A 56,154-nucleotide genomic window follows, 5' to 3' on the forward strand; every position below is an offset into this window, starting at 1 on the left:
TCCTTTTTGAGCTTGTCTTTCTTCTTCTTGTCGTCCGTCTGCTGCTCAGGCCTGAGCCACCAGAACTCGTCAGAGAACGGGAAGTTGGCCAGCACCAGCGAAAACTTGCGCAGCTTTCCTGCGCCGTCCCTGAACGCTGGGTCGGTGATGGTGCTGGCGCCTGCGGCGATGGTGGCTTCCAAGCCGTGCAGCACGGAGTTGATCTTGCCGATCGCAGCATTGCCCCAGTTCATTTCCTGGGCGAAGTACTGGGCCAAGGTGGCATGGTGCCCGCGTTCGCGCAGGAAGTCCGCTGAGTGCACCAGCATGCCACCGCTGCCGCCAGTCGGATCATAGATTGTATCGCCGGGGCCGGGCTCGAGGATGCGGACCAAGGTATCCACCACCTCCGGAGGCGTGAAGAATTCGCCCGCTTTTGCGCCCGCGTCGTCGGCGAACTGCTTGATGAGGTATTCGTAGGCGCGCCCCAGAACGTCCGGCGGCACACTCGAATTGGAGAGATCATGCGCATTGAAGTGCTGGATCAGCGCGTGGACGACTTCGTTCGGGATTAGCGGCTTGCCACTGCCATCCGGCGCAGGTTGTGCCCAGTCGACTGTGAACACACCTTTGAGCTCGTCATTGGCATTGGCGACAGCCTTCATCGCGTTGGTGAGAGTCTCGCCCAAATTGGTCGAAGCGGCGAGGACATCCCCCCAGCGGCTGCCGTCCGGGATCGAAAAGCGGTGCTCACCTCTCGCTCGAAAGACGGCCCTCTGCGGAGCACTCAATTGCCGCCCTTGCTGCCGTTCTTGCTCGGCGATGGCCTCGTCCGTTTCGTCTTCCCACTGGTCGCAGAGTCTCTTATAGAACATGAGCGACAGGATGTAGTTCTTATAGTCCTGTCCTGCAGTCTTGCCGCGCAGGATGTTCGCCGCGCCCCACAAGTGGGCCTCGAGTTGTTGTTGGGTTAGTCTCACTAGCTTTCCCCGTCCCCGACGAGCATCGTGTCGCACAAGTGCATCGGCGGTATCTTCTTAACTTTTAAATGGCCTCCAACATCGGAGTCGGAGTTACCAGTTCTAGCATTGTATCTACCATTTCGCCTATGGACCGGCTTTGCCCGCTCAGATGCCCGCCATTAGTTTCGGCGTAGCGGTGGACCTTTGGTCTTATGGCCGGGCGCCACTCTGCTCCAGAGCTGAGTTGTCGAGGTATTCACTCCCGGCATTTACCTAAGATCCCACCGATCCCCTAACGGTCTATCAACGCTTCTTCGCTAAGCTCCGCGCCGAAGTTTTGCGCGCGATTTACCCGTTGGAATGGACATGGATTTGACACCCGAATTGCCCGGCTCTCTTTCGTCCTCCACCACCCCCGCGCCGGCGCCGGCCCTGCCCACCGGCTGCGCCAATTGCCGCGATGCCAAGCCGGCCTTTCCCTTCAGCATGGCGTTCCAGCCGGTGGTCGATGTCGAGCGCCGGGCGATCGATGCCTATGAGGCGCTGGTGCGCGGGCCGAACGGCGAGGGCGCCGGCGCGGTGCTGGCCCAGCTCACGCCGGAGAACCGCTACGCCTTCGACCAGGCCTGCCGGGTGAAGGCGATCGAGCTCGCCACCGCGCTCGGCTTCGGCGGCTTCGGCGAAGCGCGGCTCAACATCAACTTCCTGCCCAACGCGGTCTACGAGCCCGCGGCCTGCATCCGCCTCACCCTCGAGGCGGCGCGCCGCACCGGCTTCCCGCTCGACCGCCTCACCTTCGAGATCGTCGAGCAGGAGGAGCTCTCCAAGGAGCCGCACCTCAAACGCATCATCGAGGAATACAAGCGCCACGGCTTCAAGGTGGCGCTCGACGACTTCGCCACCGGCTATTCCGGCCTGGCGCGCCTTGCCGCCCTCCGCCCCGACATCGTCAAGCTGGACCGCATGATGGTGCAGGACGTCCACCAGGACCGCGTGCGCCTTGCCATCGTCGCCGCGGTGGTGGCGCTCTGCCGCGAGATCGACGTCAAGCTGGTGATCGAGGGCGTCGAGACCGCGGAGGAGGTTGCGGCCTTGCGCGGCGTCGGCGGCCGCTACATGCAGGGCTTCTATTTCGCCAAGCCCGCCTTTGAGGCGCTGCCCGGCCTGCCCGCGCTGCGCTGGCCGGCGCCATCCGACCTCGCTTGCGCCGGGGCCGCCGCTTAAACCCTCCGACGTGTCCGCCGAAGCCTCGGCGAAGGTGGAAGCGCAGCGCGCGAAGGAGGGCTGATCGCTGTTCGCTAGAGCATCTGCTTCGCGTAAGGCCCGATATCCGGGCAGATCTTATCGACCGCCTTCAGCACCTGCGCATTCCTGGCCGGCGCTTCCTTCTTCGAGATCGTGAACCACTTTTTCTGCAGCGCCGGGTCGTTGGGGGCGCGGCGGTCGAGGATGTCGGCGAGCTTGGCGGCGTCCGCCTCCGGGATGTCGGCGACGATCGCCTGGGCCAGGCATTTCGCCGTCCGCTTCTTGTCGAGCTTGGGCACCACGTCGCTCGCCTGCGCCTGCTCGGTCGTCATCAGCACCAGCCGGCCGGCCAGCCGCTCCTTGCCGGTGATCGCCAGCGCCGGCCCGCTCCAGGCGGCGAGCCCAACCCCCAGCAGCAGAGCCCCCGCCGCCAGGACCCGCGCCGCGCCCTTGCTCCGCTTCGATGGCTTCGCCCGATGCAAGATTCCGTCTCCCCAATAGCGCGACAAACCGCCCCGACTAACCGGTGCCGCCGCAGGCCCAGCCACAGCGGGCGCCCGGGGCCGCAGGGTAGGGCGGCGGCGGGCGCTTTCGCAACCGGATCGCGGCCGCCCGCCCGTAACGTCAATTGGCTCAAGCACAGGGGGCGCGATTGCCGCTGGAGAACAAAAGTGGTATATTGCTGCCCGAACCCCGCCGTCCGGAGGCCGCCGCCCGTGCCCAAGCCCCTGCAGCACCCGCTTCTGCCCGACCCCGATCGGACCCCGACCGAATCCGCCAACCCCGACCGGACCCGGACGGAATCGCTTTTCCCGACCCGGCCCGGACGAGCTCCCGCCGCCGGGACCAACGGACCATTGAGAGGGCGAACCTTTACAGGGCCTTTACGCCAGCAGGAATCGGCTTCGGCCCCATGACACCGATTTTTTCCTGCTGCACCAGGGCCTTGGCGCCCTTTCGCAGCCTCGAAATTTGGGCGGGTCGTAAAGGTCCCGATATAGACCGGCGCGCAGGCCGGCGCCGTGTTCTTCTCCCGTTCTTTTTGCTGGACGGAGAACGAAAGGCGTACTAAGGTCGCTTTCAGATTTCCCCCCAAGGTCAGGCTGGCGTGAAGCTGGCAGAACGGGGTTCCCGGCATTAAGAGGAGAGGCGCGATGGCGCAGAACGTGATTCGCATTCCGGAACGGGACAATATGGACAAGAACAAGGCCTTGGATGCCGCCCTGCAGCAGATCGAACGCGCCTTCGGCAAGGGCTCGATCATGCGCCTCGGCGGCAAGGAGCAGCTGGTCGAGACCGAGGTGATCTCGACGGGCTCGCTCGGCCTCGACATCGGGCTTGGCATCGGCGGCCTGCCGCGCGGCCGCATCGTCGAGATCTACGGTCCGGAATCCTCGGGCAAGACCACCCTGGCGCTCCAGGTCATCGCCGAGGCGCAGAAGTCCGGCGGCGTTTGCGCCTTCGTCGATGCCGAGCATGCGCTCGACCCGACCTATGCCCGGAAGCTCGGCGTCCAGGTCGATGACCTGCTGATCTCCCAGCCCGATGCCGGCGAGCAGGCGCTCGAGATCGCCGACACCCTGGTCCGCTCCGGCGCCATCGACGTGCTGGTGGTGGATTCGGTCGCCGCGCTCGTGCCGAAAGCGGAGCTCGAGGGCGAGATGGGCGACACCCATGTCGGCCTGCAGGCGCGCCTCATGTCCCAGGCCTTGCGCAAGCTCACCGGCTCGATCTCGCGCTCGCGCTGCATGGTCATCTTCATCAACCAGATCCGCATGAAGATCGGCGTGATGTTCGGCAACCCGGAGACCACGACCGGCGGCAATGCCTTGAAGTTCTACGCCTCGGTCCGCCTCGACATCCGCCGCATCGGTGCCATCAAGGACAAGGACGTGGTGGTCGGCAACCAGACCCGGGTCAAGGTGGTGAAGAACAAGCTGGCCCCGCCGTTCCGCGTGGTCGAGTTCGACATCATGTATGGCGAGGGCATCTCCAAGAACGGCGAGCTCATCGACCTCGGCATCGCCGCCAACGTGGTCGAGAAGTCCGGCGCCTGGTTCTCCTACGGCGGCCAGCGCATCGGCCAGGGCCGCGAGAACGCCAAGCTGTTCCTGCGCGAGAATCCCGAGATCGCCGCCGAGATCGAAGGCAAGATCCGCGCCAATGCCGGCCTGGTCGCCGGCAACATGATGGACAACGGCGGAAACGAAGACGCCGCCGAGGCGTAATGACTCGTCCCCCGAAGCGCAACGCGCGTAGGGGGATGGACAACGGCGCCGCCGGCGAAGAAGCCGCCGAGGCGTAGCCGCTCCCGCACTCTCTTCCCCTCCCCCCGACTTCGGGGGGAGGCCGGGAGGGGGGTGCCCCAAGCTGGATATCGCCAGTTCTCTCCGCGAAGCCGCCCCGTCTCCCCCTGGCGGGGCGGTATTCGGAGATTCCAAAGAAACAAAGCGTCCGCTCAACCACTTCCTCTTTCAGCAGTTCCTGAGGAGGACTCCATGTCTCGCATCCGCACCACCGCTCTCGCCGCCCTGATTCTTGCACAGGTGATCGCCGCCGCAACCTCGACCGCCGCGCTGGCCGCCGGCCAGATTTCCGAGGACGCGCTCAACGCCGACCGCAAGTCCTGCGGCCAGGCCTGCAGCAACAAGGGCCAGAGCGCCGCCTTCTGCTCGGCCTATTGCGACTGCACCGTGAAGGGGATCGGCGACCAGCTGAGCCTCGACGAATACCGCGGCATCTCCGAGGCCGCCGAGAAGAAGACCCCGGCGCCCCAACCGGCGCTCGACAAGCTGAAGAGCATCACCAACGCCTGCCGCAGCGAGATGGGCAAGGCGCCGGAATAGCGCCTCGATCTTCAGACCGATTGCCCTCAGCCGGTAGTCCGGGGCAAAGTGGCGGCCGGGGACTCGTCTTTTGATCTGAGGTCAGCATGCTTTCATCCACGCGCAACGCCCGCCGCACCGGCCTGGCCGCGGCCACGCTCCTGGCCGGCCTCGTGCTCAGTCTGGCGGCGCGCGCCGAGAACATCCCGGCCGAGGTGCTGGCGGAGGACCAGAAGTCCTGCATCGCCGCCTGCGTCGGCCGCGGCAAGCCGCCGGAGAAATGCAGCGCCGCCTGCGAATGCACCACCAAGGCTTACGGCGAGCAGCTGGCCCTCGAGGAATACCTGGCGCTCACCGAAGCGGTGAAGCAGCAGAAGGAGCCGCCGAAGCTGGTGCTCGACAAGATGGCCGCGATCACCAAGGTCTGCCGCGCCAAGATGGAATAGCCGGCCCCATCCCCTGCATGCGTTACCTTCTCGCAGCCGCCGCCTTGCCGCTTGCGGCGCTCGGCGCGGTGGCGCAGGCCGAGCCGATCCCGCCCGACCTGCTCGCCGGCGACCGCCGCTCCTGCGTCGCCGCCTGCACCAGCCAGGGCGTTGCGGTGGCGCGCTGCAAGCCCTATTGCGACTGCACCTTCAAGCGGGTCGGCGCCGAGTTCACGCTTGAGGAATATCAGGCCGGCCTCGCCGCCCAGCGCCAGGACCAGGCGCCGCCCCAGGCGCTGGTCGAGCGCATGGCCGCGATCTCCAAAGCCTGCGCCGCCCAGGCCCAGTAGCAGTTGCAGTAGCCCGATTGCCCGCCCCGCCGAGTGATGGCAGAATCTCCCGGGGGCTCGGTGGAGGCGAGGATGCGGTCTCGGGTTAAGCTCTGGCAGTTAATCGCCGCGGCCCTGCTCGCCGGCGCCGCCGCGCAGGCCGAGACCATCCCGCCGCAATACCTCGAGATCGAGCGTAAGAGCTGCAGCGACTCCTGCGCCAAGGCCGGCAACCCGGCGCCGTATTGCCAGCGCTATTGCGATTGCGCCATCGGCAAGATGAAGGCGCAGATTCCGTTCGAGACCTACAGCGGCGTCGGCCAGGCCGCGGTGAAGGACGAGCCGCAGCCGCCGGGCGCGGTCGACAAGCTCGCCGACATCTACACCGCCTGCGCCCAGGAGACGCAGTAGCCGCCGTTCACATCTCGAACGGCTTCGGGTCGATGAAGCGCTTGATGACGTTGGCGGTGATCCGGCTCACGTTGTTGTCGTAGCCGTTGTGCGACAGCGCCCCGGCCCAGGAGATCGAGCTGGTCGAGAACACAGCGCCGCCCTTCGGCGTCTCGAAGAACACCATGTCGCAGCGGACCATCGGGCAGGTATCGCCGTCGATCGCCGAATGGGTGTGGTTGAACTCTTCCTTGACCCAGTGATAGGCCGCCGAGAACTCGGTGGCTTCGGCCACGATCAGCGCGTGCCGCGGCGTGCCGAGCGCGGTGTCGGCGCGGTCGATCTCCCAGCCCGCGGCGCCGCCGCCGACGATGCCGAAATCGCCGATCACTTCATCCTTCTTGAGACCCTCGAAGATGAAGGCGGCGCGCGGGTCGAAGCTCTCCGGCCGGCGGAGATAATGGCTGGCGCTGTCGAAGCCCTGGGCGGTGAAGCCGGCCCCGCAGACGATCTGCGGTGCGCGATCCATGCGCCGCCACAGCCCGCCGAGCTCGCCGGTGAAGCTCATGTAATATTCGCCGCCCTCGGAGATCCAGCCGCGCATGCCGTCCTCGGCGCGCCGGTGCTCGATCACCCCGGGCAGCTCCGAGTGATAGGCGATCCGCCAATAGAAGCCGTTGGCGCCGAGATAGACCAGCCGCCCGCCGAGATCGGTGAAGCCCTGCACCGCGTCCAGCATCTTCAGCGTGTAGTATTCCGGATGCGTGCCGGTCACCACGCAGCGGTATTGCTTCAGCAGCTCGAGGCCCTCGCGCTCGAGGTCGTCGTCGGTGATGACGTCGTAGTCGAGCTTCTGCGCTTCCAGCCAGTCGGTGATATGGGTGTCGGCGTTGAACTGCCAGAGATGGCTCTTCGGGCGCATGTTCAAGACCGGCCGCAGCGACGAGGAATAGCAGACCCCGCTGCCGTCGCTGTGCAGGTCATAGGTCGAGAGCCCGAAGCCGAGATGCTCCTCGAGATAGCGGTCGGCCTCGGTCATGGTCTCGAACACGCCCATGCTGGTCTCGTTGAAGGTCCAGGAGGACGGCATCTGGTGGTTGGCATAGGCCCAATAGCTGGCGCTCGGGATCAGCAGCGCCAGCGCCTTGCGCTTCTGCCCCGGCCCCGGCCGCACGCAGATCGGCACGAACTCCTCGTAGACTTCCGTCTTGCCCTTCTGGCTCAGCTGGACGCAATAGACGCCGCTCTTCAGGTCTTTCGGCAGCTCCCAGGTGAAGTCGGTCTCCCAGGCGCAGTCATAGAGGTCGTCGTCGTGGAAGTGGATCGCCGCGTATTGCTCCGCCGCCTTGGTCCAGTTGTATTCGCTGCCGTCCCAGTTCCAGCCCTTCATGCCGCGGGTGGGCAAATTGACGATGCGGCCGTCATGGCCGTTGCCGCTCGCATCCGCGACGGCGATGCCGGAGATGCCCTGGCCGAAATCCCAGGCGGCGAGCACGCCGCTCGCGGCCCGCGCCGCTTTCGCATCGGTGCCCAGCTTCTCGATCGTCGCGGCATCGAGCGCGCGGCCGATCACCGCCGGGCTGTCGATCTTGCCGTTGTAATGAGCCGCGGCCTGCTCGCCGGCGCTCCAGGCGGCGATGCGGAACGGCCCGCCGACGCCGACGCCGGTACGCGCGATCGCCGCCACCGGCGGCTCCAGCCGGCGCGAAGCCTCGCTGACTGCCTCGCCCGGGCCGCGGTGGTTGAGCAGGCGCTGCCGCAGCGTGATGGTGCCTGCGGCCGCGTCGAAGGCGAGGCTCACCAGATACCAATGCCGGTCGAGCATCGGCTTGTCGAGATGCAGCAGGTGAGAGTCGCCGAGCTGGACGCTGAGCCGGCCCGAACCGTCGATCAACAGGCTGCAGCCGCTGCGGTTGGCGGCGTCGAAATTGCCGAGGATCGCCTGCGGCGCGCCCTTCAAGGGCAGGGTCGGCCAGACCATGGCGATGAAGGTGAAAGAGCCGGCGAGCTGCGGTCCGCCCTTCCTGAACTCGACATGCGACCCGGCATGGATCGGCTGCAGCCTGGCCGGATAGGCTTTCGCGATCGGCGAGGCGATGTCCTCGGCCTTGAAGCCCGGCCCTTGCGGACTGTCGTCGCCGCAGATCAGGCGGATCAGTTTCGCGCTGTATTCGCCGGGTTCGGGCGCGCTGACCTTGATCTCGATGCGCTCGCCCGGGGCGGCGCTGATGCGATCGGCATAGGCAAGGAGGCGCTCAGTCATGATCTCTCGACTCTAAGGCGTTCACGAAAAGACTCCCGGCTCATCCCGGTCAAACAGGTTGCGCACGGCAAATGCGGCGATCCACCGCGCGGCGGCAATCAGGGCAAAACCGGCAGCTACACCCATGACCCCGTAGATTAACGTCATCACGATCAACGATGAGGCCCATTCGGCGTAAGCACTCAATGGACCCATCGCCGCCAGGAAAAGCACGCCAGTCAGCACCAAGTAGGCGATCCCGCAAACGACGGACATGGCTCCCCAAAGGCGGACGATGGCGAGGGCGATCTTACCGAACTGCATCGTTCATTTCCCTGGATCGTTTCCGCAAGCTTCAGGGGCTGTCACTCCACGGGACATTCTTGGCCGGTGATCTCCAGCCAGCGGGCGCGGAAGCAGGCCCAGCTCGCCTCCTGCGGCGTCTTGTAGGTCGGGCCGTATTCCGTCATCGGCGTGCCGCGCTTCGGCCCGAACTTGCCGAGGCGGAACTGGCGCTCCGACTTCGAAGCCAGAATGATCGATTTGCCGCGGGCGCTGCCCCAGCGGAGGATCAGCAGGAGCTTCTGCAGCTCGGCGCTGTGCGGGCCGTTGGGCCGCGCCTTGTACTCGCGCGCCAGATCGGCGCGGGCAGGATCGATCCGATACATGATGGGTTCCGGCAGATGGCTTTAGTTGGTCTTCTTCATGCCATCATAGAGCGCCATCAGACCGGCTGTCGATGCGTCCCTTGCCGCGCCTGTTCCCGCCAAAATGTCGTTGGCGAGCTTCTTTCCAAGCTCGACCCCCCATTGGTCGAAGGAATTGATCCCCCAGATCACGCCCTGCACGAAGATCTTGTGCTCATAAAGCGCAATGAGGGCACCCAGGTGCCAGGGGGTGAGCGCCGGGATCAGTATCGTGGTCGAGGGTCGGTTGCCGCTGAATACCCGGAAGGGCAGGACCCGCGCAATGGTCGCGGCATCGGCGCCGGCCTGTTTCATCTCGGCCTCGACCTCGGCGGCGGTGCGACCCAGCATCAGCGCCTGGGTCTGGGCCAGCGCGTTCGCCACCAGCAATTCCTGGTGCCGGTCGGTCGCCTTCGCGCCGAGTTCAGTGTGGCCTTGCGCAACCACGATGAAGTCCGAGGGAATGAGCGGCGTGCCCTGGTGCAGCAGCTGGTGAAAGGCATGCTGCCCATTGGTGCCGGGCTCGCCCCAGACGATCGGCGCGGTCGGCATCTTCACGGGCTGGCCATTGCGCGCGACCGACTTGCCGTTGCTCTCCATGTCGAGCTGCTGGAGATAGGAGGGCAGCAGTTCGAGGTCCTGCGCATAGGGCAACACCGCATGCGACTGCGCGTCCCAGAAGTCGATATACCAGACCCCGAGCAGCGCCAGGATCACCGGCAGGTTCTCCGGAATGGGCGCCGAGCGGAAATGCTGATCCATGTCGGCGGCGCCGTCGAGCAAGGCGCGGAAATTCTCCCAGCCGACCGAGAGCAGGATCGGCAGTCCGATCGATGACCAGAGCGAGTAGCGCCCGCCGACCCAGTCCCAGAACTCGAACATGTTGGCGGTGTCGATGCCGAAGGCGGAGACCGCCTTGGCATTGGTCGAGACCGCGACGAAATGCTTGGCGACGGCGGCGGGGTCGGGAATGCGTTCGGCGAACCAGGCCTTGGCGCACATCGCGTTAGCCATGGTCTCCTGGGTGGTGAAGGTCTTCGAGGCGATGATGAACAGGGTCTCGTCGGCCTCGGCGCCTTTGAGCGCACCGTCGAGGTGTGCCAGATCGACGTTGGAGACGAAATGCATGTCGAGCCGAGGGTGGCGATAGGGTCGGAGCGCCGCCGTCACCATCTTCGGCCCGAGATCGGAGCCACCGATGCCGATATTGATCACCCGGCGGATCGGCTTGCCGGTCGTGCCGCGCCAGGTGCCGTCGCGCACCTGCTCGGCAAAGGCGCGCATGCGCTCCTGCACCGCGCGGATGCCGGCCAGAACATCGACGCCCTGATCCTCGAAGGCGCCGGCCTTGGCCCGCAGCGCCATGTGCAGCACGGCGCGGTCCTCGGTGCTGTTGATATGCTCGCCGGCGAACAGCCGGTCGCGCCACTTCTCGACTTCCGCGACCTTGGCGAGATCGTGCAGCAGCTTCAAGTCCGCGATCTCGATCAAGTTCTTCGAGTAATCGAGCACCAAATCGCCGAGCCCGGCCGAGAAGTTCTGGAACCGCTGCGGGTCTCTGGCGAAGAGGTCGCGCAGATGCAGCTTGCGCCAGGCTTCGCGACGCGCCCTCAGCTTGTCTTGGATTGGCTGGAGCTTGCTCATCGGCCCACCGCCCGCCGGTCGATCACGCCGTCGCGCCAGAGATGGAGGTTGGTCAAGGTTCGCTCCGCATATCGCATCCGCCAGGACAGCATCCGCTGCGCATAGTCAAGAACGACTGAGGCGTGGTTTGGATCCTGCGCCAGGTTGTTCATCTCGGTGGGATCGTTCTCCAGGTCGAACAGCAGCGGCGGCAGGGTCGCGAAATGCACGTATTTCCAGCGCTTGCCCCGGATGATCGCGAGCTGGCAGTCGTCCGGCTTCAGGCCGAGCGCCGTCTCCGCATCGAATCCGCCGAGATTGGGCGAGGTGCGGAAATCGAGCTCCATATGCGCTTCCTCGCGCCAGCCCTGCGGCGTCTGCCCCTCGACGAAGGGCAGCAGCGAGGCGCCGTCGCATTGGGCCGGCGGTTCGGCGCCGAGCCAGGAGAGGATGGTCGGCATGATGTCGATCGATTCCGAGAAGGCATCGACCTGGCGGCCGCGCCCGGCATCGGCTTCCTCGCGCGGGTCGCGGATGATCAGCGGGATATGGAAGCTCGGCTCGAAATAGAGCTCCTTGCCCCAGGTGTAATGGTCGCCGCCCATCTCGCCATGGTCGCAGGTGAAGACGATGAGGGTGTTGTCGTATTCGCCGGTCGCCTTCAAATGTGCGATCAGGCGGCCAACGGCATCGTCCACCTCGCTGATCATGCCGTAGTAGCAGGCGCGCATCTGCCTGAGCTCCAAGTCCGGCATGGTGACCAGGTTGTTGGGGTTGTGCTCGTCATAACCACTCGGCTTGGCGAAGGTCTCGATCCAGTGCTTGAGATGGGGATGCTGCGCGCCTTCCTGCTCCGGCGTCGCGGCGCGGGCCGGGAAGGGCACCTCCGCCGGATCATAGAGCCCATTATAGGGCTCGGGCGTGATCACCGGCGGGTGCGGGCGCAGGAACACGCAGTGCAGGAACCAGTCCTTCTCGCGGTTTGCCTTCAGCCAGTCGATGGCGAGGTCCGCCATGAAATTGGTGTCGCTGTCCTCGGCCTTGAACAGCGTCGGCCGGTAGCGATGGCCGCGGCCCGCCGGCAGGGCGATGTCCCGGGGCTTGTAGACATCCCGCCGGCCGGTGAAGTCGTAGCCCTTGCGATGGAGATCGCTCATCCATTCCGCCTCGAAGTCCTGGAAGATGATGCCGACGCGATACCCGGGCATCGGTCCTTCATAGGTCTTGAGGGCCGGGTCGTTGGGATGGCGGTCCCTGGGATCGGCGCTGGTGTCGGTGTAGCCGTAGAGCGTCGGGTCGTAGCCGGCCTTGCGGGCTTCCTTGGCAATGTTGGTGTGCCGCGAATCGAGCGGCGTGCCGTTCCGCCCGGAGCGGTGGTTCATCAGGTAGAGCCCGGTATGGAGACTGGTGCGCGCCGGCCCGCAGGGCGCGCAGACCGTGCGGTGCTGCTTGAACAGCGTCCCGTCTTTCGCCAGGGCATCGAGATGCGGGGTCTTCACGACCGGATGATTGACGGCGGACAGGCATTCGGCCCGCCACTGGTCGGCGGAGATGAACAGGACTTTGCGGGATTGTGCGGTCACGGATCGTTTCTCGATAAAAGAGGTAACTCGTTCTGAAACCAGCAGAGAACCGGCGATTTGCGCGCCGGGACGGCGAGCTTAGCCGGTTTCGCTGCGCTGCGGCAGAGGCTGCGGGAATCGCCGACCTCAGCCTACGGCAATCTCGTCTTGGCTGTCATGTCTCTGTAATATGGCTGCAACATGCGGCGGGCTAATGTCCCGCGCGCAAAAAAGAGCCGGGTGAACCGGCGCCCCAAAAACGAGAGAGACCAGAGGTGACAAGATGAGAAAGTTCGATTTCGCGGTGGCCCTGCGGCGTGCGCTGCTGACCACCACCGCGATGGGGAGTGCTGCGGCGGTCCTGGTGACCAGCATCGCCACGACGGCCCGGGCCGACGCGATGGAAGACCTGGTTGCCGCCGCCAAGAAGGAAGGCCAGCTGACCACGATCGCCCTGCCGCATGACTGGTGCGGCTATGGCGCACTGATCGACGGCTTCAAGGCGAAGTACGGGCTGACCGTCAACGAGCTCAACCCGGATGCGGGTTCGGGCGACGAGGTCGAGGCGATCAAGGCGAACAAGGGCAATACCGGCCCGCAGGCGCCGGACGTCATCGACGTCGGCCTCTCCTTCGGCCCCTCGGCCAAGAAGGACGGCCTCATTCAGCCGTACAAGGTCGCGACCTGGGATTCGATCCCGGACCAGCACAAGGATGCGGAAGGTTACTGGTACGGCGATTATTACGGCGTGCTCACCTTCGAGGTGAACACCGACATCATCAAGAACGTGCCGAAGGACTGGGCCGATCTTCAGGGGGCCGACTACAAGAACGCCGTGGCGCTGGCCGGCGATCCGCGGGCGTCGAGCCAGGCGATCCAGGCGGTCTATGCCGCGGGTCTTGCCAATGGCGCGACGGGTGGGAAAGCGATCGGTGAAGCGGGATTGAAGTACTTCGCCGAACTCAACAAGAACGGCAACTTCGTGCCGGTGATCGGCAAGCTCGCGCCGCTCACCCAGGGCTCGACTCCGATCATCATCCGCTGGGACTACAACGCGCTCGGCGATCGGGATAACGCGAAGGGCAACCCGCCCATCGAGGTCGTTGTGCCGACCTCCGGCGTTCTTGCCGGCGTCTATATCCAGGCGATCAGTGCCTACGCACCGCACCCGAACGCCGCCAAACTCTGGATGGAGTATCTCTACTCCGACGAAGGGCAATTGGGCTGGCTGAAGGGCTACTGCCATCCAATTCGCATGGATGATCTGGTGGCGAAGGGCAAGGTTCCGCAGGAGATGCTGGACAAGCTGCCGCCGGTGGATGCCTACAAGAAGGCGGTCTTCCCATCGATCGAAGACCAAGCGGCGGCCAAGGAAGCGATCACCAAGCAATGGGACTCGGTGGTCGGCGCCAACGTCCAGTAAACTGGCCGTAACCGGGGCATGGGGTCATCCGGCGATCCGCCGGATGACCCTTGCTCTTTTCAGATGACCAAAAGCGACAGCGACCGTCACGCATGACCGCCACCTTCGACAGGACACCACCGCTGCCCGCTGAACCCGGCCCCGTGCCGGACCGAAACGCCGCGCCGAAGAACCTGGCGGTCGGGCAACAGGTCTGGGCCTGGCTCGGCGTCGGGCCGTTCTTCATCTTCGCCCTGATGTTCCTGCTGCTACCGACCGTCTATCTGCTGGTCGGCGCCTTCCAGGATCCGGACGGGCATTTCACGCTGCAGAACCTCGCGGACCTGTTCACCCCGTCGATCCTCAGCGCCTATTGGATCAGCATCAAGGTGAGCCTCGCCTCCGCGCTGGTCGGCGCGCTGATCGGCTTCTTCCTGGCCTATGCCGTGGTGCTCGGCGGGTTGCCGGCCTGGCTGCGGCCGACCTTGATGACCTTCTCCGGCGTCGCCTCGCAATTCGCCGGGTTGCCGCTGGCCTTTGCCTTTCTCGCCACGCTGGGGCGGACCGGGCTGGTCACCGTGCTGGCGCGCGATTTCCTCGGCTTCAACCTCTACGGCACCGGGTTCAACCTGCTGAGCTTCTGGGGCCTGACGCTGACCTATCTCTATTTCCAGATCCCGCTGATGGTGCTGATCCTCACCCCGGCGCTCGACGGGCTGAAGAAGGAATGGGGCGAGGCGGCGCAGGTCCTGGGTGCCAGCCAGCGGCAATACTGGACCATGGTCGCGCTGCCGATCCTGTTCCCCAGCATTCTCGGCGCCACCCTGCTGCTGTTCGCCAATTCCTTCGGCGCGATCGCCACGGCTTATGCGCTGACCGGCAGCTCGCTCAACATCGTCACCATCCTGCTCTATGCGCAGATTCGCGGCGACGTGCTGCACAACCAGAATCTCGGCTACGCGCTGGCACTCGGCATGATCCTGATCACCGGCCTCTCCAACGGCGCCTATATCTGGCTGCGCGCCCGCGCCGAGCGGTGGATGCGATGAAGCAGTCGAAGATCGGCTCCTGGATCGCGGTCATCGTCGGCACGCTCTATTTCATCGTGCCGCTGATCTGCACCTTCGAGTTCTCGCTCCGGATGCGGCGCGGCGAGTACAGCTTCGATGCCTACCGGGTGGTGTTCAGCGATCCCAGCTTCCAGGCCACCTTCCTCTATTCCACCTTGATGGGCCTGATCACCATCGTGATCGGCATCGTGCTGGTGGTCCCGACGGCCTATTTCATCCAGCTCCGCCTGCCGAAGCTCCGGCCGGTCGTCGAGTTCATCACCCTGCTGCCGCTGGTCATGCCGGCGATCGTCATCGTTTTCGGTTATCTGCGGCTCTACAACAGCTCGTCCTGGATCCCGATGACGGCGAATGCCCGCACCACCGACCTGCTGCTGGCCTTCAGCTATGTGACCTTGGCGCTGCCCTACATGTATCGCGCGGTCGAAACGGGCATGCGGGCGATCGATGTCCGGACGCTCACCGAAGCGGCGGAGATCCTGGGGGCCAAGCTGCCGACCATCCTGTTCAAGGTGATCTTCCCTAATGTCCGGGTCGCGATCCTCAGCGGCGCCTTCCTGACCTTCGCCATCGTGATCGGCGAGTTCACCATGGCGAGCCTTTTGAATCGGCCGGCCTTCGGTCCTTATCTGCAGCTGATCGGCGCCAACCGGGCCTATGAGCCTTCGGCATTGGCGATCCTCGCCTTCCTGATCACCTGGGCCTGCATGGGCCTGATCAACGTGTTCGGGCGGGCGCGACAATTGAAGCGCGCGACCTGAGCGCGGACGAGGAGTGAGCATGGCGTTTCTGGAGATCAACGACGTCCGCAAGCAGTTCGGCGTCAACGTCGTCGTCAAGGGCTTCACGCTCGGCATCGAGGGCGGCGAGTTCCTGTCGCTGCTCGGGCCGTCCGGCTGCGGCAAGACCACGGTGCTGCGCATGGTCGCGGGGTTCGAGAGCCCGACCTCCGGCGTGATCCGGATCGACGGCAAGGACGTGACGAATCTGCGGCCCAACCAGCGCAATGTCGGCATGGTGTTCCAGGCCTATGCGCTGTTTCCCAACATGACGGTCGCAGAGAATGTCGCCTTCGGCCTCAAGGTTGCGAAGCGCCCGGCCGCGGAGATCAAATCGCGCGTCGATGAGATGCTGAACATGATCAAGCTGCCGCATCTCGCCGACCGTTATCCCTATCAATGCTCCGGCGGCCAGCAGCAGCGCGTGGCGCTGGCCCGCGCCCTGGCGCAGAAGCCGAAGGTGCTGCTGCTCGACGAGCCGCTGTCGGCGCTCGACGCCAAGATCCGTGTTTCCTTGCGCGAGGAGATCCGCGCGCTGCAGCGGGCGCTCGGCATCACCACCATCTTCGTCACCCACGACCAGGAGGAAGCGCTCTCGATGTCCGACCGCGTGGTCGTGATGAACGAGGGCCGCGCAGAGCAGGTGGGCACGCCCTTCGAGGTCTACAACAACCCGGCGACGCCCTTCGTCGCAAACTTCGTCGGCACGCTCAGTGTCTTGAAGGGCAAGGTGCTGGACGCGGCCTCGGGCCGTATCCAGATCGGCAAGAGCGAGATCGTCGCCTCGCGGAAATTGTTCCAGGCCAGCCCCGGTGATGCCTGCTCGGTGGCGTTGCGTCCCGAGGCGGCAGTGCTGGAGAACGGTCACGGCGGCGCGGCGAACGGCGCCGCGCGCAACCGCCTCGAAGGCACGATCGACGACGTGAGCTTCTTGGGCTCGGTGGTGCGGGTACGGGTGAAGATCGAGGATAACGCGATCTCCCTCGACACCTTCAACAACCCAAATGCAGCGCCGCCACAGCCCGGCGCGCCGGTGGTGGTGAGCTTCACCCCGAACGACGTGCTGGTCCTCGACAACGCGCGGTAGTCGCTACTGCGCGGCGACGATGCCCGGGCATTTCGCGTCGCCGCCGGCATCGTCCAGGCGGATGCCGGTGATCGAGACGGTGAAGGCGCCGTGATTCTCCAGCAGGAAGGGCGTCGAGACGCTGCCGAGATCGGCGCCCGCCGCCTCGAAACAGGCCAGCGGCACCGTGAGGCTGGTCCAGGCGCCGACCGGGCTCTTGGCGAAGAGCTCGGTGATGTCCACCGGCGCGCCCTTGCCGCCCATCATCACGCTGACGCGTTCCTTCGGCGCTGAATCCACGCGATAGTCGATGCGCAGGCTCTTGCCAGCCTCGGCGCGGAGATCGACGGCGGGGCCGATGATCCGCACCGTGCCGTGGCCGGTGAAGATGAAGCGCAGGGCGCCCTCCTGGCGGTCGGCGCTGTCGACCGCCTGGCTCGCGACGTCGCCCAGGCTCTTGAAGGTCCAGGGATCGACCAGCTTGCCCGGCGTGTAATAGGTCGCGATGTTCATCGCCGCCGCCGCGCTCGGCGTCTCGTCGAGCTGCGGCACGGTCACGCGGTCGCCGTACTTCAAGCCGTAGTCATAGGCGAAGAGCGGGTCATAGTTCGGCTGGCCGACATTGAGCACGGCCTGGTCGGGGCGCTTCGGCCAGCTGAAGCTCAGCTTGCCGTGGAAGTCCTTGTTCGGTGTACCGTCGGCTTTCGCAACCAGCACGTCGGCCACACCTTCGCCCTCGGTGCCCGGCAGGAAGCCGGCGACGAAGGCATCCGACTGGTTGATCTCCGGGTTCACCCAGAGTGGCCGGCCGGAAAGGAAGACACCTACGGTCGGGATGCCCTGCGCCTTCAGGGCTTTCAGCGCTTCCAGCCCGCTGCCATCGGCGAAGGAGAAGTCGATGCGGCCGATATCGCCGACATGCTCGGCATAGGGCTGCTCGCCGAAGATGACGATGGCGAGGTCGGGCTTCGCGCCGATGAAAGTGCCGTCGGCGCTCAAGCTGGCGCTGCCGCCGGCCGCCTCGATCGCCGATTTCAATCCGGCCCAGAGGCTGACGCCTTGCTTGAAGTCTTCGTTATGGCCGCCGCGGCCCTGCCAGGAGATGGTCCAGCCGCCGGATTGCAGGCCGATGTCGTCGGCATGGCTGCCGGCGACCAGCACGCGGCTCCTCGGGCGAACGGGGAGCAGGTTGCCGTTGTTCTTCAGCAGCACGATCGATTCCTGGACCGCGCGCCGCGCCACGGCGCGGTGCTCCGGCGTCGCCAGCTTCCTGGCGTCGGTGCCGGGCCGGGCCGGATCGAACAGGCCGAGCTTCACCTTGACACGCAGGATGCGGCGGACCGCATCGTCGATGCGTGCGAGAGGAATGGTGCCGTCCTCCGCTTCCTTCACCGTGTTGTCGAACAGCTCCTTCCAGCGGTGCGGCGCCATCGCCATGTCGAGCCCGGCGTTGAAGACCACCGGGCAGTCGCCGCCGTTGCAGCCCGGCACCTGGCTATGCGCGTTCCAGTCGCCGATGATGAAGCCGTCGAAGCCGAGCCGGCCTTTCAGGATGTCGGTCAGCAGGCTCTTGTTGCCGTGCATCTTGGCGCCGTTCCAGGAGGAGAAGCTCGCCATCACCGTCATGGCGCCGGCATTGACCGCCGCGACATAGCCCGGTGCATGCAGCGCGATCATCTCCTGTTCGGTGATCGGCGCATCGCCCTGGTCGACACCGTCCCGCGTGCCGCCGTCGGCGAGGTAATGCTTGGCCGAGGCCGCCACCTTGCCGTCCTGGATCCGCGTGGTGCCGGGTGCGCCTTGCAGCCCCTTCACATAGGCGGCGGCGTATTCGGCGACGATCTCCGGGCGCTCGGAATAGCCCTCGAAAGTGCGGCCCCAGCGGTCGTCCTGCGGCACCGAGACCGCCGGGCCGAAGGCCCAGTCGAAACCGGAGGCTGCGGTCTCGGTCGCGGTCACGGCGGCGATCTCGGCGATGAGCTCGGGATCGCGCGCGGCGCCGAGGCCGATATTGTGCGGGAAGACCGTGGCGCCGGTGAAGTTCGAGGCGCCGTGCACGGAATCGACGCCCATGATCAGCGGAATCGGCACATGGCCCGGCCGCGCCTCGAGCGCAACGGCATGATAGGCCTGGGTGGTGCGGATCCAGACATCGATCGCGACGTTGTCGTCCTTGTAGTTGGGCGGCGCGGTATTGCCGCCGGCCAGCACCGAGCCCAGCGGATATTGACGCAGGTCTTCCGGGACCGCGGCCTCCATGTCGCCCTGGATCATCTGCCCGACCTTCTCGCGGAGCGACATCTTCGCCATCAGGTCGGTGATGAAGGCCTCGGTCTTGGGATCGACCAGGCCGGCGCTGCGCGCCTCCGGCCAGAGTTCGGGATGGGCGACGGCGGCTGATGCTGGCATTTCCTGCGACTCCGCTGTGGCGGATGAGAGGGAGGCGAATGCGACGAGGCCTGAGAGACAGGCACAGGAGAAACGTCGGGGAAGCGCCGGGGTTTCACCCGGCAATCTGCACCTCGACATCGGCGGCTTCCAGGCGCTTCGCCAGCTCGGCCGGCGGCGGCGCGTCGGTGATCAGCAGGTCGATGTCGACGAACTTGCAGGCGACCACCAGACCTTGCGCCGAAAACTTGGTCTGGTCGGCGGCGAGGATCACGCGATGGGCATGGCGGACCAAAGCCTGGCAGACCTCAGCCTCGCAGAGATGGTTGTCCATGACCCCGGTCTCGGCGTTGATCGCCGCCGCCGAGATGATCGCGGTATCGACCTGGAACTGCTCGAGGAAGGCGAGGGTGGAAGGGCCGAAGGCGGCGCTGTCGTCGGCCCGCACCTCGCCGCCGGCCAGCAGCACCTTGCTGCCCTGGCCTTGGCTCAGCCGTTGCGCAATCGGCGCCGAGTTGGTGACAGCGGTGAGACCCCGATGCCCCTGCAACGCTTCCGCGACATAGATGTTGGTGCTGGCGGTGTCGATGAGGAGAGATTCCCCGTCGGCGATCTCCTTTGCCACAGCTGACGCGATCGCCTGCTTGGCCGGCATGTTGACCAGCAGGCGGCGCTCCAGCGGCCGGTCCTCGCGGCGGTCGGGCCAGGCGACGCTGCCGTGGCTTTTCGCCACCAGACCCTTGGCGGCCAGCCAGCGCACGTCGCGCCGCACCGTCTCGGTCGAGACGTCGAGCTCCTTGGCGAGCGCGGCGATCGTTGCGGAACGATGACGCCGCAGCTGCTCCAGCAGCTGGCCCTGGCGGTCGTTCAGGCGCAGATTCGACAGCACGCTGAGCTGGTCGGTCTCGATCACGGGTGTCAGCTCTCCGGTAACCCCATCCGCCGCCGCATCCGGCCGGCGCCGGCCACGATCAGCCGGTCGGCGACAATACCGAGGAAGGCTATCGCAAGACCAGCCACCAATCCACTGCCGCCATCGGCCTTGGCCAGGGCGGTGAAGACGGCCTGGCCGAGATCGCGGGTTCCCACCATGGCGGTGATCACGAGCATCGCCAGCGCCATCAGCACGGTCTGGTTGATCCCGAGCATGATTGCCGGCAAAGCGAGCGGCAGCTGGACCCGCCACTGGATCTGACGCGGGGTGCAGCCCATGGCCCGGGCCGCTTCGATGAGATCGGGCGGGACCTGCTTGATGCCGGCAGTCGTATAGTAGATCGCGAAGCTGACTGCATAGGCGACGATGGCGATCATCGCCGTGACGTCGCCGACGCGAAAGAGCATGACCACCGGGATCAGGTAGACGAAGCTCGGCAGGGTTTGCAGCGTGGCGTCGATCACGCTCATGACCCGGTCGACGGATGGGATCCGCGCCGCCCAGGCGCCGATCGGAATGCCGATCAGGCAGGCAATGAACGCCGAGATCGCGCAGAGATAGACCGTGAACATGGTCTTCTCCCAGAGACCGGTCACGGCGGGAAAGAGCAGCATCAAGCCGACCAGCGCGGCGAGGCGCCATCCCGCCAGCTGGTAGCCGAGCAGGGTCCCGGCTGCGACGAACACAACCCAAGGCAAGGCGCTCAGAAAGTTCTTGAAGGGGTTGAGCAGGTTCAGCAGCAGCCAAGTCCGCGCGGCGTCGATGATGTCAAACAGGTTGACGTTGATCCATTCGATCAGGCTGCTCCAGAACGGTGCGGTGGTGAGCGTCATGTCCTTGGGCAGCTTCGCAAGCGCGGGCACGGCAAGGCCCAGGAGCGTCATCAGCACGAGCCAAATGACGGCGGTCGCCAGATAAGGGTGGCGTTTCACGAGGTTCGCGCCGGCCCGCGGTGCGTGCCTGACCTGAGGCACCGCGGCTGCGGCGCTGATCCGGTCGAGCGCGATGGCCAGGGCCACGATCGCGAGGCCGGCCTCAAGGCCGGCGCCGATCTTCAGCGCCCGCAGGGCCAGCAGCACGTCGTAGCCCAGCCCGCCGGCGCCGATCATCGAGGAGATGATGACCATGTTGAGGGTCATCATGATGACCTGGTTGACGCCGATCATCAGCATCGGCCGCGCGGTCGGCAGCATCACCCGCCAGAGCTTCTGCCGCCGGGTGCAGCCGGCCATGTCGGCGAAGGACTGGATGTCCTCGGAGACCTGTTCGAGCGCGAGCTTGGTCGCGCGCACCATCGGCGGCGAGGCAAAGATCGCGGTTGCGACCAGGCCCGGCACCGGGCCGGAGCCGAACAGCAGCAGGATCGGCACCAGATAGGCGAACGCCGGAATGGTCTGGGCCAAGTCGAGCGACGGCCGCACGAACCAGGTATCGAGCCACTTGGAGCGATAGGCGAGGATGCCGAAGAGGAGGCCGAGCGCCACGCCGAACGGCACGCAGATGATCACCAGCGCCAGCGTCAGCATGGCGCTGTCCCACTGACCGAACAGCGCGATGTAGAGGAAGCAGATCCCGCTGACCAGGGCGAGCCGCATCCCCCCATAGGCATAGCCGGCGATCGCCGCGGCGCCGGCAACCCCCACCCAGGAGAGGCGCGGGATCTCGACGCCGGCGACGCTGAAGCCCTTGGCGAGGACCGCGAAGGCGACCTGCAGCGGGATGTCGATGACGGCGGCGAGGCCGCGGGTCAGGAACTGGAAATGCTCGATCAGCCATTTCATCGTGGCGCCGATCCAGGCCGCGATCGGCACCACGGCGGACTTCGGATACTTCACCGCCCAGGCGGCGAGGTCGGGCTGCAGCCAGAGGACCAGCGCGATCAAAGCCAGCGCCGCCCAGAGCATCCCGAAGCGGAAGCGCGGCAGGGTGCGGAGATGCAGCGCCAGGTCGGTCATGCCGGCTGGGTCACGCCCGAACATCCTTGCCGACCAGCGTGTCGATGACGGCCTGCGGCGCCAGGCTGCCGATCACCATTTCGCGCTCGTCGACGACCGGCACCGGGCTGCCGGCTTCGATCACCGCCGGCGCGATGTCGGCGATCTTGTCGGCCGCGCGTACGATCTGGCGGGTGCTGGTGTTGCGGATCGGGCCCATCACGCTGCGCGCGGTCACCACCTTGGCGCGCTGGACGTTGCGGGTGAAGGCGGCGACGTAGTCGTCGGCCGGCTCCAGCACCAGCTGCTCCGGCGTGCCGAGCTGGATCACCGAGCCGTCCTTCATGATCGCGATCCGGTCGGCGAGCTTGATCGCCTCGTCGAAATCATGGGTCACGAAGATCATGGTCTTCTTCAGCACGCTCTGCAGGCGCAGCAGCTCGTCCTGCATCTCGCCGCGGATCAGCGGATCGAGCGCCGAGAAGGGCTCGTCCAGGAACCAGAGCTCCGGCTTCACCGCGAGGCTGCGGGCGATGCCGACCCGCTGCTGCTGGCCGCCGGAAAGCTGGCGCGGAAAGGCATTCTCGCGCCCGCCGAGCCCCACCAGCTCAATCACCTCGCGGGCGCGGGCCTCGCGTTCGGGCTTGGGGACGCTCTGGATGGCGAGCGGAAAGGCGACATTGTTCAGCACCGAAAGATGCGGCAGCAAAGCGAAGTGCTGGAACACCATGCCCATCTTGTGGCGACGGATATCGATCAGCTCCGCCTCGGTGGCGCGCATCAGATCGCTGCCTTCGAAGAAGACCTGGCCGGCGGTCGGCTCGACCAGCCGCGACAGGCAGCGGAGCAGGGTGGACTTGCCCGATCCGGAGAGCCCCATGACGATGAAGATCTCGCCCTCGCCGATGTCGAGTGAAACATCGCGCACGCCGGCCATCAACCCGGCGGCGCGCAGGGCATCGGAGGAGGGTGTGGGATCGTTCGCCATGAACTCTTCGGCGCCGCGGCCGAAGACCTTCCACACGCCCCTGCAGGCGAGCTTCACCTTGTCGCTGTTCGCCATCATCCCGCCAATCATAAAATCCGCGCCGGAAGTTGCCAACCGGCGCGGATCTCGTCGTTACACCGGCTGCTACTTCGACCAGCCGTCGATCGTGTTCTGGTTCTTGGCGATCCAGGCGTCGGCGACCTCGTCCATCGACTTGTTCTCGAGGTCGACCTGGCCGGAGAGCGCGTTCAGGTCGTCGACCGGGATGGTGTAGGCCTTGGCGATCTTATAGGCGCCGGGCCACTTGTCCTTCATCCCGCCCCAGCCGTACTTCCAGATCTCGCCATGCGGCTTGCCGCAATCATAGGCCATGTCGGGATTGAGGCCCCATTTCGGATCGGTGTAGCACTCCGGCGTGTTTTCCGGGAACTCGATCCACTCGCCCTTGTACTTGGCGGTCGCCCAGTGCGGCGAGTAGATCCAGAGCATGATCGGCGCCTTGCGCTGATAAGCGGATTCCAGCTCGGCGAACATCGCGGCATCGGTGCCGGCATGCACGACCTCGAACGGCAGGCCCAAAGCCTCGACCCGCTCGTCGTCGAAACCGCCCCAGGTGGTCGGCCCGCCGAGGTAGCGGCCCTTGGGCGCGGTCTCCGGCGTCGAGAACGCCTCCGCGCATTTCGGATCCTTCAGCGCCTCCCAGTTCGGCAAGCCCGGGCACTTTTCCTTCATGTATTCCGGGAACCACCATTCCTCTTTCGCCTTCGGGCCCAGCGCGCCGAGCTTCTCGGTCTTGCCGCTGTCATCGGCGGCCTTCATCGCTTCGCCCGCCGTCGTGTCCCAATACTCGATGCCGACGGTGAGATCGCCGGTCTGCAACCCGGTCTGCAGGCTGGAGAGATAATCGGAGGTCACGAGCTCGACGTTGTAGCCCTTGGCCTTCAGGATCTTGGAAAGAATGGTCGCGTTGATGTTGACGCTGGTCCAGTCGAACATCGCGATCTTGATCGGATCGGTGCTCTCAGGATCCGCGTTGGCAGCCGGCGCGCCGGCCGACAGCAATGCGATACTCAAGACCGCGGCGCTCACGGCGCCGGACAACAAGCTTTTCATTTTTGGCCTCCCTGTTGCTCCGGCATTTGGCCCCGGAGATGCCCTGTCTTCACGTTGGATTCTGGATCGTCGTCGCTCCTCGGTGATGCGAAGGCGGTGGGAATGGATGCGTCATTCCCCCGCAATTCCAACATCAAACACGAAGTTGGAGCGGTCCGCAAAGACAAAACTGGTCAACAGATGTGGATTTGGCGTCAGAACGCATCCAGCGGGAAGGCGAGTGTGCTGGCGCCGCCGCCGATGACCCGGGTTGCCTCGGTTTCAGCCTCGACCAGCAGATTGCTGCTGAAAAATGCGGCGGTCGCTGCTTTCGCCGCGATGAAATCGGGGGCGAGACCAGATTGGTTCCGCGCCGCCGCGGCCGCACGCGCCAACAGCCAGCCCGCGATCACCGTGCCGCAAAGCGCGAGATATGGCGTCGCCACGGCAAGCGCCGCGGGAAGATCGCGCGCGCCGGTCGCCAGCAGATGCGCGGTCGCGCGTTCCATCTGGTGCAACGCCGCCTTGAGCGCGGCCTTGTCGTCGAGCCCGTCGAGGCTGCCGCCGATCTCGGCGATCAGGCCCTGCATCGCCTTGCCCTGGTCGCGCAGCAGCTTGCGGCCGAGCAGGTCCATCGCCTGGATGCCGTTGGTGCCCTCGTAGATCGGCGCGATCCGGGAATCGCGGAAGTATTGCGCGGCCCCCGTCTCCTCGATGAAGCCGACGCCGCCATGGACCTGCACGCCCAATGAGGCGACGCGCACGCCCTGGTCGGTGCACCAGGCCTTGACGATCGGGATCAGCAGATCGGTCAGCGCCTGATTGCGTTCGCGCGTTGCATTGTCGGGATGGCGTTTCGCCCGGTCGAGCGCGCCGGCGCAATAGAGCACCAGCGCGCGCATGCCTTCGGTCAGCGCGCGCATGGTGAGAAGATTCCGCCGCACGTCCGGGTGATGGAGGATCGGTGCACCCTTGGCGCCATCGACCGGCGTGCCCTGCACGCGCTGGCGCGCATAGGCGACGGCATGCTGATAGGCGCGCTCGCCGATCGCGAGGCCCTGGATGCCGACCGCGAGCCGCGCATTGTTCATCATGATGAACATGTATTCGAGGCCGCGATTGGGTTCGCCGACCCGATAGGCGATGGCGCCTTCATTGTCGCCATAAGCCATGACGCAGGTCGGCGAGGCATGGATGCCGAGCTTCTTCTCCAGGGAGACGGCCCGCAGGTCGTTGCGTTGGCCGACACCGCCGTCGGCGTTCGGGATGAATTTCGGCACGATGAACAGCGAGATGCCTTTCGATCCGGCCGGCGCGTCGGGCAGCCGCGCCAGGACGAAATGCACGATGTTCTCGGTGAAGTCGTGCTCGCCGTAAGTGATGAAGATCTTCTGGCCCTTGAGGCGATAGGTCCCGTCGGCGGCGGGTTCGGCGCGGGTGCGGATCGCGCCGAGATCGGTGCCGGCCTGCGGTTCGGTCAGGTTCATCGTGCCGGTCCACTGGCCGCTGATCATCTTCGGCAGGTAGGTCTGCTTTTGCTCCGGTGTGCCGACGAACTGCAGCGCCTCGATCGCCCCCTGGGTCAGCAAGGGGCAGAGCGAGAAGGCCATGTCGGCGGCATTCCAGATCTCCTGCAGCGCGCTGGTCAGCACCCAGGGCATGCCCTGGCCGCCGTAATCCGGATCGAAGGCGACCGCGTTCCAGCCGGCCTCGGCAAAACCCTTATAGGCTTCCTTGGATCCGGTCGGCGTCCGCACCACGCCGTTCTCCAGCCGGCTGTGCTCGCGGTCGCCGACGACATTGAGCGGCGCCAGGACTTCGCCGGCGAACTTGCCGGCTTCTTCCAGGATCGCCTGCACGGTCTCGGGCGTCGCATCGGCATAGCCGGGCAGGCCGGCCAGCTCGTCGAGGCCGGCGATGGCCTTCATGGTGAACAGAATGTCGGTGACCGGCGCGTTGTAATCGGACATGGGCTTCTCCCCTGGGAGATGCCCATGATGCGCTGGAACGATCTCGGATGGGAAGCGTCAGCGCGGCGCCGCGGCCCGGCGCAGGCGGTCGTTGATGGCGACGCCGAGACCGGTTTCCGGAATCGGCATCACGGCGATCCGGGTGAAATCCGGGCGGTCGAGCTCGCGCAGCATGGCGAACAGATTGGCCGCGGCTTCCTGGAGATCGCCACCGCTGCTGAGGTTCAGCGTGAGCGGTGCGGCCGGCGGCTTGGCGCCGAAGGCGAGCAGCGCTTCGCCGGCGACGACCGAGTCCGCATTGAGGCGGAGCGGCAGGATCGGCGCGTAGTGACTCTCGAGCTGGCCGGGGCTGCGCAGCGGTCCCGTTTCCGATCCGGCCTCGATCGTCATCTGCAAGGCCTCGCCGAGCTGCTCGGCGGTGACGCCGCCGGGCCGCAGGATCTTCGGCGTCGCGTTCAGGAGACTGACGACGGTTGATTCTATACCGACCTCGCAGGGTCCGCCATCGATGATCGCCGCGACCTTGTCGCCGAGGGTCGCCGCGACATGCTCGGCCCGGGTCGGGCTCATCTTGCCGGAAGGGTTGGCGCTGGGCGCGGCGAGCGGCAGGCCGGACATCGAGAGCAGGCCTTGCGCGGCGGGATGCGCCGGCACGCGGATCGCGGCGCTGTCGAGGCCCGCGCTCACCAGCAGCGAGAGTCCGCAATGCGGTTTGCGCGGCAGGACCAGGGTCAGCGCACCTGGCCAGAATTTCCGCGCCAGGGTTTCGGCGAGCGGCGTCACCTCGACCAGCTTGCCGGCCGCGGCGAGGCTGGCGACATGCACGATCAGCGGGTTGAAGCTGGGCCGGCCCTTGGCGGCATAGATCGCGGCGACGGCGCGGTCGCTGGTTGCATCGCCGCCAAGTCCATACACGGTCTCGGTCGGGAAGGCGACCAGCTTGCCCTCGCGCAACGCCGTTGCGGCCTGCGCCAGGTTGGCGGCGGTCGGTTCGAGGATCGGCGCGCTCACGCGCGGGCGCGCCCGTAGGCGATGAAATGCGGATTGCGGAAGCCGACCTTGCCGTAGCCGAGTGCCGCGCCCTCGGTGGTCTCGACCCGCCCGCCGGCGGCTTCCAGCACCGCCTGGCCCGCGGCGGTGTCCCATTCCATTGTGTTGCCGAAACGCGGGTAGAGATCGGCGACGCCCTCGGCGATGCGGCAGAATTTGAGTGAGCTGCCGGCCACGATGGTGCCGGCGATGTTGAACCGCTCCTTGGCGCGCTCGATCTCGCCCGCGTTGGCATGGGAGCGGCTGATCGCCATGGTAAGGCCTTCTGCTGGCATCGTGCGGGCGGTGATCGCTTCCGGCGTGCCCGTGCCGATGCGGCGCTCGGCCTTGCCGCCGAGCCCGGCATAGCAGGCATCGGTCGCCGGCAAATAGACGATGCCGAGCACCGGCCGCCCGTCCTCGATCAGCGCGATGTTGACGGTGAACTCGCCGTTCCGGGCGATGAACTCCTTGGTGCCGTCGAGCGGATCGACCAGGAAGAAGCGCTTCGGCGCCGAGACCGGCACACCATCCTTGGCGGATTGCTCCTCGGCGACCACCGGCACATCCGGCGCGAGGCGCGCCAGGGCTTCCAGGATGACGGCTTCCGCCGCGGTATCGGCCTCGGTCACCGGCGAGCGGTCGGCTTTCCGCAAGGTCTCGAAGTCGCGGTTGTAGATGTCGAGAATCACGGCGCCCGCCTTGCGGGCCACCGCCACCAACTCGTCCTTCAAGGCAATGCTGCTCTTGTCGCTCACTGGAACCTCGGTTTTTTCGGCGGCGGGGATCATAGGGAATGCGGCCGAAATAGCGAGTCCGCGCCGCCGTTCGGAACAGCCGACCACTTATAGGAGATCGAGCCGCAGAGGATGTCGGCGCTTACCCCAATCACGGGATGCAACCACTGCGTTCAGGATTCTTTAAGGAAAATAAACCATAGCGTATCGAATATATCCCTCTTAAAATCTGTGAATAAGGCGAGTCGGCCGCTCTAAGGGGGAGATGGTGGACGAAACTGCGGAAGCGACTCGGTACAGAGTACGGCCGTTTTCCTGGCTTCGTCCGCGCGAGTGTTGTCCTGCCGACGGACTGAAGGGGATTTTGCCTCTCCCTTCGGCGGGGCGACAAGCGTCACGGCGTGGCCGATCTCGCCCGCTTGTTCGGAATAAGCCTCAGTCGCAATTGGAACGATGCATGTCAGAAGGCCGAGTATGATCGAAGAACACCGTCGATTGACTTTCTCCATGGACGAGCTCGCCGCCGCCGTTCTCTCCTACCTGATCAGCAGCAAGAAGATGGGCGAGCGCGACAAGCTCGGCCGGATCGCCGTCAAGGATGGCGCCGATGTCAGCGTCTCCGCCACCGTCGTCGCCCAGACGGGCGAACAGTCCCCGATCGACCTCGGCGCGCAGGTTTTGGGCGCGCTGCTGATCGCCCATTGCATCAAGCGCAAGATCCCGCTGCCTAAGCGTGCGGCCAAGTCGATCACCCGCAACGGCGACCGCGTCGCCCTCGCTTTCTCCCTGTAGCCCGAGGGCATCGCCATGAACATGACCAGCGCGGGGATCTTGACGATGCCCCTGGAAGAGCTCTGGGGCGTGCTGGCGGCGCATCAGCTCTGGCTCTACGGCGAGAAGGGCGGCAAGCGCGCCGACCTCAGCCGACTGCGGCTGGAGGGAGTCTCGCTGCGGGGAGTCAATCTTTCCCGCGCCAAGCTGGTCGGCGCGAAATTCATCAACTGCGACATGGCCGGCGCCCAGCTCGAGGGTGCCGATCTCTACGGCGCCGATCTGACCGGGAGCAATCTCAAATCGACCAATTGTCTGCGGGCGGATTTCCGCGGCGCGCAGCTCAAGGGCAGCGACTTCACCGGCGCGGAGCTTTCCGGCGCAGATCTTCGGGGCGGCGCGCTGCTGATGGACGGTGGCGCGACCGATGCCTCGGCCGACAGCGATCAGGAGGAGGGGCCGCGGCTGCGCCGCGCCAATCTCGACGGGGCGCGGCTGAGCGGGGCGACCGTGCGCAAGGCCGACTTGAGCGGCGCCAGCATGCGCAATGCCAAGCTGGAAGGTGCCGACCTCAGCGGGACCAAGCTCCAGGACGTCGACCTCACGGGCGCCGATCTTTCGCGCTGCGACCTCTCCAGTGCCCGTCTCGATCGTGCCACCGTCGCCGGCGCCAAGCTCGACGGCGCGGTGCTGAAAGGCGCCAACCTGATCGGCGTCGACCTTTCGACCCTGGCGCTGTGCAACGCCGATACTTCCGAGAGCGTCCGCGTGGATGACTCGCCGGAGGCCTGGAACAAGCTGCAGGAAATGATCGCGCGCCACGTCCGCTGGGTCGATACCGGCGGCGCGGAGGGTGCCAGGGCCGAGTTCGTGCGTTCGGACCTCTCCGGCCTGGACCTTTCGGGCTCGCGGCTGGTCGGCGCCGTGTTCAAGGAGGCGAAGCTGCGCGGCACCAAGCTGGTGAATGCCGCGCTCAACCTGGCGAGCTTCCTCAATTCCGATCTCAGCGGCGCCGACCTCACCAATGCCGAGCTGCGCGGCGTCCGCTTCGACCAGTCGGCGATGGACGGCGCCAATTTCGGCGGCGCTGATCTGGGCGTCGAGACCGTGAAGATGTCGGCGACCAAATCGGCCGAACATCCCAGCGTGATAACGGCCTGCACGCTGGTGAAGGCCAACTTCACCGGGGCCTCGGCGCGCGGCCTGGTCACCAAGGAAGTGGATCTCGGCAAGATCATCGCCGATGCGGGGTTCTGGGATCCGCTGGCGCCGGCGCAGCCGGCGACGTGACGGACCGAAGCCGCTAGTGAATCACGCGCTTCGGCTCGGGTTGGCCCTCGGTCTCGAAGGCGCCGACCGGCTCCAGCGACTTCAGCAAGTCTTCCAGGGCGTCGGACTGGTCGCCGGATAGGGCGGCCTCGGCCGGTGCCGCGGGCGCCGCCGCGTGCAATGCGGCCTCGTCGATCTCGGCCCGGCAATGGGCGGCGATCTTGCGCAGGAGCTCCGCCGAATCGATCGGCTTCGCCACGAAGTCGTTCATGCCGGCCTCGAGGCAGCGGCGGCGGTCTTCCTGCATGGCATTCGCGGTCATGGCGATGATCGGCACCGCCTTGCCCATGGCCCCCAGCTGGCGGATGCGCCGCGTCGCCTCGAGCCCGTCCATCTCCGGCATCTGCATGTCCATCAGGATCACGTCGAAGCTCCGCTGATGGACCGCCTGGACCGCCTCGACGCCGTTGGCCGCGACTTCGGCGCGCATGCCGGCCTTGGCGAGGATGGTGGTGACCAGCAGCTGGTTGACCTGGTTGTCCTCGACCACCAGAACACGGAGCAGCGAACCCGTTACGTTGCCCGGCATGAGCTCGACCGGTGCGGCGCGGTGCGGCGTCGCCTCGCCGACACCGAGCACCTGTGCCACCGCCGAGATCAGCGCCGAACGGCGCACCGGCTTCGGCAGGCTTTCGTCATAGCCGAGGTCGAGCACCTGGTTGCGGTTCAGCATGGCGGCGGAGGAGGAGAGGATGCATTTCTCGATCGTGACCCAGGGCATCCGCCGTGCCGCGGTCAGGAAGTCCGGCCCGGTCAGGTTCGGCATCATGTGGTCGACGATGGCGAGCGCGATCGGCATGGCGATGGCGTTGCGCTCGAGATCGGCCAGCAGCACCTCGGGGTCCTCGTAGGAGAGGACGCGGGCGCCGAAGCCGCTCATGTAGCGGGCGAAGATCTCGCGGTTGATGGTGTTGTCGTCGACGATCAGCACGGTGCGGCCACGCAGCTTGTTGCCGATCACGGCGTTGGTGTTGTCGGCGTGGTCGCGGCCGAGGCCGAACCGGCCGGTGAACCAGAAGGTGCTGCCGCTGTCGCCGTTGCCGCCGGTGCGGGAATCGACGCCGATATCGCCCTGCATCAGATCGACGATCTGCTTGCAGATCGCCAAGCCCAGGCCGGTGCCGCCGAAGCGCCTTGTCATCGAGGCATCGACCTGGCTGAACGGCGAGAACAGCTTGGTGCGCGCCTGTTCCGGCACTCCGATTCCGGTGTCGCGCACCGAGAAATGCAGCTTGACGTCGTCCGGTCCGGCATCGGCCAGCTCGACGGTCACGCTGACGCCGCCCGATTCCGTGAACTTCACCGCGTTGCTGAGCAGGTTGATCAGCACCTGACGGAGCCGGCCGGGATCGCCCTTCAGCATGGTGGGGACTTCCGGCGAGATGAAGCTCGCGACCTCGATGCCCTTGGTATGGGCGCGGCTGGAGACCAGGTCGATCGTGCTGTCGATGACCGAGACCAGCTCGAACTCGATCGCCTCGAGATCGAGCTTGCCGGCCTCGACCTTCGCGAAATCGAGAATGTCGTTGATGATCGAGAGCAGCGATTCGCCGGACTGCTGCAGCACCTCGACGAAATGCTGCTGCTGGGAGTCGAGCTTGGTGTCGGACAAGAGGCCCGCCATGCCCAGCACGCCGTTCATCGGCGTGCGGATCTCGTGGCTCATGGTGGCGAGGAACTGGGTCTTGGCGACGTTGGCGGATTCGGCCTGCTCCTTGGCGGCCCGCAGATCCTGGGTCATCGCCGCCGCCAAGCGCTCGGCGCGGGTTTGGGCGCGGCTCAGGGACCAGATGATGCCGGCGGCGAGCAGGCTCGCCGCGAGTCCGGTCGTCAGCATGACGCTCGGCAGCCGGGTGTCACGCTGCAGCAGGAAGTTCGAGCGGGCCCGGAACTCGAAGGTGAGCATCTGGTCCGCGAACTGCAGGATGTCGTGATGGCTATAGGTCGGAACCGCGCTCATGTCGAACAGGCCGGGCTCGACCGCGGGCGCGACCGCCGCCGGCTGGCCGGTGCCGTAGAGCAGGTTCTCCGGCGTGGCGGCGCCCATATAGACCTGGATATCGACCACGTTCGCAGTCTCGGCGACGGCTTCGTTCACCAGCTCGTCGAACTCGACCGGCAGCACGACCCAGCCGACCAGGCGCTCGCGGCGCGCATCGACCGTTTTCGGCGCGCTGCCGGGCGTATAGACCGGGGCCAGTACGAAGGCCGATCCGGCGATCTCGCCGACTTCCTCGGTCATCACCTTGGAGAGCGTGGTCTTGCCGCTGGTCATCGCGCGGTCGGCCGCCTGGCGCAGGCGCCGATCGGAGGCGAGGTCGAGGCCCAGGAAATTCGGCGCGGACGAAGCCGGCTCGAACAGGGTCACCGGATAGATCCGGTCGGACTGCGGATCGCCGAGCGATTCGATCGAGATGTCGGAGGAATAGGTATAGAGCCGGGTCAGCAGGCTGACCGCATAGGGTTTCGCGCGTTCGGCGTAGCCGATGCCGATCAGGCCGGTCAGCGACTTCCAGTCGAGCCCGTTGGTGAAGGAGGTCCACTGATCGGGATTGGTGTTGTTGACGATCTGCACCATGCCGAGGCCGAGCTCGGAGATCAGGGTGAGATGCGCGAGGCGTTGGGTGACCCGCTTCTTCACCAGGTCGATCTGGTGGACGAAGCGCTCCTCGGCCGTGCGCTCAATCTCGCCGCGCATGACATTGGCGAGATACCAGGAGAGCGCCACGCCGCAGGCCAGCACCAGGGCGGGCAGCATCTTAATGACAAGACGCACCGCGCGGCGGCTGGTTGCGGGGATCGACCGCAATGTCGTCGAGACCACCATGGAGGCTCGCAGAGGTTCGCCCTTTCAGCGGGGAAAACGCAGAGACCCGTACCCGATGATGTGATCGTGCCCAGTTGAGGTGAAAGATTCGTTAAAGACGCGCTTTTTCGGAGGATTAAGTTCATCCGCCAAGCGACGCAGCCAAAAAGGAAATTGGTCTCAAATTTTAGCTAAAGGCCGGTCTTGGCCGGTCGGCCGATTCAGCGGCCGATGAAGCGCGGGCTGCGCTTCTCGAGAAAGGCCTTGAGGCCTTCCTGAAAGTCTTCGGTTTCAGCGGCTTGGCCCTGCAATTCCGCCTCGAGGGCGAGCTGCTGCTCGAGCGAGTGATGGCCGCTGCCATTCAGCGCCTGTTTGGTCAGGGCGACCGCGGCGGTCGGAAGCTGGGCGAGGCGTTCCGTGGTGGCGGCGATCTCTTTCGCAAAATCGGCGTCGGGAACCGCCTTCCAGATCAGGCCCCATTGCGCGGCCGTGCGGGCATCGACCGGTTCGGCGAGCAGCGCCAGGCCGAGCGCGCGGGCCGAGCCGACCAGCCGCGGCATGAAATAGCTGCCGCCGGCATCGGGGACGAGCCCGATCTTGGAGAAGGCCTGGACGAAGCTCGCCGATTCCGCAGCGATCACCAGGTCGCAGGCAATGGCAAGGCTGGCGCCCGCACCCGCCGCAATACCGTTGACCGCGGCCAGCACCGGGATCTGCAGGCTCCGCAACAGGCGGATCGCGGGGTTGTAGAGCCGCTCGACCACGGCGCGGACCGCGGCGCCGTCCTCGACCGCGCCGGCCTCGCGCAGGTCCTGGCCGGCGCAGAAGGCGCGGCCCGAACCGGTGATGACCAGCACCCGGGCCTCGTCATCGTTGGCGATGTCGGTCAGCGCATCATCAAGTTCGCTCAGCATATCGCGGGTGAAGCTGTTGAGCTTCTCCGGCCGATGCAGGGTGATGCGCCGGATGGCGCCCTGGCGCTCGAAGAGAATGCTGGATTCGGTCATGGGAACAATCACTCGCGGTGCGTCGATGCGCGATAATGCCATGGCGGATCAACAATGCTACAGCCAAACCGGCAAAAGAATGGGAGTGCCTGATGGGGAAGTGGCTGGTTGCGGCCGGGTTCAACGGGCTTTGCGGCGTCGGGTTCGGCGCCTGGTCGGCGCATGGCGCTGAACTGCTCATCGGGCCGGCTGCGGCCGACTGGGTGAAGACCGGCGCGCAGTATCAGCTGTGGCATGCGGTGGCCCTGCTGGCGTTGATCGGCCTGCCGGCCGGGCATGCGCGGCTGCGCGGCTGGGCCGGATCGTGCTTTTGCCTCGGCGCCTTGCTATTCTCCGGCAGCCTCTATGGGCTCGCGCTGATCGGCTGGCGCGGATTCGCCTATCTGACGCCGGTCGGCGGCCTCTTCATGCTGCTCGGCTGGTTGCTGTTGCTCGGTTTCGGATGGAAGGCATGGCGCAACGGACAGTGATGCGGTTTCTGCTCGGCGCGTTCCTGCTGGTGCCGTGTCTGGCTTCGGCGCAGGACCAGGTGGGGCCGCAGGATCTGACGCGCAATACCACCGATCCGGTCGATCGGCTGGTCGGGCTCTGGCGCGTGGAGAGGGTCGAGGGCGAAGCAGCGGCCAATGTCGGTTCGGGCCAGGTGCTGCGGATCGATCGCCAGTCGGTCGCGACCCTGACCCAGGGCACCTGCAGCAACCCGAGCTTCGAACCGGAGCTCGGCGCGATCACCGTCGCCTGCCTCGGCCAGGATCTGGCATCGGCCGCCTGGAACCCCGAGCAGCCGGGCAGTCTCTACTGGGTCGAAGGCAGCCTTCAGGTCGAGCTCAGCCGCATCTCCGGCACCGAGGCGATCGACTCTCCGCCGCCGGCCGCCGACGAAGCGGCACCGGTAGATGATGGCGAAGGATCCGAGGACGCGGAATGACCACGGCGCTCTACACCCACGCGGCCTGCCTGCAGCATGACACCGGGCCCGGCCATCCGGAACGGATCCAGCGGCTTGGCGCGGTGCTGCAGGCGGTCAAGGGGCCGGAGTTCAGCGACGTGGTCTGGCGCGAGGCGCCGCTGGCCGAGATCGCGCAGATCGAGCGCGTGCATGACGCCGACTATGTGCGCCACGCGCTGGCTTCGGTGCCGGAGCAGGGCTGGGTCCAGCTCGACGGCGATACGGTGATGTCGCCCGGCTCCGGCGAGGCGGCTCTGCGCGCGGCCGGGGCGGTGGCCGCCGCGGTCGGTGCCGTGGTTCGGGGCGACTTCAACAACGCCTTCTGCGCCGTGCGGCCGCCGGGGCATCATGCCGAGCGCGACATGGCGATGGGCTTCTGCATCTTCAACAACGTCGCGATCGGCGCGGCGGAAGCACGGTCAGTGCATGGCTTGAGCCGGGTGGCGGTGATGGATTTCGATGTCCATCACGGCAACGGCACCCAGCACATGTTCGACCACGACCCGGGCCTGTTCTTCGCCTCGACCCATCAGATGCCGCTTTATCCCGGCACCGGTGCCATGGGGGAACGCGGCGTCGGCAACATTGTCAACGCGCCGCTGCCGCCGGGTGCGGGTTCGGAAGAGTTCCGCGCGGCGATGGAGACGGTCGTGCTGCCGGCGATCGAGAGCTTCCGGCCGGAGCTGATTCTGATCTCCGCCGGCTTCGACGCGCATCGCCGCGATCCCCTGGCCGCGCTCGAGTTCGAGAGCGAGGATTATCACTGGGCGACGGCCCGGCTTTGCGCGCTCGCGGAATCCTGCTGCGGCGGGCGTGTGGTCTCAACTCTGGAAGGCGGGTACGACCTCGCGGCGCTTGGCGAGAGCGCCGCCGCGCATCTCGCCGCCTTGTGCGAGGCTTGATCTTATCTCCCTGAAAAGATTGGGGAAAGATTGGCTCCTGGCCGCTTGTTTGGGCCGGGAGGGCTATATAGAATGCCGCCGATTCTGACGCCGGACGGCCGGCGCGCGCTGCATTCCCGCAGCAACCATCCCTGGAGTTCGAGATGGCGGAGAACCAAGACGCCGGCGGCAAGATACCGGCGGAGATCGCGGCTTTGAGCTTCGAGGATGCGCTGGCCCAGCTCCAGAAGCTGGTGAAGGAGCTGGAGCGCGGCGACAACAAGCTCGACGATGCGATCAGCTCATATGAACGCGGCGCGCTCTTGAAGCAGCACTGCGAGGCCAAGCTGCGCGAGGCGCAGATGAAGGTCGAGCAGATCGTCGAGCGTGCGAATGGAATGATCGGCACGAAGCCGATGGATACGGAATAAGAGACAGGGACAGACCGTGCAGATCGAACGAGCGTTGAACGAGGCCGCGAGCTCGGCCAACCGGGTGCTGGATGAGTTGATCCCCGCGGTCACCGGGAGCGAAGCCCGCGTGGTCGAGGCGATGCGCTACGCCACCATGGGCGGCGGCAAGCGGATCCGCCCGTACCTGGTGCTGAACAGCGCGGCACTCTTCAACGTGGCGCCCAGCTATGCGCTCCGCGCCGCGGCGGCGGTCGAGATGCTGCATTGCTACAGCCTGGTGCATGACGACCTGCCGGCGATGGACGACAGTGATCTCCGGCGCGGCCGTCCCACCGCCCATAAGCAGTTCGACGAGGCGACCGCGATCCTGGCCGGCGACGGCCTGCTGACCCTCGCCTTCGAGGTGCTGTCGCATCCCGAGACCCATCCCGACGGCGGCGTGCGCGCCGAGCTGGTGCATGCGCTGGCGGTGGCCGGCGGTGCGGCGGGCATGGTCGGCGGCCAGATGATCGATCTCTCGGCCGAGAACATGACGCTCGACATCGGCGCCATCACCCGGCTGCAGCGGATGAAGACCGGCGCCATCATCGCCTTCTCCTGCGAGGCCGGCGCCATCCTCGGCCATGCCGGGCCGCAGGCGCGCCATGCTCTCAACGCCTATGCCCATGACCTCGGGCTCGCCTTCCAGATCGTCGACGACCTGCTGGATGCCGAAGGCACCGCGGAATCGATCGGCAAGCCGGCCGGCGCCGACGCGGCGGCGGGCAAGGCGACCTTCGTCTCGATCCTCGGCCTGGAGCGCGCCCGCGACCAGGCACGGCTGCTGGGCGAGCAGGCCAACGCGCATCTGGAGCAGTTCGGCGCCAAGGCCGACCCGCTGCGCTGGATGACCGAGTTCGTGATCTCGCGCAAAAGCTAACACGGAACTGAAGATGGCGGAGGGATCCACCATAACCGGTTCCGCCAGCGAGAACCGGGGCAGTTGGGCTGCCGAAATTCGCGCGACCATCAAGCTGGCCGCGCCGATCGCGCTCGCCTTCCTGGCGGAGATCGCGATCGTGGTCGCCGATGCGGTGATGGCCGGCAAGCTCGGCGAGGATGCGATCGCGGCCGAGGGCCTCGGCGCACATCTTCTCTTCACGCCGCAGCTGCTGGCGATGGGCGTGCTGTCGAGCGTCGCGGCTCTGGGTTCCCATGCCGACGGCGCGCAGGATCGCGCCATGGTGACAAGGGTGTCGCGCCAGGGACTCTGGCTTGCGACGCTGCTGGCGATTCCCGCCCTGGCGATCACGGCGACGATCCCGACCATTCTCACCGTCGCCGGCTACGACCCGAAGATCGTCGGCATGAGCAGCGGCATGATTTACGTCGGCATGGCCGGCATTCCGGCGCTGCTCTGGTATACGGCCTTGCGCAACTTCGCCACGGTGCTGCACAAGACCCGGATCGTCGTGGTGATCTCGCTGGTCTCGCTGGCGGTCGCGATCTTCAGCAACTGGCTGTTCCTCTACGGCAACTGGGGCGCGCCCGAACTCGGTGTGACCGGTGTCGGCGTTTCCTGGGCGCTGGCCAGCTGGGTTCAGCTCATCATCATGGCGGTCTATGTGCAGCGCGAACGCGTGCTCCAGGCCTACCGCGTGCTGAACGACCTGCTGCATCCCGACTGGCGCATCCTGAAGGATCTGTTCCACGTTGGCTGGCCGATCGCGATGAGCTATGCCTTCGAGACAGGGCTGTTTCTCGCGTCGACCCTGATGATGGGGAAGATCAGCGAGATCGCGGAGATCAACGAGGCGGCGCTCGCGGCGCATACCGTGGTGATCAGTATCTCCTCGGTCTCCTACATGATCCCCTATGGCATCAGCCAAGCCGCGACCGTCCGGGTCGGCTTCTATACCGGCGCAGGCGATCCGACGGGTGCGCGTCGCGCCGGGTTCATTGCGATCCTGCTAGCCTGCATCTGGATGGTCTTCACCGGAGCGCTGATGGTGCTCGCGCCGCATGAACTCATCGGCCTTTACATAGACATCTCCAATCCGGCAAATGCTGGCGCGTTGGCCGTCGCTTTGATCATCATCCCGATCGGTGCGCTGTTCCAAGTGGTGGATGGACTGCAGACCGCGGCGATCGGCGCATTGCGCGGGCTCAAGGATACGCATTTCCCGATGATGATCTGCTTCATCGGCTATTGGGTGATCGGCTTCGGTTCGAGCTTCATCCTCACCTTTCCCTTGGACATGGGCCCCCACGGCATCTGGCTCGGCATCTTCATCGGCCTCGCCGCTTCCGGCACCTTGCTGACCGCGCGCTATCAGTTGCTCTCCCGCCGGCTGGTCTCGACGGGCGCCGTCGCGCATGCCGCGTGAGCCGAAGCTCGCCAAGGAGCGCGCCGACAAGCTGCTGGTCGATCGCGGCCTCGCGCCGACCAGGGCGCGCGGGCAGGCGATGATCCTGGCGGGCCAGGTCTATTCCGGCACCAGGCGCATCGACAAGGCGGGCGATCTCCTGGCCGGCGATGCCGATCTCAACATCAAAGGCGCCGATCACCCCTGGGTCTCGCGCGGGGGGCTGAAGCTGGTGCATGGCCTCGATCACTTCGGCCTCGATCCCACGGGCAAGATCGCGATCGATGTCGGCGCTTCGACCGGTGGCTTCACCGATGTGCTGCTGACCCGGGGCGCCGCCAAGGTCTATGCTGTCGATGTCGGCCATGGGCAGCTGGCCTGGAAGCTGCGCAACGATCCCAGGGTGGTCGTGCTCGAACGCAGCAATGCCCGCAACCTCGACCGCAGCCAGATTCCGGACGCGGCCGACATCGTGGTCTGCGATGCGAGCTTCATCGGCCTGGAGACGGTGCTGCCGGCGGCGCTTTCGCTCACCGCGCCGCAAGCCTGGGCGGTCGCGCTGATCAAGCCGCAGTTCGAAGTCGGGCCCGACCGGGTCGGCAAAGGCGGCGTGGTGCGCGATCCGGCCTTGCACCAGGAGGTCTGCGACCGGATCGCCGCCTGGTTCGGCGCCCAGCCCGGCTGGACCGTGCTCGGCATCGTCGAGAGTCCGATCCTCGGCCCCGAAGGCAATCGCGAGTTCCTGATCGCGGCGCGGCGTGACGCATGACCCCGACACTCCCCGACATTCTCGAAATCCAGTCGCTGGGCGCTCAGGGTGACGGCGTCGCGATGGTGGGCGAGGCGCGGATCTTCGTGCCGTTCGCTTTGCCGGGCGACCAGGTGCGCTGCGCGATGGACGGCCGCCGCGGCGACGGCTGGCATGCAAGGCTGATCGAGATCGTGGCACCCGGTCCGCAGCGCCTGCATCCGGATGCGCCCTTCGCGCATTGCGGCGGCTGCATGCTGCAGCATTTCGAACATGCGGCCTACCGCGCCTGGAAGTTCGGCCTGGTGGAGACCGCCTTGCGCCAGCGCGGGCTCGACTTGCCGGCGGGCGCGGCACTGATCGACACGCCGCCGGCCAGCCGGCGCCGCGCCCGCTTCGCGGCGGAGCGCATGAAGGACGGCCTGCGCTTCGGCTTCCACATGCCTGAAAGCACCGAGATCGCCCGCGACGCCGAATGCCCGGTGCTGTCGCCGCGCCTCATGGAACTGCTGCCGGCCTTGCGGGAGCTAACCACCGCAGCCCTCGGTGTCGGCGGCACGGCGACGGTCACCGCAACCCTGGCCGACAACGGCCTCGACGTGCTGATCACGATGGAGAAGCCGCTGGAGCGCCGCCGCGCCCTGACCGAGGCAGCGGCGAAGGCGCCGATCGCCCGGCTCAGTTGGCAGCGCGGCCGCGGCGAGCCCGAGCCGCTCCTCCAGCAAGTGGCGCCGCGGGTGCATTTCGCCGGCATCGGGGTGGACTTGCCGCCCGAGACCTTCCTGCAGCCCAGCGCCGAAGGCGAGGCGGCCCTGGTCGCCGCGACCGTAGCCTATGCCAGGGGCGCGAAGTCGATCGCCGATCTCTATTCCGGCTGCGGCACCTTCACCTTCCCGCTGGCGAAGGTCGGCAAGGTCGCGGCCTTCGAGAGTTCGAAACCGGCGGTCGCCGCGATCGTCGCCGCCGCCAATCGCAGCGGCCTGGCCGGCCGGGTGACGGCGAAGCCGCGCAATCTCGATGCCTCGCCGCTGCCGCCCGAGGAGTTGAAGCCCTTCGACTGCGTGGTGTTCGATCCGCCGCGCGCGGGCGCCCGCAGCCAGGCCGAGATGCTGGCGCGTTCGCGGCTGAAGCATGTGGTCGCGATCTCCTGCAACCCGGCGAGCTTTGCGCGCGACGCGCGGACGCTGGTCGACGGCGGCTTTGTCCTGGAGAAGCTGGTGGCCGTTGACCAGTTCGTCTGGTCCGCCCATGTCGAGGTGGTGGCGCTGCTGAAGCGCTGACCTACTGTTCGAAGGTGAGGCGGCCGTTCTTGACGCCCCAGGATTTCAGGCGCCGCAGGAATTCCATGCCGAGCAGCGAGAACGGCATCTCCGCCTCGGTCACGGTCGCCGGGATGTCATGCATGACGATCGGGCCGACCTTCAGCGTCTTCAACTGCACCGGTGCCACCCGGACCGTGCCGTTCGCGGTCTCGGCCGCCATCGTGTAGTTGAGGTATTCGGGCTGCATGCCCAACATCCGCGCATCGTCCGGCGAGATCACGATCGAGGTGGCGCCGCTATCGACCATAAAACGGACGCTCGAGCCGTCGATCGCGCCATAGACATGATAATGCCCGTCCGCCTCGGCCTGGAAGGCGATCGAAGCCGGACCGGTCTCGGTGCCCTTGGCCGGGACCAGCTCGGCCGCGAAGCGGTCGCCGAGGCCGCCGAACTGGTCGCGGTAGGAGTAGATCAGGATCAGCGCCGCGAAGATGACGCCCCAGGTGCCGAGATGCGCCAGCGTCGTCCCCGGCCGCGCCTGCAGCCGCGCCGCCAGCCCGCCGGTCAGGACCGCGAGAATGAGGCAGAGATAGATGAGCTGCATGCGGCTGTCGTCGTCGTTCAGCCCGCCCGGCGCGACTTTCGCCGCCAGCGCGACCACGCCGATCAAGACGGCGACGACGAGAAGCCAGATCCATCGACTATGCATGCAGGCAGGATAGCCCGCTGCGCCGGGCACGGGGAAGCCAGTTGGCGCGTCCGCTCTTCTCGGCCCGCATGACCGGCATGCGCCGGAGCGCATTGCCCGGCTGTATGGCCTTCTTTAGCTTTGCCGCAAAACAAGTGGGAAGAGCAGGGGAAGCGGATGCCCGCCAGAGGGATCCCAGTCTGGGTACTTTACCTCATCACCGTCGCGATCTGGGGCAGCTCCTGGTACGGGATCAAGGTGCAGCTCGGCGTGGTCGCGCCGACGGTGTCGCTCACCTATCGCTTTGCCCTGGCCGCGGCGATCCTCTGGCTGTTCTGCACCGTCACGCGCCGGACCCTGCGCTTTCCGGCGCGAAGTCATGTCTGGATGGCGCTGCAGGCGCTCTGCCTGTTCTGCGGCAACTACATCCTCTTCTATTACGCCGGCTTCCATGTGGTGAGCGGGCTGCTGGCGCTCTGCTTCTCGACCATCCCGCTGATGAACGTGTTCAACGCCGCTTTCTTCGTCGGCGAACCGGTCGACCGCAACGTCATCCTGCCCAGCCTGATCAGCCTCGCCGGCCTGGTGCTGGTCTTCCTGCCGGAGTTCATGGAGAAGGGCCTCGGCTCCTCGCCGGTGATCGGCTTCGCCCTCTCGATGATCGCCACCTATCTCGCCTCGCTCGGCAACGTGCTCTCGGTGAAGCTGAAGAACGTGAGCGTGCCGGTGGTGCAGGCGAATACCTGGGGCATGACCTACGGCGCGCTGTTCTGCGCCGTCGTCGCGCTGGTCCAGGGCGCCAGCTTCAACTACGACCCCCGCACGGAATATTCGGTGTCGCTGGTCCTGCTCGCGGTCTTCGCCTCGGTGATCGGCTTCGGGACATATCTCACCTTGGTGCAGCGGATCGGCGCCGGCCGCGCCGCCTTCTCCTCGGTGCTGTTCCCGCTGGTGGCGCTGTCGATCTCGACCGTGGTCGAGGACCACCACTGGACCCCGCTGGCGGTGGCCGGCGTCGTGCTGGTACTCTCCGGCAATCTCATCCTGTTGCTGCGGCGCCGGGCTCCGGCTGCCGCGCCGCAACTCCAGAAAGGCCCTGCCCAATGAACACCGCGCCCCGTTCCGACGCGCTGCAATTTCAAGTGCGTCCGGAGATCAAGACCCTGCCGGATTCCGGGATCGTCGAGGTCTGGAAGATGGGCTTCACCGTGCCCGACGTGATCGGGCTCTGGGTGGGCGAGGGCGATCTCCCGACCACGCGCTTCATCTGCGACGCCGCTGCGCAGTCGCTCAATGCCGGCGAGACGTTTTACACCTATAAGGGCGGCATTCCGGAACTGCGCCAGGGCCTCTCGGCCTATTACAAGCGCCACTGGAACATCGACGTCTCCGACCAGCGGATCATCGTCACCTCGAGCGGCATGAACGCGATGGTGCTGATCGTGCAGACGCTCTGCGGCGCCGGTGACAATGCGGTCTGCATCTCGCCGTCTTGGCCCAACATCTTCGCTGCGATCCAGGTGATGGGCGCGGAGCCGCGCCAGGTGGCGCTGACCGGCGACGAGAAGGGCTGGCATCTCGACATGGAGAAGCTGTTCGCCGCCTGCGACGCGCGCACCAAGGCGATCTATCTCGCCTCGCCGGGCAACCCGACCGGCTGGGTGATGCCGGAAGACCAGCGCCGCGCGCTGCTGGACTTCGCGAGGCAGAAGCGGATCGCGATCATCGCCGACGAGGTCTATGGCCGCCTGATCTACGACGGCCGCAGCGTGGCGCCGTCCTTCCTGGAGATCGCCGGCCCTGACGATCCGGTCTTCGTGGTCAACAGCTTCTCCAAGACCTGGGCGATGACCGGCTGGCGGGTGGGCTGGATCGTCGCCCCGCAGGCGATCACGCATAAGCTCGAGATGCTGATCGAATACAACACCTCCGGCGGCCAGACTTTCACCCAGCGCGCCTGTGTGGTCGCCCTGGAGCAGGGCGAGGAATGGGTGAAATGGATGATCGACCGCTGCCGCCAGAGCCGCGACGTGGTGATGAAGCGGGTGGCGCAGATGAACCGGGTCCAGGTCATCCCCGCCGAGGCCGCCTTCTATCTGATGCTGCGGGTCGAGGACATGGGTGACGCCACCGACTTCTGCAAACGCCTGGTGGTGGACGGTCGCGTCGGCCTCGCGCCCGGCACCGCTTTCGGCGCCGGGGGCGAGCAATATGTCCGGCTCTGCTATGCCCAGAGCCCGGAGCGAATCGGCCTGGCCATGGACCGGCTGGCCAAGTTCCTGTCTGACCGTTGACCGGATAAGGGCCGATTCCCGCGATCTGCCGCCCTTCACGAAATCGATAAGCGGCTTCCCAGCGGCACTCCCGGCTACCCAAGCCGGAAACCGCTATGCTAGTGTGGCCTTCTGGCGGCCCGAAAGGCCGGACGCTCAATGTCCGGCTGCGGGCGGCGCAGGGAGCTTGGCCGCTCATCGGCCGAAATGCGAAGAGGGACAGATATGAAGAAGACCATCGTAGGGAGCCTGCTTGCAGGCGCCTTCCTGGCGCTGACTGCATTTTCCGCGCAGGCCCAGGACAAGGTTTACAAGCTGGGCATGGACCAGACCGACTACCCGCCGTTCGCCACCAAGGACACGGCCGGCAACTGGACCGGATGGGAAGTCGAGCTCGGCCTCGCGGTCTGCGAAGCCGCCAAGATTAAGTGCGAACTCTTCCCGACGGCCTGGGACGGAATCATCCCGGCGCTGCAGGAAGGCAAGATCGACTTCATCTTCGCCTCGATGACCATTAATGACGACCGCAAGCAGCAGGTCAATTTCACGCACTTCTACTACGACACGCAGACCGTGATCGTCGGCCCGAAGTCGGACAGCACCAAGATCGACTTCGACAACCCGGACTCGGTCAAGGGCAAGGTGTTCGGTGCGCAGAACGCGACCATCCACTCGAAGTTCCTGCAGGCGCGCTTCGGCAAGACCGCGGAAATCAAGACCTATGACGGTCTCGACACCGCGCTGGCCGATCTCGGCGCCGGCCGCGTCGACTACGTTCAGGAAAGCTACCTCACCATCGAGCCGTTCCTGATGACCGACGCCGGCAAGGACTACGAGAAGAAGGCTGACGTGCCGGATGATCCGATCATGGGTGCGGGTGTCGGCGCCGCCGTCCGCAAGGACGACGCGGAGATGCTCAACAAGCTCAACGCCGCGATCGCCGAAGTCTACAAGAACGGCACCTATAAGAAGCTCGAGGAGAAGTACGGGCTGGTCGGCAAGCTGCGCGAGCCGACCGACCTTCAGTAAGCAGGACGTCTTGCCAGCCGCCCGGTCTCATGACCGGGCGGCTTTGCTTTTGGTATTCGCCGGTTGCCGTCCACGGAGACCGGGTCTACCATCCCAATAACCAATGAGCCGGTGAAACCGGCCGCCTGTCGGGGGGCAGCTATAGATGGGAACGGCTGATGGCCGCTGACTCGGGATCCTTGTTCGCTTTGCTGTCCTGGGGCGCGAAGGGCTATGGCGACGAGTTCGTACGGGGCGCGGCCACCACGCTGTTCATTTCCACAGTCAGCTATTCGATCGCGGCTTCGATCGGACTGCTCGGCGCCTGGTCGAAACTTTGTCACATCAAGGCTCTCAATCGCGCCGGCGAGGTCTACACGACGGTCGTCCGGTCGCTCCCCGAACTGCTTCTTCTCTTTCTCATTTTCTATGCCGGTACGCGGGCGCTCGAGAGCCTTCTCGTCGGACTGGGTCTCGTGGAAAGCCTGGATATCGATCCGTTCTCGGCGGTGATCGCCGCTCTCGGCCTGATCTACGGCGCCTATCTGACGGACGTGCTGCGCGGCGGCATCCAGTCTGTGCCGAAAGGCCAGATCGAGGCTGCCAAGGCTTTCGGCATGCATGCGCCCAAGCGCTTCGCGCGAATCCTTTTTCCACAGATGATCCGCTACGCCATTCCTGGGCTCGGCAATCAGTGGCTCAACATCACCAAGGACAGTGCACTGGTCAGTGTCGTCGCGCAGGTCCCCGACATCATGTCGGTCGGCCGCAGTGCAGCCAATTCGACCAAGCATTTCATGTTCTTCTTCGGCTCCACCGCCGTCGTCTTCATGGTCATCTCCGGAGTCTCGATGTTTATATTCTCCCGGCTCGAGAAGCGCGCCAATCGCGGCGTCCGGCGCGCGTGACGGGAGGGCGCCGATGAAATTCGATCCCGTCTACATGTTCACCGTCGTGATGCCGCAGTTGCTCTGGGCGGTGCCGCTGACCTTGTTCCTGACTTTCGGCTCATCGCTGATCGGCAACCTGCTGGCGGTTCCGGTGGCGTTGGCCCGGCTGTCACCGAACCCGCTGCTGTCCTTGCCGGCACGGGCCTTCATCTTCACCATGCGCGGCACGCCGCTGCTCATTCAGCTCTACTTCGTCTATTACGGCCTTGGCCAGCTTATCCCCGGCTGGATGATGCGCGGTTACCCCTTCCTGCGCGACGGCATCTGGTACGCGCTCTTCGCCTTCAGCATCAATACGGCCGGCTATACCGGCGAGATCCTGCGTGGCGCGATCCTGGCCGTGCCGCACGGAGAGATCGAGGCGGCGCGCGCCTTTGGCATGAATCGCCGCCAGGTGTTCTTCCGCGTCACCCTGCCGCGGGCCGTGCGCATCTGCCTGCCGGCGATGAGCTCCGAGACCATCCTGCTACTGAAGGCGACCGTGCTCGCCTCGCTGGTCACCGTCTATGAGGTAATGGGCACTGCGACCACGATCCGGGTGGACACTTATCGCGTCTACGATACGCTGATCGGCGCCGGCATCGTCTATTTCTGCCTGGTCTTCATCCTGACCCGCGTGCTGAACTGGGTCGAGCGGCGGCTCAACAAGGACCGCATGCCGGTCTCCTCGATGGTAAAAGTAGCCGCCGCCTGATTCCGCAGAGAACATGACCCATCGGGCAAAGATTCTTGCAGCGATCGCGGTCGTGGCCGTCCTCGCCGGCGGCTACACGGCCTACTGGTTCTTTGTCGCCGCACAATTCGACAAGGGCATCGACCACTGGGTCACCTTCCAGCGCCAGCGCGGTTTCACCGTCGAGTTCGAGCGCACGCCGATCAGCGGCTTTCCGCTCGCCTTCCGAACCACCTTCCGAAATCCGCATATCGCCGGCGCGTTCGCCGGGCAGGGCTTCGATTGGCGCGGACCGGATGTGGTGGGCAGCGTTTCGCCCATAAATCTGTACGCGATGTCCTTCTCCGGGCCTGGCCATCACAGCTTAGACCTTGGTGTCGGGTCGGCGACGGTGGATGCGAAGGATCTCACGCTCCGCCTCGGCCTCGATGGCTTCGGGCAGGTCTCCGCGCTGGCGACGCGGTTCGCCGATCTGAAGGGTGCGCTGCCGGACGGCCGGACCGTCGCCGCGGCATCCGGCGAGGCATCGCTCAAGGCAGGGCCGCCGCCCAAGACCGAAAGTGACCCGCTGCTGCAATTCGCCGCGAGCGCCATGAATCTCAAGCTGCCGGAAGGGACGGTCCTGCTGACCGCCGATCCGCTCGGCGAAGCGCGGGTCGCCGGTACGGTCAAAGGGCGGCTACCCCCGGCGCCCTTGCGCGAAGCGCTGGCTTCCTGGCGCGATGCCGGCGGCACGGTCGAAGTGACGGATTTCGCCGCGGCGCAAGCGACACTCTCGGTGTCCGGCTCCGCAACCGTGGCGCTCGACGAGACTCTGCAGCCGATCGTCGCCGCCAATCTGAAGGCGCGGGGCTTGAGCGAGACCCTCGACCTGCTGGCCAGCCAGCGCCGGATCTACCCCGAGGACGCGCTGAAGATGAAGCTCTTCGTCAAGGGCGCCGAGCGCGACACCAAGGATGGCTACAAGGAGGTCGCGACCGGCCTCACCATCCAGGGTGGCTATCTCGCCTGGGGCCCGTTCAAGCTCGCCAAAGTACCGCCGATCCAGTGGCCTTAAGGGGTTACTGCCCCTCGCGCAGGCCCTTCACGAACTCGGGCAGGCCGACCTGCCGCTGGCGCTTCAAGCGCTCGGCGGTGAGGATGGCGCGCACCTGGGTGACGCTTTCCTCGATGTTGTGGTTGACCACGATATAGTCGTATTCCGCCCAGTGGCTCATCTCGTCGGCGGCCTTGGCCATGCGGCCGGCGACCACCTCGGCGCTGTCCTGGGCGCGCGCCTTCAGGCGCTGTTCCAGCTCGCGGGTCGAGGGCGGCAGGATGAAGACGCTGACCAGGTCGTCGCGCGCGTTCTGCGCCACCTGCTGCGTGCCCTGCCAATCGATATCGAACAGCACGTCCTTGCCGGCGCGGAGCGCCTCGAAGACCGGGGTCTTCGGCGTGCCGTAGTAGTTGTCGAAGACCTTGGCATGCTCCAAGAGCTCGCCGCGGTTGACCATCAGGCCGAACGCGGTCGGATCGACGAAATGATAGTCCACGCCCGCGGTCTCGCCGGGCCGCTTCTGCCGCGTGGTTGCCGAGACCGACATGGTGAGGTTGGGCTCGAGGCCCAGCAGCTTCCGGGAGATCGTGGTCTTGCCCGCCCCCGAAGGCGAGGAGAGGACCAGCATCAGCCCGCGCCGCTTGACCTCGATGAAACCGGATGATCCGGCCGGCTTGCTCATGGTCGCGAAATCCTCTTACTCGATATTCTGGATCTGCTCGCGCAGCTGCTCGATCGCCGCCTTCAGGTCGATCCCGATGCCGGTGAGGCCGATATCGGCGCTCTTGGAGCAGAGCGTGTTGGCCTCGCGGTTGAACTCCTGGCAGAGGAAATCGAGCTTGCGCCCGACCGCGCCGCCCTTGGCGATCAGCTCGCGCGCCGCGGCGATATGCGCGGTCAGCCGGTCCAGCTCCTCGCGCACGTCCGCCTTGCCGGCCAGCACCGCCGCCTCCTGCGCCAAGCGCTCTTCGTTCAAGGGAGTGAGGCCCTGCAGCAGCTCGGCGAACTGCTTCTCCAGCTTCTGCCGGATCGCCAGCGGCTGGGCGCCGGCGCTGGCCGCCGCCGCCTGGCACAGCCGCTCGATTTCGCCGAGATGCGCGCCGGCCAGGTCGGCCAGCCGCTTGCCTTCGACCTTGCGCATTTCGGAAAGGCCGTCGATCGCCTTGCCGAAGCCGCGCTGCAGGGCCTCGCTGCGCTTGGCGGCTTCCGCCTCGTCGATCTGCGGCAGCGCGACGTCGAGTACGCCCTTCAACGCGAGGATGCCGTCGAGGCGCGGCGGCTCGGCGGAGATCTTGCCGCCGAACTCGGCGATCACGCCCATGATCTGCTCCAGGGCCGCGCGGTTGACGGTGAGCCGGCCCTGCGAGGCGGCGTCATCGATGGTCAGGGTGACGGCCAGGTTGCCGCGCTTCACCGTTTCCGCGGCGCGGGCCCGGATGAAGCCGTCGAGATGCTCGTAACCGGAGGGGAAGCGGCAGCGCACATCGAGATTGCGGCCGTTGACGCTCTTCAATTCCCAGGTCCAGCCGAAATCGCCCAGCGCGCCCTCGGCGCGCGCGAAGCCGGTCATGCTGGCGATCGACAAACGATGTTCCCCCTTACCCGTGCGGCGGCTATCTTCGCCAAAGCGACGACTGAAGGCAAGCGAGGGCTCCCGTGACGCAATTCCAATCGATCCTGATCACAGGTGCCAGTTCCGGCATCGGCGCCGCGATCGCCGAGGAATTCGCGGCGCCCGGCGTGACGCTGTTCCTGGGCGGCCGCTCGATCGAACGCCTCGCCGCCGTCTCGGAAGCCTGCCGCAAGCGCGGCGCCACGGTCGAGGCCACCGCGGTCGATGTCGTCAACCGCGCGCAGATGGAGGAATGGATCACGGCTGCGGACAAGAAAGTCCCGCTCGACCTGGTGATCGCCAATGCCGGCGTGTCGGGTGGGACACTCAGGGGAATGGAGAAATACGAGAAGACCCGCGCCATCTTCGACACCAACATCGGCGGCGTGCTGAACACCGTCTTTCCGGCGCTGCCGGGGATGCGCGCGCGGCGCCGTGGCCAGATCGGCCTCATGGCCTCGCTCGCGGCCTATCGCGGGCTGCCGGGCGCGCCGGCCTATGGCGCCTCCAAGGCGGCGGTGCGGGTCTGGGGCGAATCTTTGCGCGGCAATCTCCGCAAGAAGAACGTGGGTGTCAGCGTGATCATGCCGGGCTTCATCAAGAGCCAGATGACGGCCGGCAACAAGTTTCCGATGCCGTTCCTGATGGAGGCTGATCGCGCCGCCCGGATCGTCCGGCGCGGGCTCGAGAAGAACCGGCCGCGGATCGCCTTTCCCTGGCCGATGGCCTGTCTCGCCTGGTTCATCGGCATCCTGTCGCCGGGGCTGATCGACCCCATCCTCGATCGCCTGCCGAAGAAGGACTGATGGCGAGCGGCGAGACTCCCGCCGGCCTGACTGCCGCGGAGGCAGCGGAACGGCTGCGCCGCTTCGGGCCCAACGCGCTGGCCGATCCCGACCATCGCAATCTCGCGCGCCTGGTCCTCGAAGTGCTGCGTGAGCCGATGTTTCTGATGCTGGTCGTCGCGGCCGGCCTCTATCTGCTGCTCGGCGATCTCGGCGAGGGCCTGCTGCTCGGCGGCTTCGCCATCATCAATCTCGGCCTGGTGGCGGGACAGGAATGGCGCACCGAGCGCGTCCTGGAATCGCTGCGCGATCTCTCCAGCCCGCGCGCCCTGGTGATCCGCGACGGTCGCGAGCAGCGCATCGCCGGCCGCGAGGTGGTGCCGGGCGACCTCGTCATCCTTGCCGAAGGCGACCGCGTCCCCGCCGATGGGCGGCTGATTGCCTGCCGCGACCTGCAGATCGACGAATCGCTGCTGACCGGTGAATCGGTGCCGGTGCGCAAGCAGGCCGGGTCCGAGACCGAAGCGGCGGTGCCGCCCGGCGGCGATGATCTGCCCTTCGTCTATTCCGGAACCCTGGTGGTGAAGGGGCAGGGCCTGGCCGAAGTCGTCGCCACCGGCGCGCGATCGGAGATCGGCAAGATCGGTGTGCGGCTGGCGACCCTGGCACCGGAGCCGACCCTGATCCAGCAGGCGACGGCGCGCCTGGTGCAGCGCTTCGCGGTCTTCGGCATCGGCGTGAGCGCGCTGGTCTTCCTGCTCTACACGGCGCTGCGCGGCGGCTGGCTGGAAGGGATTCTCGCCGGCCTCACCGTCGCCATGTCGATGCTGCCGGAAGAATTTCCGATGGTGCTCACGGTCTTCCTGGCGCTGGGCGCCTTGCGGCTCTCGCGGCAGAAGGTGCTGACCCGGCGCGCCGCGGCGATCGAGAGCCTGGGCGCTGCCTCCATTCTCTGCGTCGACAAGACCGGCACGCTCACCGAGAACCGGATGACCGTCGCCTGCCTCTATGCAGAGGGCGGCTTCCACGACGTGGCGCCGGGCGCGACCGCGCTGCCGGAGCCGTTCCACGGCGTCGCCGAGTTCGCGATCCTGGCCAGCAAGCGCCATCCCTTCGACCCGATGGAGCTCGCGATGCAGCGCCTGGGCCAGGGCACGCTCGGCGGCACCGAGCACCTGCACCCGGCCTGGGCGATGGTGCGGGAATACGAGCTGCAGCCGGGCTTCCTGGCGATGACCCGGGTCTGGGACGCCGATCCCGTGGATCCGAGCGACGGCTACGTGCTCGCTGCCAAGGGTGCGCCGGAGGCGATCGTCGATCTCTGCCACTTGCCCGAGGCGGAGCGGCGGACCGTCGATGATGCCGTCCGCGCCATGGCGGGGCGCGGCTTGCGCGTGATCGCGGTCGCCCGCGGCCATACCCTGCAAGGGACCTTGCCGAGCCTGCAGCATGATCTCGATTTCGCCTTCGTCGGCCTGGTCGGCCTCGCCGATCCGCTGCGGGCCGACGCCGCGGTCGCGATCGCCGAATGCCGCGAGGCCGGCATCGCCGTCGCCATGATCACCGGCGACTTCGCGGCGACCGCCACCGCAATCGGCCGGCAAGCCGGGCTGGAGCGCGCCGATCATGTCCTGACCGGCCCGGAGCTCGCGCAACTCGACGACCGCGCCCTCGCCGAACGGATCGCGGGCACGCGGATCTTCGCCCGCATCCTGCCGGAGCAGAAGCTGCGGCTGGTCGAGGCCTTCAAGGCGCGGGGCGACGTCGTCGCCATGACCGGGGACGGGGTGAATGACGCGCCGGCACTCAAGGCCGCGCATATCGGCGTCGCCATGGGCGGCCGCGGCTCCGATGTGGCGCGCGAAGCCGCCTCGGTGGTGCTGCTCGACGACAATTTCGCGGCCCTGGTCGCGGCGGTCGCGCAGGGCCGGCGCATCTTTGACAACCTGCGCAAGGCGATGGTGTTCATCGTCGCGGTCCATGTGCCGATCGCCGGGTTGGCGCTGCTGCCGCTCGCCTTCGGCTGGCCCTTGCTGCTGTTCCCGGCCCATGTCGTGTTCCTGGAGATGCTGATCGACCCGATCTGCTCGATCGTGCTGGAAGCCGAACCGGCGGAACGTGACTCGATGCGCCGCCCGCCGCGCCGCCGCGACGAGCCGATCCTCGCCCGGCGCGGCCTGCTCTGGGGCGTCGTGCAGGGCGCGGCGGCTTTGCTTTCAATCCTGGCGCTCTACGCCTGGTCGCTCGGACAAGGAATGTCCGAGGACGCCGCGCGCGGCCTCGCCTTTACCGCCTTGATCGCGGCAAATGTCTTTCTCGTTCTCGTCAACCGCGCCTGGGGCAGTGCGCCGTTCCGCGGCTTCCTGCGGCCGAACCCCGCGCTCTTTGCAGTGGTCGCCGCGGCGGCCGTGGCGCTGGGCATGGTGCTCTATGTGCCGATGCTGGAGCGCCTTTTCCACTTCGAAGCGCCGGAGCCCGGCCTGCTGCTCCTGGCGCTCGGGATCGGCGCCGGGTCGGTGGCCTGGTTCGAGTTCCTGAAGCCGCTGCGGCGCGGCCGGTAGAACGCGCCGGACGCGCCGGGCGGGGAGGGAAGCGCGCCCGGCACGTCCGTCATGCGCGGGCGGTCAGGCGTTGGGCTTCACGCCCAGGTCCTTCAGCGCCTGCTGCAGATGCTTGATGCCGCTCGCCTGCTGGTTGGCGCTGCAGAGCGAGCCGCCCTTGCTGCGCAGCGACTTGGCGGTCGCGGCCTTGGTGGCATTGCCATGGCTGGTGATCGCCTGGTCGAACTGCGCTTCCAGGGACGCGCAGCGATCGGCGAGCTTCTGGCTCTGCTCGGTCGGTTTCGCCTTGGCGGTCGGGGTCGTGGCCGTGGAATTGGCCAGGGCCGCGCTGGAAAGCAGGATGGCGGCCAGTCCGGCCGCAATGCTGGTGCGGATGATCATAGCTCTGCTCCTCAAGTTTCTGTCGAATCCGGATCCCGGTTGCACGGATGTTGCGCGGGTCGGATGCCGCATCAGGCCACCACAGGGTAACGCCGGAATGTCGGCAAGGCCGCCTTCTGCAACCGATGTTGACGCGGCGCTGCCTCAGTTACGCGGCGTTACCCTTTGATCATTTTCCTGTCGTGGCCGATCAGGCCACCGGCCGGGCGCCGAGGATGCGAACCGCCCGCTCCAGCTTCATCACGCCGATGTCGCTGTTGTTGGAATCGCAGGCGCTGACGCCCTGGGCATGCAGGCCGGCGGCCTTGTCGGTTTTCGGCGCGTGGAGCTTGCCGCCGACGATGCCGTCATACTGGCTCTCCAGCGCCGAGCAGCTTGCGAGCATCTGCTCGCGGTTGCTCGGGTGATTGGTGTCGTGCGGATTGGCGGCGGCGAAGGCGGCGGTGGAAAGGCTGGACGCAGCGGCAACCGCCAGCAGCACGGTACGGATCTTCATGATCAGACTCCTTCAGGTGATCGGAGGGCGCACCATCGCGCGATCCGATAGCAGCTACCTTGGGACGCACGAATGGAACGGGAAGAGCTGCGCGCTGGGCCTTGGTAACCCAGCGCAACCCGGCTCGCGCGGGGTTACGCGGCGTTACCCGAATTGTGCTCGCGGCCGCCTTGCTTGTAATCTGACCGGCATGATGCTGGGGGCCGAAGACTCGCGCGCGACAGAGGAAGCCAAGGAAGCTGAACGCTGGCTTGCCGATGCATTCGGCTTGCGCGGAAAGCTGGAGCCGCTGCCCGGCGCGCACGATCGCAACTTCAAGGTCACGGCCGCCGATGGCAGCCGCAGTCTCTTCACCATCCATCCGCCGGGGTCGGACCCGCGGGCCGAGCTCCAGGCCGCGGCCCTGCATCATCTCGAGCAACATGCGCCGGCGCTGCCGCTGCCGCGGTTGTTTCTCGGCCGGGGCGGGACCCCGCTCGTGGTCGTCCGGGATACGGCCGGGCTTGAGCGCCGCCTGCGGCTGACCACCTGGCTCGACGGCACCGTCTGGGCCGAGGCGCCGCAGCGCGGACCCCAGGCCGCGGCTGCGCTCGGCCGGCTGCTGGCGCGGCTCGATCGCAGCCTTGCCGCCTTCCATCATCCGGCGGCGACGCAGCCGCATGCCTGGGATTTCGCCAACGCCGCGGCGCGGCGCGACGATGCGGCGCTGATCGCTGCGCCGGAACGCCGCGCGGCCGCGCAGGAAATCCTGCACCGCTTCCTGCTCGAGGTGGCGCCGCGCCTGAGCAACCTGCCGCGGCAGGTGATCCATGGCGATGCCAATGACCGCAACATCCTGCTCGATCCTGCGGGCGAGGTCTCCGGCCTGCTCGATTTCGGCGCGATGGTCGAGACCTGGCGGGTGAACGAGCTTGCGGTCGCCGCCGCCACGGTCGCGATCGGCGCCGACGACCCGATTGCCGCGATCCTGCCGCTGGTCGAGGCCTATTGCGTCGAGAACCCGATCGGCGCGGTCGAGGCGGACGTGCTATTCGATCTCATCCTCACCCGCTATGCGGTGGGCATGGCGCTGGCGGCGCGGCAATCCCGCGCGCAGCCGGAAGAGACCTGGGCCGTGCTGACCGCGATGCGGGCGCAGAACCGCGCTCTCGCCACCGCGCGCCTCCGCCGCGCCGCCGGCCATGAGCCGGTGCCGGAGCGCCGCGCGATCGAGAACTGGATCCTGAAGCAGGGCGGCGGCTTCGGGCCGGTCCTGCCGGGTTCGCTCGAGAACCTGGCGCTGCTGCCGCTGGGCGCCGATCGCGATGACACGCGCGGCCGTCCTTTCCGAGCAGCGCTGCATGCCGCCTTGGCCGGTATCGAAGGCACTGCGGTCGGCCGCTATGGCGAGGACCGGTCGATCTACGATGCGCAGACCGGGGCGGAGCGGCGCACGATCCACCACGCGATCGATATCTATGCGCCGGCCGGCACCCCGGTGTTGGCGCCGCTGCCCGGCCGGATCGCCATGATCGGCAACGACACCAGCAGCGACGGCTTCGGCGGCATCATCGTGCTGGAGCATGAAGCCGGCACGCCGCACCGCTTTTGGACCTTCTACGGCCATCTCGCGCCGGGAAGTCTCGCCGATCGGACCACCGGCGCGGTGGTCGCGCAGGGCGACGCCCTGGGCAGGCTCGGCCTGCCGGAGGAGAACGGCAACTGGCCGCCGCATCTGCATATGCAGCTGATGACCGCGCTCTGCTTCGACCGGGCGGAGGCGATCATCGGCCTCTCGCTCCGCAGCGCGTGGGATCTCTGGGAGAGCATCTTCCCCAATCCCAACGGCATCCTCGGCCTGCGCATCGAGACCGCGGCGATCGTCGCGCGCGATCCGGAGTCATTGCTGCGCCTGCGCCGGCAGACGACCAGCCCGGCGCTCACCTTGTCCTACGATACGCCGCTGAAGATCGTGCAGGGCGAGGGCGCTTATCTGATCGCCCAGGACGGCCGCCGCTATCTCGACATGGTCAACAACGTCTGCCAAGTCGGCCACGCCCATCCGCGCGTGGTCGAAGCCATTGCGCAGCAGGCCGCGCGGCTCAACACCAACACGCGCTATCTGCACGACAACCTGGTCGAATACACCCGGCGGCTGACGCGTCTGCTGCCGCCGGAACTCTCGACCGTCTTCCTGGTCAATTCCGGCAGCGAGGCCAACGATCTGGCGCTTCGGTTGGCCAAGGCCCATACCGGCGGCACCGACGTGATGGTGCTGGACCACGCCTATCACGGCAATCTCTCGTCGCTGATCGAAATCAGCCCCCGAAAATTCGACGGTAAGGGCGGGACAGGGCGTCCGCGCCATGTCTGGGTGACCGAGATGCCGGATCTCTATCGCGGCCGGTTCCGGTACGGCGATGCCGAGGCCGGTGCGCGCTATGCGGAGAAGATCGCGACCTTGCTTCGCGACATGAGCGGCCTCAACCGCCGCCTTGCCGCCTTCTTCGTTGAGCCGATCCTCGGCAGCGGCGGGCAGCTGGTCTTGCCGGACGGCTATCTCAAGGCCGCCTGCGAGGAGATCCGCGCCGCCGGCGGCGTCTGCATCATCGACGAGGTGCAGACCGGCTTCGGCCGGGCCGGCTCGCATTTCTGGGCCTTCGAGACCCAAGGCGTGGTCCCGGACATCGTCACCCTGGGCAAGCCGATCGGCAACGGCCATCCGATCGGCGCCGTCGCCTGCCGGCCGGAGATCGCCGCCGCCTTCGCCAGCGGCATGGGCTACTTCAACAGCTTCGGCGGCAACCCGGTCTCCGCCGCGGCGGGCCTCGCGGTGCTCGACATCATCAGGGACGAACGCCTGATGCCCCATGCGGAGGCGATGGGTCGCTACCTTCGCGACGGCCTCACCAAACTGGCCGAGCGCCACGCCTTGATCGGCGATGTCCGTGGCCTCGGCCTCTTCATCGGCGTCGAACTGGTGCGCGACCGCGAGACACTCGAACCCGCAGACACTGAGCTGAAAGCGATCATCGAAGCGGTGAAGGCGGAGGGCATCCTCCTGAGCAGCGAAGGCCCGCATCGCAACGTCCTGAAGATCAAGCCGCCGCTGGTGATCGCGAAGAGAGATTGCGACTTTCTCCTGCAGACGCTCGATGCGGTGATGGCGCGGCTGGCCTAGCCTTCCGTTTTCACGCTGGTCAGCACGGTCTCGATGCCGACCTGGCTCCTGAGCTGGTTGGCGATGACCGCGCCGAGATCGGCGTCGAGGCCGGTGACCTGCAGATCCACGGTCAGCTCGTCGGCGCCGGTGGCGACGCTGAACAGCTTCGCCGGCACCATGCCGCGCTTGGCGAAGACTTCGAGCAGGCGGGGCAGGGTTCCGGGATCGGCCACCGCCCGCACGGTGAGGCAGAAGGTCGGAACGGGATTCCGGCCGCTCGGGTGACGCGGCAGGCTTTCAAGGGCAGACATTTTCAAGAAACTCCGAAGCTCAAGGTGATTGGGAAATACCGGACGACCCGGACGCTGCTCAGAGCGT

General features: G+C 66.5%; 52 protein-coding genes (1 of these 52 running past the window's edge). 29 read left to right on the forward strand and 23 right to left on the reverse strand.

Annotation, left to right across the window (positions count from 1 at the left end):
- Positions 1–926, reverse strand: the beginning of a protein-coding gene (locus ACH2CY_RS07910; RefSeq protein WP_395017915.1) for an N-6 DNA methylase. It extends 1,084 nt beyond the left edge of the window; only the first 926 of its 2,010 coding nucleotides appear in the window; it begins with the start codon at positions 924–926; its stop codon lies beyond the left edge, outside the window.
- Between the two features lie 381 nt (positions 927–1,307).
- Between ACH2CY_RS07910 and ACH2CY_RS07915 the strand changes: the two genes are divergently transcribed.
- On the forward strand, positions 1,308–2,165 hold the full coding sequence (locus ACH2CY_RS07915) for an EAL domain-containing protein (RefSeq protein WP_395017918.1): 858 nt from the start codon (positions 1,308–1,310) through the stop codon (positions 2,163–2,165).
- A 74-nt stretch (positions 2,166–2,239) separates the two neighbouring features.
- On the opposite strand, the gene ACH2CY_RS07920 is transcribed toward ACH2CY_RS07915, so the two are convergent.
- Positions 2,240–2,668: a hypothetical protein gene (locus tag ACH2CY_RS07920; protein WP_395017920.1), complete on the reverse strand. Its 429-nt coding sequence runs from the start codon at positions 2,666–2,668 to the stop codon at positions 2,240–2,242.
- A gap of 672 nt (positions 2,669–3,340) precedes the next feature.
- On the opposite strand from ACH2CY_RS07920, the gene recA reads away from it, so the two are divergent.
- The 5 genes from recA to ACH2CY_RS07945 all read left to right on the forward strand — a co-directional run bounded on the left by recA (position 3,341) and on the right by ACH2CY_RS07945 (position 6,176).
- Complete coding sequence (gene recA, locus ACH2CY_RS07925) at positions 3,341–4,414, forward strand: recombinase RecA (RefSeq protein WP_395017923.1); 1,074 nt, start codon at positions 3,341–3,343, stop codon at positions 4,412–4,414.
- 270 nt (positions 4,415–4,684) lie between these two features.
- On the forward strand, positions 4,685–5,032 hold the full coding sequence (locus ACH2CY_RS07930) for a hypothetical protein (protein WP_395017926.1): 348 nt from the start codon (positions 4,685–4,687) through the stop codon (positions 5,030–5,032).
- A gap of 86 nt (positions 5,033–5,118) precedes the next feature.
- Positions 5,119–5,457 (forward strand): hypothetical protein, encoded by a 339-nt coding sequence (locus ACH2CY_RS07935; protein ID WP_395017928.1) that lies wholly within the window; start codon positions 5,119–5,121, stop codon positions 5,455–5,457.
- Between the two features lie 17 nt (positions 5,458–5,474).
- A complete protein-coding gene (locus ACH2CY_RS07940; RefSeq protein WP_395017930.1) occupies positions 5,475–5,786 on the forward strand; it encodes a hypothetical protein in 312 nt (103 codons plus the stop codon).
- Between the two features lie 72 nt (positions 5,787–5,858).
- A complete protein-coding gene (locus ACH2CY_RS07945; protein WP_395017933.1) occupies positions 5,859–6,176 on the forward strand; it encodes a hypothetical protein in 318 nt (105 codons plus the stop codon).
- A gap of 7 nt (positions 6,177–6,183) precedes the next feature.
- On the opposite strand, the gene ACH2CY_RS07950 is transcribed toward ACH2CY_RS07945, so the two are convergent.
- From ACH2CY_RS07950 to ACH2CY_RS07970, 5 genes are read right to left on the reverse strand one after another with little or no spacing between them, the layout of a single operon-like run.
- A complete protein-coding gene (locus ACH2CY_RS07950; RefSeq protein ID WP_395017935.1) occupies positions 6,184–8,418 on the reverse strand; it encodes a N,N-dimethylformamidase beta subunit family domain-containing protein in 2,235 nt (744 codons plus the stop codon).
- A gap of 21 nt (positions 8,419–8,439) precedes the next feature.
- Complete coding sequence (locus ACH2CY_RS07955) at positions 8,440–8,721, reverse strand: hypothetical protein (RefSeq protein ID WP_395017937.1); 282 nt, start codon at positions 8,719–8,721, stop codon at positions 8,440–8,442.
- A 41-nt stretch (positions 8,722–8,762) separates the two neighbouring features.
- Positions 8,763–9,065, reverse strand: a complete 303-nt coding sequence (locus ACH2CY_RS07960; protein ID WP_395017939.1) for a hypothetical protein — start codon at positions 9,063–9,065, stop codon at positions 8,763–8,765.
- 21 nt (positions 9,066–9,086) lie between these two features.
- The gene (gene pgi / locus ACH2CY_RS07965; protein ID WP_395017940.1) at positions 9,087–10,727 is read right to left on the reverse strand and encodes a glucose-6-phosphate isomerase; all 1,641 of its coding nucleotides are present in this window, start codon (positions 10,725–10,727) and stop codon (positions 9,087–9,089) included.
- The gene (locus tag ACH2CY_RS07970; protein ID WP_395017943.1) at positions 10,724–12,289 is read right to left on the reverse strand and encodes an alkaline phosphatase family protein; all 1,566 of its coding nucleotides are present in this window, start codon (positions 12,287–12,289) and stop codon (positions 10,724–10,726) included. The genes pgi and ACH2CY_RS07970 overlap by 4 nt, the downstream gene beginning before the upstream one ends.
- A 262-nt stretch (positions 12,290–12,551) precedes the next feature.
- Here ACH2CY_RS07970 and ACH2CY_RS07975 point away from each other — a divergent pair, with 262 nt between their 5' ends.
- The 4 genes from ACH2CY_RS07975 (at position 12,552) to ACH2CY_RS07990 (ending at position 16,606) form a co-directional block, all read left to right on the forward strand.
- Complete coding sequence (locus ACH2CY_RS07975) at positions 12,552–13,691, forward strand: ABC transporter substrate-binding protein (RefSeq protein ID WP_395017946.1); 1,140 nt, start codon at positions 12,552–12,554, stop codon at positions 13,689–13,691.
- 92 nt (positions 13,692–13,783) lie between these two features.
- Positions 13,784–14,719: an ABC transporter permease gene (locus tag ACH2CY_RS07980; protein ID WP_395017947.1), complete on the forward strand. Its 936-nt coding sequence runs from the start codon at positions 13,784–13,786 to the stop codon at positions 14,717–14,719.
- Entirely contained in the window at positions 14,716–15,501 is a 786-nt protein-coding gene (locus ACH2CY_RS07985; protein ID WP_395017948.1) for an ABC transporter permease, read from the forward strand. Before ACH2CY_RS07980 ends, ACH2CY_RS07985 begins: the two co-directional genes overlap by 4 nt.
- Before the next feature lie 19 nt (positions 15,502–15,520).
- The gene (locus ACH2CY_RS07990) at positions 15,521–16,606 is read left to right on the forward strand and encodes an ABC transporter ATP-binding protein (protein WP_395017950.1); all 1,086 of its coding nucleotides are present in this window, start codon (positions 15,521–15,523) and stop codon (positions 16,604–16,606) included.
- A 3-nt stretch (positions 16,607–16,609) separates the two neighbouring features.
- Here the strand turns inward: ACH2CY_RS07990 and ACH2CY_RS07995 are convergent, their stop codons facing one another.
- From ACH2CY_RS07995 to cysQ, 8 genes are all read right to left on the reverse strand, one after another.
- The gene (locus ACH2CY_RS07995; protein ID WP_395017951.1) at positions 16,610–18,994 is read right to left on the reverse strand and encodes a glycoside hydrolase family 3 N-terminal domain-containing protein; all 2,385 of its coding nucleotides are present in this window, start codon (positions 18,992–18,994) and stop codon (positions 16,610–16,612) included.
- A 94-nt stretch (positions 18,995–19,088) separates the two neighbouring features.
- On the reverse strand, positions 19,089–19,886 hold the full coding sequence (locus ACH2CY_RS08000) for a DeoR/GlpR family DNA-binding transcription regulator (RefSeq protein ID WP_395017953.1): 798 nt from the start codon (positions 19,884–19,886) through the stop codon (positions 19,089–19,091).
- Between the two features lie 5 nt (positions 19,887–19,891).
- Positions 19,892–21,862, reverse strand: a complete 1,971-nt coding sequence (locus ACH2CY_RS08005; protein WP_395017955.1) for an ABC transporter permease — start codon at positions 21,860–21,862, stop codon at positions 19,892–19,894.
- A gap of 10 nt (positions 21,863–21,872) precedes the next feature.
- Positions 21,873–22,907: a glycine betaine/L-proline ABC transporter ATP-binding protein gene (locus ACH2CY_RS08010; protein WP_395017957.1), complete on the reverse strand. Its 1,035-nt coding sequence runs from the start codon at positions 22,905–22,907 to the stop codon at positions 21,873–21,875.
- Between the two features lie 66 nt (positions 22,908–22,973).
- Positions 22,974–23,942, reverse strand: coding sequence for an ABC transporter substrate-binding protein (locus tag ACH2CY_RS08015; RefSeq protein ID WP_395017960.1), 969 nt, complete (start codon positions 23,940–23,942; stop codon positions 22,974–22,976).
- A gap of 194 nt (positions 23,943–24,136) precedes the next feature.
- On the reverse strand, positions 24,137–25,891 hold the full coding sequence (locus tag ACH2CY_RS08020) for an acyl-CoA dehydrogenase (RefSeq protein ID WP_395017962.1): 1,755 nt from the start codon (positions 25,889–25,891) through the stop codon (positions 24,137–24,139).
- 57 nt (positions 25,892–25,948) lie between these two features.
- On the reverse strand, positions 25,949–26,902 hold the full coding sequence (locus ACH2CY_RS08025; RefSeq protein ID WP_395017963.1) for an L-threonylcarbamoyladenylate synthase: 954 nt from the start codon (positions 26,900–26,902) through the stop codon (positions 25,949–25,951).
- Entirely contained in the window at positions 26,899–27,678 is a 780-nt protein-coding gene (cysQ, locus tag ACH2CY_RS08030; protein WP_395017966.1) for a 3'(2'),5'-bisphosphate nucleotidase CysQ, read from the reverse strand. The genes ACH2CY_RS08025 and cysQ overlap by 4 nt, the downstream gene beginning before the upstream one ends.
- A gap of 453 nt (positions 27,679–28,131) precedes the next feature.
- On the opposite strand from cysQ, the gene ACH2CY_RS08035 reads away from it, so the two are divergent.
- Together ACH2CY_RS08035 and ACH2CY_RS08040 are read left to right on the forward strand one after the other, a co-directional pair.
- Positions 28,132–28,449 carry a hypothetical protein gene (locus ACH2CY_RS08035; protein ID WP_395017967.1) on the forward strand — a complete coding sequence of 106 codons (318 nt, stop codon included), beginning with the start codon at positions 28,132–28,134 and terminating at the stop codon, positions 28,447–28,449.
- Between the two features lie 15 nt (positions 28,450–28,464).
- Positions 28,465–29,718 carry a pentapeptide repeat-containing protein gene (locus ACH2CY_RS08040; protein ID WP_395017969.1) on the forward strand — a complete coding sequence of 418 codons (1,254 nt, stop codon included), beginning with the start codon at positions 28,465–28,467 and terminating at the stop codon, positions 29,716–29,718.
- Between the two features lie 13 nt (positions 29,719–29,731).
- Here the strand turns inward: ACH2CY_RS08040 and ACH2CY_RS08045 are convergent, their stop codons facing one another.
- Positions 29,732–32,533, reverse strand: a complete 2,802-nt coding sequence (locus ACH2CY_RS08045) for a response regulator (protein WP_395017971.1) — start codon at positions 32,531–32,533, stop codon at positions 29,732–29,734.
- A gap of 251 nt (positions 32,534–32,784) precedes the next feature.
- On the reverse strand, positions 32,785–33,570 hold the full coding sequence (locus ACH2CY_RS08050) for an enoyl-CoA hydratase-related protein (protein ID WP_395017973.1): 786 nt from the start codon (positions 33,568–33,570) through the stop codon (positions 32,785–32,787).
- 92 nt (positions 33,571–33,662) lie between these two features.
- On the opposite strand from ACH2CY_RS08050, the gene ACH2CY_RS08055 reads away from it, so the two are divergent.
- The 8 genes from ACH2CY_RS08055 to ACH2CY_RS08090 all read left to right on the forward strand — a co-directional run bounded on the left by ACH2CY_RS08055 (position 33,663) and on the right by ACH2CY_RS08090 (position 40,186).
- Complete coding sequence (locus ACH2CY_RS08055; RefSeq protein ID WP_395017974.1) at positions 33,663–34,040, forward strand: DUF423 domain-containing protein; 378 nt, start codon at positions 33,663–33,665, stop codon at positions 34,038–34,040.
- Entirely contained in the window at positions 34,022–34,498 is a 477-nt protein-coding gene (locus ACH2CY_RS08060; RefSeq protein WP_395017977.1) for a hypothetical protein, read from the forward strand. The genes ACH2CY_RS08055 and ACH2CY_RS08060 overlap by 19 nt, the downstream gene beginning before the upstream one ends.
- Positions 34,495–35,421 carry a histone deacetylase family protein gene (locus ACH2CY_RS08065; protein WP_395017980.1) on the forward strand — a complete coding sequence of 309 codons (927 nt, stop codon included), beginning with the start codon at positions 34,495–34,497 and terminating at the stop codon, positions 35,419–35,421. The genes ACH2CY_RS08060 and ACH2CY_RS08065 overlap by 4 nt, the downstream gene beginning before the upstream one ends.
- A 143-nt stretch (positions 35,422–35,564) precedes the next feature.
- Positions 35,565–35,831 carry an exodeoxyribonuclease VII small subunit gene (locus tag ACH2CY_RS08070; RefSeq protein WP_395017982.1) on the forward strand — a complete coding sequence of 89 codons (267 nt, stop codon included), beginning with the start codon at positions 35,565–35,567 and terminating at the stop codon, positions 35,829–35,831.
- A 16-nt stretch (positions 35,832–35,847) separates the two neighbouring features.
- On the forward strand, positions 35,848–36,732 hold the full coding sequence (locus tag ACH2CY_RS08075) for a polyprenyl synthetase family protein (protein ID WP_395017984.1): 885 nt from the start codon (positions 35,848–35,850) through the stop codon (positions 36,730–36,732).
- A gap of 13 nt (positions 36,733–36,745) precedes the next feature.
- On the forward strand, positions 36,746–38,179 hold the full coding sequence (locus tag ACH2CY_RS08080) for an MATE family efflux transporter (RefSeq protein WP_395017985.1): 1,434 nt from the start codon (positions 36,746–36,748) through the stop codon (positions 38,177–38,179).
- Positions 38,169–38,927: a TlyA family RNA methyltransferase gene (locus tag ACH2CY_RS08085; RefSeq protein ID WP_395017987.1), complete on the forward strand. Its 759-nt coding sequence runs from the start codon at positions 38,169–38,171 to the stop codon at positions 38,925–38,927. Before ACH2CY_RS08080 ends, ACH2CY_RS08085 begins: the two co-directional genes overlap by 11 nt.
- Entirely contained in the window at positions 38,924–40,186 is a 1,263-nt protein-coding gene (locus ACH2CY_RS08090) for a class I SAM-dependent RNA methyltransferase (protein ID WP_395017988.1), read from the forward strand. Before ACH2CY_RS08085 ends, ACH2CY_RS08090 begins: the two co-directional genes overlap by 4 nt.
- Before the next feature lies 1 nt (position 40,187).
- Here the strand turns inward: ACH2CY_RS08090 and ACH2CY_RS08095 are convergent, their stop codons facing one another.
- The gene (locus tag ACH2CY_RS08095) at positions 40,188–40,877 is read right to left on the reverse strand and encodes a TIGR02281 family clan AA aspartic protease (protein ID WP_395017990.1); all 690 of its coding nucleotides are present in this window, start codon (positions 40,875–40,877) and stop codon (positions 40,188–40,190) included.
- Between the two features lie 156 nt (positions 40,878–41,033).
- Here ACH2CY_RS08095 and ACH2CY_RS08100 point away from each other — a divergent pair, with 156 nt between their 5' ends.
- The 6 genes from ACH2CY_RS08100 to ACH2CY_RS08125 all read left to right on the forward strand — a co-directional run bounded on the left by ACH2CY_RS08100 (position 41,034) and on the right by ACH2CY_RS08125 (position 46,817).
- Positions 41,034–41,963 carry a DMT family transporter gene (locus ACH2CY_RS08100; RefSeq protein WP_395017992.1) on the forward strand — a complete coding sequence of 310 codons (930 nt, stop codon included), beginning with the start codon at positions 41,034–41,036 and terminating at the stop codon, positions 41,961–41,963.
- The gene (locus ACH2CY_RS08105) at positions 41,960–43,150 is read left to right on the forward strand and encodes a pyridoxal phosphate-dependent aminotransferase (protein ID WP_395017994.1); all 1,191 of its coding nucleotides are present in this window, start codon (positions 41,960–41,962) and stop codon (positions 43,148–43,150) included. Before ACH2CY_RS08100 ends, ACH2CY_RS08105 begins: the two co-directional genes overlap by 4 nt.
- A 204-nt stretch (positions 43,151–43,354) precedes the next feature.
- On the forward strand, positions 43,355–44,158 hold the full coding sequence (locus ACH2CY_RS08110) for a transporter substrate-binding domain-containing protein (RefSeq protein WP_395017995.1): 804 nt from the start codon (positions 43,355–43,357) through the stop codon (positions 44,156–44,158).
- A gap of 188 nt (positions 44,159–44,346) precedes the next feature.
- Positions 44,347–45,045 (forward strand): ABC transporter permease, encoded by a 699-nt coding sequence (locus tag ACH2CY_RS08115; protein ID WP_395017997.1) that lies wholly within the window; start codon positions 44,347–44,349, stop codon positions 45,043–45,045.
- Between the two features lie 13 nt (positions 45,046–45,058).
- The gene (locus ACH2CY_RS08120) at positions 45,059–45,781 is read left to right on the forward strand and encodes an ABC transporter permease (protein WP_395017999.1); all 723 of its coding nucleotides are present in this window, start codon (positions 45,059–45,061) and stop codon (positions 45,779–45,781) included.
- A 13-nt stretch (positions 45,782–45,794) separates the two neighbouring features.
- Positions 45,795–46,817, forward strand: coding sequence for a DUF2125 domain-containing protein (locus ACH2CY_RS08125; protein ID WP_395018000.1), 1,023 nt, complete (start codon positions 45,795–45,797; stop codon positions 46,815–46,817).
- Positions 46,818–46,821: 4 nt separating this feature from the next.
- Here ACH2CY_RS08125 and gmk read toward each other — a convergent pair whose 3' ends face one another.
- On the reverse strand, positions 46,822–47,481 hold the full coding sequence (gene gmk / locus ACH2CY_RS08130; RefSeq protein WP_395018002.1) for a guanylate kinase: 660 nt from the start codon (positions 47,479–47,481) through the stop codon (positions 46,822–46,824).
- Positions 47,482–47,496: 15 nt separating this feature from the next.
- Positions 47,497–48,384: a YicC/YloC family endoribonuclease gene (locus tag ACH2CY_RS08135; protein ID WP_395018004.1), complete on the reverse strand. Its 888-nt coding sequence runs from the start codon at positions 48,382–48,384 to the stop codon at positions 47,497–47,499.
- A 71-nt stretch (positions 48,385–48,455) separates the two neighbouring features.
- Here ACH2CY_RS08135 and ACH2CY_RS08140 point away from each other — a divergent pair, with 71 nt between their 5' ends.
- Together ACH2CY_RS08140 and ACH2CY_RS08145 are read left to right on the forward strand one after the other, a co-directional pair.
- Positions 48,456–49,217, forward strand: coding sequence for an SDR family NAD(P)-dependent oxidoreductase (locus tag ACH2CY_RS08140; protein WP_395018005.1), 762 nt, complete (start codon positions 48,456–48,458; stop codon positions 49,215–49,217).
- A complete protein-coding gene (locus tag ACH2CY_RS08145) occupies positions 49,217–51,757 on the forward strand; it encodes a cation-translocating P-type ATPase (protein ID WP_395018006.1) in 2,541 nt (846 codons plus the stop codon). Before ACH2CY_RS08140 ends, ACH2CY_RS08145 begins: the two co-directional genes overlap by 1 nt.
- 63 nt (positions 51,758–51,820) lie before the next feature.
- Here ACH2CY_RS08145 and ACH2CY_RS08150 read toward each other — a convergent pair whose 3' ends face one another.
- Together ACH2CY_RS08150 and ACH2CY_RS08155 are read right to left on the reverse strand one after the other, a co-directional pair.
- Positions 51,821–52,138 (reverse strand): hypothetical protein, encoded by a 318-nt coding sequence (locus ACH2CY_RS08150; protein ID WP_395018007.1) that lies wholly within the window; start codon positions 52,136–52,138, stop codon positions 51,821–51,823.
- A 190-nt stretch (positions 52,139–52,328) separates the two neighbouring features.
- A complete protein-coding gene (locus ACH2CY_RS08155) occupies positions 52,329–52,634 on the reverse strand; it encodes a hypothetical protein (RefSeq protein WP_395018008.1) in 306 nt (101 codons plus the stop codon).
- Between the two features lie 190 nt (positions 52,635–52,824).
- On the opposite strand from ACH2CY_RS08155, the gene ACH2CY_RS08160 reads away from it, so the two are divergent.
- Positions 52,825–55,794, forward strand: a complete 2,970-nt coding sequence (locus ACH2CY_RS08160; protein ID WP_395018010.1) for an aminotransferase class III-fold pyridoxal phosphate-dependent enzyme — start codon at positions 52,825–52,827, stop codon at positions 55,792–55,794.
- On the opposite strand, the gene ACH2CY_RS08165 is transcribed toward ACH2CY_RS08160, so the two are convergent.
- Positions 55,791–56,087 carry a hypothetical protein gene (locus ACH2CY_RS08165; protein WP_395018011.1) on the reverse strand — a complete coding sequence of 99 codons (297 nt, stop codon included), beginning with the start codon at positions 56,085–56,087 and terminating at the stop codon, positions 55,791–55,793. The genes ACH2CY_RS08160 and ACH2CY_RS08165 overlap by 4 nt on opposite strands.
- Positions 56,088–56,154 lie beyond the last annotated feature (67 nt).

Origin of the sequence: Dongia sp. (assembly GCF_041905885.1) — a bacterium.
Taxonomy (GTDB): Bacteria; Pseudomonadota; Alphaproteobacteria; order Dongiales; family Dongiaceae; genus Dongia.

Bases quoted from the DNA above. Each gene is read 5' to 3' on its own strand.
- ACH2CY_RS08160 (WP_395018010.1), top strand. From the start codon at position 52,825: ATGATGCTGGGGGCCGAAGACTCGCGCGCGACAGAGGAAGCCAAGGAA.
- ACH2CY_RS07960 (WP_395017939.1), bottom strand. From the start codon at position 9,065: ATGTATCGGATCGATCCTGCCCGCGCCGATCTGGCGCGCGAGTACAAG.
- ACH2CY_RS07945 (WP_395017933.1), top strand. From the start codon at position 5,859: ATGCGGTCTCGGGTTAAGCTCTGGCAGTTAATCGCCGCGGCCCTGCTC.
- ACH2CY_RS08085 (WP_395017987.1), top strand. From the start codon at position 38,169: ATGCCGCGTGAGCCGAAGCTCGCCAAGGAGCGCGCCGACAAGCTGCTG.
- ACH2CY_RS08020 (WP_395017962.1), bottom strand. From the start codon at position 25,891: ATGTCCGATTACAACGCGCCGGTCACCGACATTCTGTTCACCATGAAG.
- ACH2CY_RS08090 (WP_395017988.1), top strand. From the start codon at position 38,924: ATGACCCCGACACTCCCCGACATTCTCGAAATCCAGTCGCTGGGCGCT.
- ACH2CY_RS08055 (WP_395017974.1), top strand. From the start codon at position 33,663: ATGGGGAAGTGGCTGGTTGCGGCCGGGTTCAACGGGCTTTGCGGCGTC.
- ACH2CY_RS08095 (WP_395017990.1), bottom strand. From the start codon at position 40,877: ATGCATAGTCGATGGATCTGGCTTCTCGTCGTCGCCGTCTTGATCGGC.
- pgi (WP_395017940.1), bottom strand. From the start codon at position 10,727: ATGAGCAAGCTCCAGCCAATCCAAGACAAGCTGAGGGCGCGTCGCGAA.
- ACH2CY_RS08080 (WP_395017985.1), top strand. From the start codon at position 36,746: ATGGCGGAGGGATCCACCATAACCGGTTCCGCCAGCGAGAACCGGGGC.
- ACH2CY_RS08150 (WP_395018007.1), bottom strand. From the start codon at position 52,138: ATGATCATCCGCACCAGCATTGCGGCCGGACTGGCCGCCATCCTGCTT.
- ACH2CY_RS08050 (WP_395017973.1), bottom strand. From the start codon at position 33,570: ATGACCGAATCCAGCATTCTCTTCGAGCGCCAGGGCGCCATCCGGCGC.
- ACH2CY_RS08040 (WP_395017969.1), top strand. From the start codon at position 28,465: ATGAACATGACCAGCGCGGGGATCTTGACGATGCCCCTGGAAGAGCTC.
- ACH2CY_RS08120 (WP_395017999.1), top strand. From the start codon at position 45,059: ATGAAATTCGATCCCGTCTACATGTTCACCGTCGTGATGCCGCAGTTG.
- ACH2CY_RS08155 (WP_395018008.1), bottom strand. From the start codon at position 52,634: ATGAAGATCCGTACCGTGCTGCTGGCGGTTGCCGCTGCGTCCAGCCTT.
- ACH2CY_RS07955 (WP_395017937.1), bottom strand. From the start codon at position 8,721: ATGCAGTTCGGTAAGATCGCCCTCGCCATCGTCCGCCTTTGGGGAGCC.
- ACH2CY_RS07950 (WP_395017935.1), bottom strand. From the start codon at position 8,418: ATGACTGAGCGCCTCCTTGCCTATGCCGATCGCATCAGCGCCGCCCCG.
- ACH2CY_RS07985 (WP_395017948.1), top strand. From the start codon at position 14,716: ATGAAGCAGTCGAAGATCGGCTCCTGGATCGCGGTCATCGTCGGCACG.
- ACH2CY_RS08015 (WP_395017960.1), bottom strand. From the start codon at position 23,942: ATGAAAAGCTTGTTGTCCGGCGCCGTGAGCGCCGCGGTCTTGAGTATC.
- ACH2CY_RS07980 (WP_395017947.1), top strand. From the start codon at position 13,784: ATGACCGCCACCTTCGACAGGACACCACCGCTGCCCGCTGAACCCGGC.
- ACH2CY_RS08125 (WP_395018000.1), top strand. From the start codon at position 45,795: ATGACCCATCGGGCAAAGATTCTTGCAGCGATCGCGGTCGTGGCCGTC.
- ACH2CY_RS07935 (WP_395017928.1), top strand. From the start codon at position 5,119: ATGCTTTCATCCACGCGCAACGCCCGCCGCACCGGCCTGGCCGCGGCC.
- ACH2CY_RS08035 (WP_395017967.1), top strand. From the start codon at position 28,132: ATGATCGAAGAACACCGTCGATTGACTTTCTCCATGGACGAGCTCGCC.
- ACH2CY_RS07990 (WP_395017950.1), top strand. From the start codon at position 15,521: ATGGCGTTTCTGGAGATCAACGACGTCCGCAAGCAGTTCGGCGTCAAC.
- ACH2CY_RS07940 (WP_395017930.1), top strand. From the start codon at position 5,475: ATGCGTTACCTTCTCGCAGCCGCCGCCTTGCCGCTTGCGGCGCTCGGC.
- ACH2CY_RS07930 (WP_395017926.1), top strand. From the start codon at position 4,685: ATGTCTCGCATCCGCACCACCGCTCTCGCCGCCCTGATTCTTGCACAG.
- ACH2CY_RS08110 (WP_395017995.1), top strand. From the start codon at position 43,355: ATGAAGAAGACCATCGTAGGGAGCCTGCTTGCAGGCGCCTTCCTGGCG.
- ACH2CY_RS08070 (WP_395017982.1), top strand. From the start codon at position 35,565: ATGGCGGAGAACCAAGACGCCGGCGGCAAGATACCGGCGGAGATCGCG.
- ACH2CY_RS08065 (WP_395017980.1), top strand. From the start codon at position 34,495: ATGACCACGGCGCTCTACACCCACGCGGCCTGCCTGCAGCATGACACC.
- ACH2CY_RS07915 (WP_395017918.1), top strand. From the start codon at position 1,308: ATGGATTTGACACCCGAATTGCCCGGCTCTCTTTCGTCCTCCACCACC.
- ACH2CY_RS08100 (WP_395017992.1), top strand. From the start codon at position 41,034: ATGCCCGCCAGAGGGATCCCAGTCTGGGTACTTTACCTCATCACCGTC.
- recA (WP_395017923.1), top strand. From the start codon at position 3,341: ATGGCGCAGAACGTGATTCGCATTCCGGAACGGGACAATATGGACAAG.
- ACH2CY_RS08105 (WP_395017994.1), top strand. From the start codon at position 41,960: ATGAACACCGCGCCCCGTTCCGACGCGCTGCAATTTCAAGTGCGTCCG.
- ACH2CY_RS08010 (WP_395017957.1), bottom strand. From the start codon at position 22,907: ATGATGGCGAACAGCGACAAGGTGAAGCTCGCCTGCAGGGGCGTGTGG.
- ACH2CY_RS07975 (WP_395017946.1), top strand. From the start codon at position 12,552: ATGAGAAAGTTCGATTTCGCGGTGGCCCTGCGGCGTGCGCTGCTGACC.
- ACH2CY_RS07995 (WP_395017951.1), bottom strand. From the start codon at position 18,994: ATGCCAGCATCAGCCGCCGTCGCCCATCCCGAACTCTGGCCGGAGGCG.
- ACH2CY_RS08165 (WP_395018011.1), bottom strand. From the start codon at position 56,087: ATGTCTGCCCTTGAAAGCCTGCCGCGTCACCCGAGCGGCCGGAATCCC.
- ACH2CY_RS08005 (WP_395017955.1), bottom strand. From the start codon at position 21,862: ATGACCGACCTGGCGCTGCATCTCCGCACCCTGCCGCGCTTCCGCTTC.
- ACH2CY_RS08060 (WP_395017977.1), top strand. From the start codon at position 34,022: ATGGCGCAACGGACAGTGATGCGGTTTCTGCTCGGCGCGTTCCTGCTG.
- gmk (WP_395018002.1), bottom strand. From the start codon at position 47,481: ATGAGCAAGCCGGCCGGATCATCCGGTTTCATCGAGGTCAAGCGGCGC.
- ACH2CY_RS08145 (WP_395018006.1), top strand. From the start codon at position 49,217: ATGGCGAGCGGCGAGACTCCCGCCGGCCTGACTGCCGCGGAGGCAGCG.